50 protein-coding genes and 1 rRNA gene are annotated in these 47,755 nt (G+C 44.8%); 29 read left to right on the plus strand and 22 right to left on the minus strand.

Annotated elements, in window-relative coordinates:
• Positions 1-245 (minus strand): transposase (locus Q369_RS27940; RefSeq protein ID WP_035333503.1); only part of this gene is annotated, 245 nt, incomplete at its 3' end.
• A 200-nt stretch (positions 246-445) separates the two neighbouring features.
• Here Q369_RS27940 and Q369_RS0120710 point away from each other — a divergent pair.
• The 6 genes from Q369_RS0120710 (at position 446) to Q369_RS0120730 (ending at position 5,618) form a co-directional block, all read left to right on the plus strand.
• Positions 446-1,861 (plus strand): hypothetical protein, encoded by a 1,416-nt coding sequence (locus Q369_RS0120710; RefSeq protein WP_031529670.1) that lies wholly within the window; start codon positions 446-448, stop codon positions 1,859-1,861.
• A 71-nt stretch (positions 1,862-1,932) separates the two neighbouring features.
• A complete protein-coding gene (gene rpmH, locus Q369_RS27945; RefSeq protein ID WP_035333740.1) occupies positions 1,933-2,091 on the plus strand; it encodes a 50S ribosomal protein L34 in 159 nt (52 codons plus the stop codon).
• A gap of 125 nt (positions 2,092-2,216) precedes the next feature.
• On the plus strand, positions 2,217-2,615 hold the full coding sequence (locus tag Q369_RS0120715) for a ribonuclease P protein component (protein ID WP_031529671.1): 399 nt from the start codon (positions 2,217-2,219) through the stop codon (positions 2,613-2,615).
• Between the two features lie 13 nt (positions 2,616-2,628).
• Positions 2,629-4,281, plus strand: a complete 1,653-nt coding sequence (locus Q369_RS0120720) for a S41 family peptidase (RefSeq protein ID WP_031529672.1) — start codon at positions 2,629-2,631, stop codon at positions 4,279-4,281.
• 36 nt (positions 4,282-4,317) lie between these two features.
• Positions 4,318-5,010 (plus strand): tRNA (adenosine(37)-N6)-threonylcarbamoyltransferase complex dimerization subunit type 1 TsaB, encoded by a 693-nt coding sequence (gene tsaB, locus Q369_RS0120725; RefSeq protein WP_031529673.1) that lies wholly within the window; start codon positions 4,318-4,320, stop codon positions 5,008-5,010.
• Positions 5,011-5,081: 71 nt separating this feature from the next.
• The gene (locus tag Q369_RS0120730) at positions 5,082-5,618 is read left to right on the plus strand and encodes a DUF2480 family protein (RefSeq protein WP_031529674.1); all 537 of its coding nucleotides are present in this window, start codon (positions 5,082-5,084) and stop codon (positions 5,616-5,618) included.
• On the opposite strand, the gene rnhB is transcribed toward Q369_RS0120730, so the two are convergent.
• Genes rnhB through Q369_RS0120750 form a run of 4 tightly spaced genes read right to left on the minus strand, consistent with a single transcriptional unit; the run spans position 5,576 to position 9,054 of the window.
• Positions 5,576-6,205: a ribonuclease HII gene (gene rnhB / locus Q369_RS0120735; RefSeq protein WP_031529675.1), complete on the minus strand. Its 630-nt coding sequence runs from the start codon at positions 6,203-6,205 to the stop codon at positions 5,576-5,578. The genes Q369_RS0120730 and rnhB overlap by 43 nt on opposite strands.
• Positions 6,205-7,221 carry a VWA domain-containing protein gene (locus tag Q369_RS0120740; RefSeq protein ID WP_031529676.1) on the minus strand — a complete coding sequence of 339 codons (1,017 nt, stop codon included), beginning with the start codon at positions 7,219-7,221 and terminating at the stop codon, positions 6,205-6,207. The genes rnhB and Q369_RS0120740 overlap by 1 nt, the downstream gene beginning before the upstream one ends.
• Positions 7,222-7,229: 8 nt before the next feature.
• Positions 7,230-8,126: a hypothetical protein gene (locus Q369_RS0120745; RefSeq protein WP_084165809.1), complete on the minus strand. Its 897-nt coding sequence runs from the start codon at positions 8,124-8,126 to the stop codon at positions 7,230-7,232.
• A 40-nt stretch (positions 8,127-8,166) separates the two neighbouring features.
• Entirely contained in the window at positions 8,167-9,054 is an 888-nt protein-coding gene (locus tag Q369_RS0120750; protein WP_031529678.1) for a DUF58 domain-containing protein, read from the minus strand.
• A gap of 84 nt (positions 9,055-9,138) precedes the next feature.
• Here Q369_RS0120750 and Q369_RS0120755 point away from each other — a divergent pair, with 84 nt between their 5' ends.
• Positions 9,139-9,498, plus strand: coding sequence for a DUF4296 domain-containing protein (locus tag Q369_RS0120755; RefSeq protein WP_229206908.1), 360 nt, complete (start codon positions 9,139-9,141; stop codon positions 9,496-9,498).
• A 51-nt stretch (positions 9,499-9,549) separates the two neighbouring features.
• The gene (locus Q369_RS0120760; protein WP_031529680.1) at positions 9,550-10,284 is read left to right on the plus strand and encodes a polyprenol monophosphomannose synthase; all 735 of its coding nucleotides are present in this window, start codon (positions 9,550-9,552) and stop codon (positions 10,282-10,284) included.
• Here Q369_RS0120760 and Q369_RS0120765 read toward each other — a convergent pair.
• Positions 10,274-11,467 (minus strand): M20 metallopeptidase family protein, encoded by a 1,194-nt coding sequence (locus tag Q369_RS0120765; protein ID WP_031529681.1) that lies wholly within the window; start codon positions 11,465-11,467, stop codon positions 10,274-10,276. The two genes, Q369_RS0120760 and Q369_RS0120765, sit on opposite strands and share 11 nt — an antisense overlap.
• A gap of 195 nt (positions 11,468-11,662) precedes the next feature.
• Between Q369_RS0120765 and Q369_RS0120770 the strand changes: the two genes are divergently transcribed.
• The 6 genes from Q369_RS0120770 to Q369_RS0120795 all read left to right on the plus strand — a co-directional run bounded on the left by Q369_RS0120770 (position 11,663) and on the right by Q369_RS0120795 (position 16,337).
• Positions 11,663-12,544 carry a class I SAM-dependent methyltransferase gene (locus Q369_RS0120770; RefSeq protein WP_031529682.1) on the plus strand — a complete coding sequence of 294 codons (882 nt, stop codon included), beginning with the start codon at positions 11,663-11,665 and terminating at the stop codon, positions 12,542-12,544.
• Between the two features lie 50 nt (positions 12,545-12,594).
• Positions 12,595-13,530, plus strand: a complete 936-nt coding sequence (locus Q369_RS0120775; protein ID WP_031529683.1) for a glycoside hydrolase family protein — start codon at positions 12,595-12,597, stop codon at positions 13,528-13,530.
• Between the two features lie 99 nt (positions 13,531-13,629).
• Positions 13,630-14,448 carry a phytanoyl-CoA dioxygenase family protein gene (locus Q369_RS0120780; RefSeq protein WP_031529684.1) on the plus strand — a complete coding sequence of 273 codons (819 nt, stop codon included), beginning with the start codon at positions 13,630-13,632 and terminating at the stop codon, positions 14,446-14,448.
• A 23-nt stretch (positions 14,449-14,471) separates the two neighbouring features.
• Positions 14,472-14,696 (plus strand): DUF2283 domain-containing protein, encoded by a 225-nt coding sequence (locus Q369_RS0120785; protein ID WP_031529685.1) that lies wholly within the window; start codon positions 14,472-14,474, stop codon positions 14,694-14,696.
• An 8-nt stretch (positions 14,697-14,704) separates the two neighbouring features.
• Positions 14,705-15,514: a glycosyltransferase gene (locus tag Q369_RS0120790; protein ID WP_035333741.1), complete on the plus strand. Its 810-nt coding sequence runs from the start codon at positions 14,705-14,707 to the stop codon at positions 15,512-15,514.
• Positions 15,515-15,572: 58 nt separating this feature from the next.
• Positions 15,573-16,337: a glycosyltransferase family 2 protein gene (locus Q369_RS0120795; RefSeq protein WP_031529687.1), complete on the plus strand. Its 765-nt coding sequence runs from the start codon at positions 15,573-15,575 to the stop codon at positions 16,335-16,337.
• Between the two features lie 43 nt (positions 16,338-16,380).
• Here Q369_RS0120795 and Q369_RS0120800 read toward each other — a convergent pair whose 3' ends face one another.
• Genes Q369_RS0120800 through Q369_RS0120810 form a run of 3 tightly spaced genes read right to left on the minus strand, consistent with a single transcriptional unit; the run spans position 16,381 to position 19,514 of the window.
• A complete protein-coding gene (locus Q369_RS0120800; RefSeq protein WP_031529688.1) occupies positions 16,381-16,830 on the minus strand; it encodes a hypothetical protein in 450 nt (149 codons plus the stop codon).
• Positions 16,831-17,991: a 1-deoxy-D-xylulose-5-phosphate reductoisomerase gene (locus Q369_RS0120805; protein WP_031529689.1), complete on the minus strand. Its 1,161-nt coding sequence runs from the start codon at positions 17,989-17,991 to the stop codon at positions 16,831-16,833. It abuts the gene before it with no gap.
• A 17-nt stretch (positions 17,992-18,008) separates the two neighbouring features.
• Positions 18,009-19,514 (minus strand): GH3 auxin-responsive promoter family protein, encoded by a 1,506-nt coding sequence (locus Q369_RS0120810; protein ID WP_031529690.1) that lies wholly within the window; start codon positions 19,512-19,514, stop codon positions 18,009-18,011.
• Positions 19,515-19,687: 173 nt separating this feature from the next.
• On the opposite strand from Q369_RS0120810, the gene Q369_RS0120815 reads away from it, so the two are divergent.
• The 7 genes from Q369_RS0120815 to nadD all read left to right on the plus strand — a co-directional run bounded on the left by Q369_RS0120815 (position 19,688) and on the right by nadD (position 24,527).
• Entirely contained in the window at positions 19,688-20,713 is a 1,026-nt protein-coding gene (locus Q369_RS0120815; RefSeq protein WP_015813280.1) for a rod shape-determining protein, read from the plus strand.
• 125 nt (positions 20,714-20,838) lie between these two features.
• Positions 20,839-21,678 (plus strand): rod shape-determining protein MreC, encoded by an 840-nt coding sequence (gene mreC / locus Q369_RS0120820; protein ID WP_031529691.1) that lies wholly within the window; start codon positions 20,839-20,841, stop codon positions 21,676-21,678.
• Positions 21,675-22,178, plus strand: a complete 504-nt coding sequence (locus Q369_RS0120825) for a hypothetical protein (protein ID WP_031529692.1) — start codon at positions 21,675-21,677, stop codon at positions 22,176-22,178. The genes mreC and Q369_RS0120825 overlap by 4 nt, the downstream gene beginning before the upstream one ends.
• Before the next feature lie 218 nt (positions 22,179-22,396).
• On the plus strand, positions 22,397-22,996 hold the full coding sequence (locus Q369_RS0120830) for a sigma-70 family RNA polymerase sigma factor (RefSeq protein WP_031529693.1): 600 nt from the start codon (positions 22,397-22,399) through the stop codon (positions 22,994-22,996).
• A gap of 79 nt (positions 22,997-23,075) precedes the next feature.
• A complete protein-coding gene (locus tag Q369_RS0120835) occupies positions 23,076-23,366 on the plus strand; it encodes a phosphohydrolase (RefSeq protein WP_169739273.1) in 291 nt (96 codons plus the stop codon).
• A gap of 9 nt (positions 23,367-23,375) precedes the next feature.
• On the plus strand, positions 23,376-23,945 hold the full coding sequence (gene gmk / locus Q369_RS0120840; protein WP_031529695.1) for a guanylate kinase: 570 nt from the start codon (positions 23,376-23,378) through the stop codon (positions 23,943-23,945).
• A gap of 9 nt (positions 23,946-23,954) precedes the next feature.
• Positions 23,955-24,527, plus strand: coding sequence for a nicotinate (nicotinamide) nucleotide adenylyltransferase (gene nadD / locus Q369_RS0120845; RefSeq protein ID WP_031529696.1), 573 nt, complete (start codon positions 23,955-23,957; stop codon positions 24,525-24,527).
• Here the strand turns inward: nadD and Q369_RS0120850 are convergent, their stop codons facing one another.
• The gene (locus Q369_RS0120850) at positions 24,528-24,917 is read right to left on the minus strand and encodes a hypothetical protein (RefSeq protein WP_051664179.1); all 390 of its coding nucleotides are present in this window, start codon (positions 24,915-24,917) and stop codon (positions 24,528-24,530) included.
• Between the two features lie 62 nt (positions 24,918-24,979).
• Here Q369_RS0120850 and Q369_RS0120855 point away from each other — a divergent pair, with 62 nt between their 5' ends.
• Complete coding sequence (locus Q369_RS0120855) at positions 24,980-25,405, plus strand: nuclear transport factor 2 family protein (protein WP_031529698.1); 426 nt, start codon at positions 24,980-24,982, stop codon at positions 25,403-25,405.
• A gap of 78 nt (positions 25,406-25,483) precedes the next feature.
• On the opposite strand, the gene Q369_RS0120860 is transcribed toward Q369_RS0120855, so the two are convergent.
• Positions 25,484-26,413: a helix-turn-helix domain-containing protein gene (locus Q369_RS0120860; RefSeq protein ID WP_031529699.1), complete on the minus strand. Its 930-nt coding sequence runs from the start codon at positions 26,411-26,413 to the stop codon at positions 25,484-25,486.
• Between the two features lie 173 nt (positions 26,414-26,586).
• Positions 26,587-27,726 (minus strand): acyl-CoA dehydrogenase, encoded by a 1,140-nt coding sequence (locus Q369_RS0120865; RefSeq protein WP_031529700.1) that lies wholly within the window; start codon positions 27,724-27,726, stop codon positions 26,587-26,589.
• Between the two features lie 182 nt (positions 27,727-27,908).
• Here Q369_RS0120865 and Q369_RS0120870 point away from each other — a divergent pair, with 182 nt between their 5' ends.
• The gene (locus tag Q369_RS0120870; RefSeq protein WP_031529701.1) at positions 27,909-29,180 is read left to right on the plus strand and encodes a hypothetical protein; all 1,272 of its coding nucleotides are present in this window, start codon (positions 27,909-27,911) and stop codon (positions 29,178-29,180) included.
• A complete protein-coding gene (locus tag Q369_RS0120875; protein ID WP_031529702.1) occupies positions 29,177-30,448 on the plus strand; it encodes a hypothetical protein in 1,272 nt (423 codons plus the stop codon). The genes Q369_RS0120870 and Q369_RS0120875 overlap by 4 nt, the downstream gene beginning before the upstream one ends.
• A gap of 52 nt (positions 30,449-30,500) precedes the next feature.
• Here Q369_RS0120875 and serS read toward each other — a convergent pair whose 3' ends face one another.
• The 5 genes from serS to glyA all read right to left on the minus strand — a co-directional run bounded on the left by serS (position 30,501) and on the right by glyA (position 36,136).
• Positions 30,501-31,793 carry a serine--tRNA ligase gene (gene serS / locus Q369_RS0120880; RefSeq protein WP_031529703.1) on the minus strand — a complete coding sequence of 431 codons (1,293 nt, stop codon included), beginning with the start codon at positions 31,791-31,793 and terminating at the stop codon, positions 30,501-30,503.
• Between the two features lie 60 nt (positions 31,794-31,853).
• Positions 31,854-33,212 (minus strand): aspartate kinase, encoded by a 1,359-nt coding sequence (locus tag Q369_RS0120885; RefSeq protein ID WP_031529704.1) that lies wholly within the window; start codon positions 33,210-33,212, stop codon positions 31,854-31,856.
• A 94-nt stretch (positions 33,213-33,306) separates the two neighbouring features.
• Positions 33,307-33,813 (minus strand): 6,7-dimethyl-8-ribityllumazine synthase, encoded by a 507-nt coding sequence (ribH, locus tag Q369_RS0120890; RefSeq protein WP_031529705.1) that lies wholly within the window; start codon positions 33,811-33,813, stop codon positions 33,307-33,309.
• Between the two features lie 97 nt (positions 33,814-33,910).
• A complete protein-coding gene (locus Q369_RS0120895) occupies positions 33,911-34,612 on the minus strand; it encodes a tetratricopeptide repeat protein (protein ID WP_031529706.1) in 702 nt (233 codons plus the stop codon).
• Between the two features lie 219 nt (positions 34,613-34,831).
• Positions 34,832-36,136, minus strand: coding sequence for a serine hydroxymethyltransferase (gene glyA, locus Q369_RS0120900; protein WP_031529707.1), 1,305 nt, complete (start codon positions 36,134-36,136; stop codon positions 34,832-34,834).
• Between the two features lie 333 nt (positions 36,137-36,469).
• On the opposite strand from glyA, the gene nagB reads away from it, so the two are divergent.
• Positions 36,470-38,410, plus strand: a complete 1,941-nt coding sequence (nagB, locus tag Q369_RS0120905) for a glucosamine-6-phosphate deaminase (protein WP_031529708.1) — start codon at positions 36,470-36,472, stop codon at positions 38,408-38,410.
• An 85-nt stretch (positions 38,411-38,495) separates the two neighbouring features.
• Here nagB and Q369_RS29305 read toward each other — a convergent pair whose 3' ends face one another.
• Positions 38,496-38,660, minus strand: a complete 165-nt coding sequence (locus Q369_RS29305; RefSeq protein WP_169739274.1) for a hypothetical protein — start codon at positions 38,658-38,660, stop codon at positions 38,496-38,498.
• A 243-nt stretch (positions 38,661-38,903) separates the two neighbouring features.
• Between Q369_RS29305 and mutL the strand changes: the two genes are divergently transcribed.
• The 4 genes from mutL (at position 38,904) to dxs (ending at position 44,585) form a co-directional block, all read left to right on the plus strand.
• Entirely contained in the window at positions 38,904-40,793 is a 1,890-nt protein-coding gene (mutL, locus tag Q369_RS0120915) for a DNA mismatch repair endonuclease MutL (RefSeq protein ID WP_031529709.1), read from the plus strand.
• Positions 40,794-40,848: 55 nt separating this feature from the next.
• Complete coding sequence (locus Q369_RS0120920; protein WP_031529710.1) at positions 40,849-41,634, plus strand: rhomboid family intramembrane serine protease; 786 nt, start codon at positions 40,849-40,851, stop codon at positions 41,632-41,634.
• 2 nt (positions 41,635-41,636) lie between these two features.
• Complete coding sequence (locus Q369_RS0120925; RefSeq protein ID WP_031529711.1) at positions 41,637-42,551, plus strand: rhomboid family intramembrane serine protease; 915 nt, start codon at positions 41,637-41,639, stop codon at positions 42,549-42,551.
• Positions 42,552-42,635: 84 nt separating this feature from the next.
• Complete coding sequence (dxs, locus tag Q369_RS0120930; RefSeq protein WP_031529712.1) at positions 42,636-44,585, plus strand: 1-deoxy-D-xylulose-5-phosphate synthase; 1,950 nt, start codon at positions 42,636-42,638, stop codon at positions 44,583-44,585.
• Positions 44,586-46,126: 1,541 nt separating this feature from the next.
• Here dxs and Q369_RS29990 read toward each other — a convergent pair.
• The 4 genes from Q369_RS29990 to rrf form a co-directional block, all read right to left on the minus strand.
• The gene (locus Q369_RS29990) at positions 46,127-46,504 is read right to left on the minus strand and encodes a transposase (protein WP_445438677.1); all 378 of its coding nucleotides are present in this window, start codon (positions 46,502-46,504) and stop codon (positions 46,127-46,129) included.
• On the minus strand, positions 46,414-47,076 hold the full coding sequence (locus tag Q369_RS27950) for an ISAon1 family transposase (RefSeq protein WP_445438678.1): 663 nt from the start codon (positions 47,074-47,076) through the stop codon (positions 46,414-46,416). Before Q369_RS27950 ends, Q369_RS29990 begins: the two co-directional genes overlap by 91 nt.
• A gap of 43 nt (positions 47,077-47,119) precedes the next feature.
• On the minus strand, positions 47,120-47,401 hold the full coding sequence (locus Q369_RS29995) for an ISAon1 family transposase N-terminal region protein (RefSeq protein ID WP_445438679.1): 282 nt from the start codon (positions 47,399-47,401) through the stop codon (positions 47,120-47,122).
• Positions 47,402-47,627: 226 nt separating this feature from the next.
• Positions 47,628-47,739, minus strand: a 5S ribosomal RNA gene (gene rrf / locus Q369_RS0120950).
• Positions 47,740-47,755 lie beyond the last annotated feature (16 nt).

Genomic DNA, 47,755 nt, shown 5'->3' on the forward strand with positions numbered 1-47,755 from the left:
TTTCTACTTGAATAAATATTGCTCATATAGCCAAATACGAGCACTTTTAACAGCATCTGGGGATGGTAACTTGCCGGACCGGTCAGGTAGTAGGCGGCATTGAGCGGCTCTAAATTGATCTTATTGATCACATCGTTGACCACCCGGACAACGTGCCCTTTGGGGACAAGATCTTCTAAACTTGGAGGAAGCAGCATCAACTGATGCTGGTGATAAGGCTTGAAATTAGGCTGTCGGCGACCCATTTTTCTTTGGTTTGCTTATAACTAAAGATAATCAATCCAGAAAAATTACCCAAACCTCTAAAATGAAAAAAGACTGCCTCATTTGAGACAGCCTCTTTTTTATTGCCTTTAAAGTAGCTCAACTGCGCAGTTGGCGATTCTTCCCAAGAAAAATCTTATGTTTGAACCTCCGGTTTGACATCCATCAGAAATGTTTATCTATGACTAACTCTACGTGGCTTAATAGCGCTGACAATCGTCTGAAGCTGCTGATTCTCGCGTTTACGATTCTCCTCCTTCCATTCGTAGCACTATCATTTTTCACTTTCCCGACGACCGACGATTATTGTCACACGTTGACAGTCAATGAAATGGGCTACTGGGCTTATCAAAAGCATTATTGGCTTACCTGGTCGGGACGCTACATCGGAACGCTCATTTCTGCGACGCAGCCGCTTACCTACGGCTCTTACTTTGGCTACAAAGTCGCTCCTGCCATTCTGCTTCTGATCTATGTGCATGCTTTTATCACATTTGCCAAAGCATTATCAGCAAATAAATTGCCTATCTGGCAAACTGCCTTGCTCGCATTCTTACTGTTGTTTGTTTTTATCGCCGAAATGCCGTCTGTTCCAGGGTATATCTATTGGTATACCGGCTACTATTACACGATCGCCGACATTAGCACACTTTACCTTTTGGCTTACTTCTTCCGACAGTTCCCGGCTATTAAAACCCAGAATATAATTGTGCTGTCGCTAGGCCTCATTTTACTGATCGGAATGAATGAGTATACGTTGGTCTGGCTGGTGATTCTCTGCGGCTCGTTATTCTTTTTCAAAAGTATAATTGACAAGAAAATACATTTCAAATACCTGGTCCTCTCCCTTGTCTCATTGACTTTTGGCGTATTGTCTGTGACAGCGCCGGGCAATGCAGCCCGGGCGGAATCGGGGCTTTATCCTACTCCATTGAAGTACAATCTGCTTTTTTCTTTGAGAAGCAGCTTCACTTGGGAGTTTCATAATCTATCGAAAATGGCCCCGGCTTTGTGTGTGCTGACACTTGTCCTGATCCCGATTGCCTGCATGCTGTATACTTCACGAAAGTCTGGTGAATTCAGCTTCTTTTTTGTACATCCCGCATTCTCCCTACTGGTTTTTGCAATAGCTCTTTACCTGAGCTACTTTCCATCCTACTGGTCTATCGCTGAGCCTCCTAACCTTCGCGGACAATGCGTGATCAACTTCTGGACGCTGATTGGCTGGACTTTCAATGTATTCGTCATAATATTCTGGTTATTGGAAAAAGAGCGCATCAAGCCCATATTGAGCCTGGGTGTGTTGAGCTGGGTTGTCGCTTTTTACTTTTTCAGCTTATACCTGAGCAATTTCAATTATCGCTCTGCCTGGTCGGACCTGCTTACTGGTCGTGCTGCCCGTTACAACAAAGAAATGATCGCCCGTACAGAGCTGGTGCTCAGCACAAAAGAGCAACAGGTAACTATACCAAAATTGAAGAACATGCCGTACACAATTCTCAATGTGACGCCAGACTGGGATCCTGCGTGGGCATCAGTGGAAGTTAATAACGGTTGTGCCGAATGGTATTTCAAGAAAAAGTTTTTCTATAAGTAATTTTTTATCTACCTTTGCAAGCCAAAATTACGGATAGACAGAGATTTATATCGCAATAATTTGATACTGAGATGAAACGTACCTTTCAACCATCGAATCGCAAGAGGAGAAATAAGCACGGATTCCGTGAAAGAATGTCCACTGCAAACGGACGTAAAGTGATTGCTGGCCGCCGTAAAAAGGGCCGTTGGAAACTGACCGTTTCTGACGAAAAACGCCACAAGCAATAATCAGGGTTTGATTGGTCTGAGTTTAGGGCGATAATCCGGGACGTAAAGTTCGGGAAGCGAAGTCTTTCATAGTCTGATAAATTTGACCATAATCAAGTTTATCAGACATTTTTTTATTAGAAGACTTGAAACAAACATTTGGTAAAAATGAGCGTTTGTGCAGCCCCCGTATAATCGGCAGGCTTTTCAAAAAGGGTAGTTCGGAGGTCCACACGTTCTACCTTTTTCCTTTTAGGGTGCTTTATATGAATGCCCCCGTCTCCCCTCCCCAAGTCCTCTTTTCAGTCTCGAAGAGAAATTTTAAAAAGGCTGTCGACCGAAATCTGATCAGGCGGCGCTGCCGCGAAGCTTACCGGCTTAACAAGCATTCACTGGTTACATTAACCACTGAGTCAAAACCTTCCTACATTGCTTTTTTATATCTTGCAAAAGAAATAGTGTCCTACGACGTTATTGAATCGGCTATGAAGCAATCGCTCACCAAACTGGAAAAATTGCCGGCCTCACCCAAAAGTCCATCCTAATTCCTGAACATAGATGAAAAAGTATTTCCGCTCCATGTTGCTGGCTCTGCCCGTAGTTGGCGGCCTGGCATTTGTGTCTTTCCGGCAAGACGACCGCCTGTTCGAAATAGCACGTAACCTTGATATTTATGCTACGCTTTTCAAGGAACTGAATGCGTATTATGTTGACGAAATCAATCCTAATCAGCTGATAAAGACCAGCATAGACAATATGCTGCGCTCTCTTGATCCTTATACCGTGTATTATGCGGAGGATGATATCGAGGATTATATGACCATGACGACGGGTAAATACAATGGTATTGGCGCCATCGTGAATTCCGGAGAAGGCAAACACACGGTTATGATGGTGTATGAAGATACGCCCGCTCAGAAGGCCGGACTCCAGCTGGGAGACGAGATCACCAAAATCAATGGGATCGACCTTTCTACAAGAGAGGATTTTGATACGGGGAAACTCCTGAAAGGACAGACACAAACAAATGTGACGCTGACCGTAAAGCGGTACGGAATTACAAAACCGCTTGAAATAAAGCTGAACAGAGATATCGTGAAGGTAACCAATGTACCTTATTACGGTATGCTAAACGAGAGTGTCGGCTACATTGATCTGAAAGACTTCACTGCCACCGCTTCCCGTGAGGTACGGAATGCATTTCAGGAGTTGAAAGGAAAAGGTATGAAGTCCGTTATTCTCGATTTGCGTGATAATCCGGGCGGATTACTAAATATGGCCATTGAAATTTCCAATATTTTCATTCCCAAAGGTGAAGAGATCGTTTCCACAAAAGGAAAGGTAAACGATTGGAATAAAACTTACACTGCTTACAATCCCGCACTGGATGTTGACATTCCTGTGGTGGTATTGACCAACAACCGCAGTGCATCGGCTGCGGAGATCGTTTCAGGTGTGATTCAGGATTATGACCGCGGCGTTTTGATCGGACAGAGAACTTACGGTAAAGGTTTGGTGCAGACTACCCGTGATTTGTCATTTAATACCAAAATGAAGATCACTACTGCCAAATATTACATACCGAGCGGCCGGTGCATCCAGGCAATCGATTACAGCCACCGGAATGACGATGGCAGTGTAGGCAAGATCCCAGATTCATTGATGACGGAATTCAAAACTAAAAACGGGCGCGTCGTTTTCGATGGAGGCGGTATTTTGCCTGATATTTTGACAGAAAAAGAAACCTACTCGCCGTTGGCTACTTCGTTGGGGCGCAACCGACTGTTCTTTGATTATGCGGTTAAATACCATTTTGAGCACCCTACCATTAAACCTGCCAAAGAATTCCAGCTTTCTGATACGGATTATGCGGCTTTCGTAAAATGGCTTGGCGACAAAGAATATGATTATACCACGCAGGTGGAACGTGAGCTTAGCGAGCTGGAAGCTTCGGCTAAAAAGGAGAAATCTCTGGAAGTAATCGAAGACCAGCTAAAAGCACTGAAATCTAAGCTAGGACACAGCAAAGACAATGATCTGCAGATATTCAAGCCTGAAATCAAGAGAATCCTGGAAGAAGAGATTATTAAGCATTATTACCTTGAAAAAGGAATGCGGGAAGCTTCTTTCAATAATGATAGTGAAGTAAAAGCCGCATTGGCACTTTTCAAAGAGCCTGCCCGTTACAACGAGATCCTTAAAAAGAAATAGTCAGATTCAGCCCGTCACACGACGGGCTTTCCATTTATGCTTATCCTAGCTATTGATACTTCTACGCGCGGCTGCTCCGTGTCACTTACCAATGAAACCGGAGTAGTTTCAGTTTACGAGCTTTTTACCGATAAATCGTCTTCGGCTATGCTCACTACCCTCATTGCAGGCTGTGTAGAAAATGCAGGTTACACATTAAGTGACCTGGATGCAGTGGCGGTTGCGATGGGGCCTGGCTCCTATACCGGCCTTCGCGTGGGTGTTTCTACGGCAAAGGGACTTTGTTATGCATTGGATAAACCGCTGTTAGCTATCAACACGCTTGAAGCAATGGCGCTGCAGCTCGCTCCATTTTATCCCGGCCATTTACTCTGCCCGATGATTGACGCCCGGAGAATGGAAGTTTATGCAGCTGTTTTTAACGATCAGAACGAGCCGGTACTTCCTACTCAAGCGACTATATTAGCCGAAAACTCCTTCGAAGATCTTTTACAAATAAATAAAATGGTCTTTTTTGGCGATGGTGCTGCCAAGTTTAAGTCACTCGTCGCTGACCAGCCCAATGCATTATTCCCCTCAGCAGACATTTATCCATCTTCAAAAACCATAGCGTTGCTGGCTGTAAAAGCTTTCGATGCTGGAAAGTTTGAAGATGTGGCCGCATTCGAGCCTTATTATCTCAAAGATTTTATGTCACCTGCTCCAAGAAAATCCAAAACACTTGCATAATCGCTTTTGTAAAATGCAGTAAACGAACTCAAATTTTTTCGTGTTGGTTTTTTATCAAAATACAAACCGAAATGGAAGCCGAAGAGATCGTAAATCGCGTAGCAACAAGTGGGATTGTTTCGCTCGACCTGGAAGAACTGTATCAGCCCGGAGAGCGTGTCCTCTATGATATCAAAGACAATCTGTGGCAGGGGATGATTTTGCGGGAAAAAGATCTTCGCGAATTCCTGAAAGCACATGATTGGTCGCAGTATACAGGCAAGCACGTTGCAATTATTTGTTCGGAAGACGCGATCGTGCCCACCTGGGCTTATATGTTGCTGGCTGTGCACCTTGAACCTTACGCACAAAGCGTGGTTTTTGGAGATTTGGCCGCATTGGAGGCTACACTGTTTAGCAATGCTATTCAAAAGCTTGACATTGATTCTTTCGCAGGTAAAAGAGTAGTTGTAAAAGGCTGCAGCAAAGTAGAGGTGCCGGTAAGTGCCTACGTGGAAATCAGTCGCCTGCTGAAACCTGTCGTGCAAAGCCTGATGTTTGGCGAGCCTTGCAGTACCGTACCGCTCTATAAAAAACCTAAATCTTCCGTTTCAGCTTCCACAGACTGATCTACGTCTTCTTTCAACAACCGGAAAGTCATTCGGTGGTATGCACAGGGTCCATGTAAGCCGATTGCCTTGCGGTGGTGAATGGTGGGATAACCCACATTGTGTTCCCAGCCGTAGAATGGAAATTGTGCAGCAAGGTTTTCCATCAATGCATCCCGGTAATTTTTGGCAAGAACCGATGCCGCTGCAATGGACAGGTAATGCGCGTCGCCTTTGATAATGCAGGTATGCGGGATCATTGGATAAGGCGTAAACCTGTTTCCGTCAACGAGCAAATGCTCTGGCTTCATAGTCAGCTTATCAACTGCGCGATGCATTGCCAGGAAGCTTGCTTTCAGGATATTGATTTTATCGATTTCCAGATTGTCCACCTCAGCCACAGCCCACGCCAATGCTTCTCTGATAATTTCTTTTTCAAGTTCCAGGCGCTGTACCTTGGTCAACTGCTTGGAGTCGTTGAGAAATGAGTGCTTGTAGTCCCGCGGCAGGATAACCGCAGCCGCAACAACTGGTCCGGCCAGACAGCCTCTTCCTACCTCATCCAGGCCGGCTTCAATTGCTTCTATATTGTAAAAAGGTTTGAGCATTAATCTTCGAGGATATTGGCCATGAATGTGCTTTTGGTGCCGATAGCTGCAAGCAGGAAAAGCACTGCCCAATAAAGATATATTCTGTAAAAATCCTTGACATCCCGCGACAGCATATCACGGGATTTGACCTTTTCGAGCTGGTCTATCTGTTTAAACACCATTTCCAATCCCGAATTGTCCGTAGCACGAAAATACTTCCCATTGCCCAAACCTGCAATATTTTGAAGCTGCCCTTCATCTATTAATGCAGTACTCGCGGTACTATCCGAGCGCGGTGCCTTTTTCAGGCGACCAACTGAAATCGTGTACACTTTAACGCCAAATGCATTAGCCAGCTGCGCAGAGGTAGTCGGATCCAGATTCCCAGAGGTATTATCGCCGTCGCTGATCAGGATCGCGACCTTACTTTCGCCCGGCATTTCACGCATTCTGTTCACTGCTACCGCCAAAGCACTACCTATGGCTGTTCCGGGAGTAGGGACCATCTTAGGGTTAATTTCATCTAAAAAACCATAAAGGAGTTCATAGTCGGTTGTAAGCGGACAAAGTGAAACTGCCTCACCTGCAAATATGATCAGCCCTATCCTGTCCTGTAATCTGCCTCTGATGAAGTTCCGCGCCACTCTTTTGGCGGCTTCCAGGCGGTTTGGATTCAGATCTTTTTCCATCATCGAATCGGATATATCCAGCAAAAGCATAATATCGATTCCTTCTGAATATTGGTCTGTTCGCTCCGTAACAACCTGCGGCCGTGCCAAAGCCATGAGAATGAGAGACACTGCCAATCCGACACAAAGCGGCTGCACGAAGCGCAGCAGAGTCAGCAAATTAGCAGTACCGCTTACCGGTGTATGGGTGATTGTAAGCCGCTGTTTATGGTTACGGTGCAATGCATTCCGAAGCCAGAAAAGGATTGGAATAAATGGGATCAGATATAAAAAGTATGGATACACCCACTCGTACGACTTGAACATGTCGTAAGTAAACCAGCGAAGTGAAAACCATGCATCCATTCCTTTGATCAGCTGACCGGACTATCCAGTATAAATTTCCTTTTATTGCGATAAAGCCGGGTAGCTCCTGTTTTTAAAACTTCGAGATATACGTCCATATTCTTGGACTTCCCCTGGCCGCCGTACACGATCCCGTCCATGTTCCTCAATGCATCCGCAAGTGCATCGTCGGGCATATTGTCCATGATTTCGCGGGTTGTATAAGTTGCAAAAGGCTTTTTCTCCAATCTTTCGAGATAGTTTTTCCAAACAATGATCGCTTTCTCCGCATCCTTTATATTGTTCTTATCCCGGGCATTGCGCATTAACCTGTTAAAAGATCTTACATATTCCAAATGCCGCCTCTGCAACTTAATGAGCTGCCATTGCTTATAAATATCCTGTCCAAAAACCCAATAAATACTGCCCGACACGCCAATAACCAGGGCGACAGTACCAATCAGAATGGAGAAGTTGAACTCACTGCTCAATGGAAGCAGGTCCGTCTCCGGCTTCAAAACAGGCTTTTCGGTAGACTTAACCAAATTGCTGCTGATTAAAAACACAGAGTCTGGTGCTGTGAAAACAGAAGTGCAATCTTTGGTACGAAAAACAAAAACTGGCAGGCGCAATGTTTGTTTGGGAGCTACGTCAAAAGATATAAGCTGGTAAACCGCGCTGTCGAGCGTTCCCTTTTCGTCGGTATTGGACACGAAAATCCGCTTTGATACAATTTCAAACGGAGAGAAGTTATACGCCGAATCGGGAAAGAAAATTTCGGTACCTGGCTGGTGGCGCACACTCAATGCGAAATATACCGGCTTGCCTACTTCAATGCTGTCAGTTAGGAAAACGCCGGAAGGTTTTATTTTCTGCGCAAATGCATGGGCACATAAAAAGAGGATCAGCAACAAACTGCCGGTCATCTTTTTTACAAAAAACAAAGAAAACACTCTTCCCATTCTATTACTGCGACGCACTGCTTTTGGTATAACGCCTTACTTTAAACATATGGATAAGCGCAGGTACATAATCTTCCTGGGTGTTGATAGAAATGTAGTCTGCGCGGTTCTGGTGGCACAGCCTCCTCAGCTCCGAGCTTCTCTGATCAAAGCGGCTCGACATATCTTCCCGGTATTGTTTTGAAGAAGTGTTTACCCAAACAGTACTTTGCGTTTCGGCATCGTACAATGGAATAATACCCAAACCAGGCAGGTTAATTTCCCGTGAATCGTATAAATGAATTACGATCAGATCGTGTTTGCGGGCGAGCGCTTTGAGGTTGTGGTGGTAATTGCTGTCAATAAAATCGGAAATCAGAAAGATCAGGCTGCGTCGTTTAAGCACATTCAAAGTGACCAGGATCGCCTCGCCAATGTTGGTCCGGGTAGATTCAGGTACCAGCTTGTACAGTTCGGAAATCACCGTGTACCCGTGCTTCATTCCATCGGAGGGGCGGATGTATCTTTCGTTACGGTCGGAAAAACAGAGCAGTCCCACGCGCGTTGCTTCCTGTATTGCCGACAATGCCAAAACCCCGCAGATCTCCTTTGCAATATCAATTTTAAGCCTTTTGGCCTCTCCCACGTGCTGCGACGCACTTACGTCGAGCATGAAAAAGGCGGTTTGCTCTTTATCTTCCTTGAATATCTTGATAAAGGTACCGTGTCCTTTTGCCGAAGTATTCCAGTCGATCGCCCGCACATCGTCGCCGTATTGGTACAGCCGCAGGTCATCGAATTCCAGACCTGAGCCTTTAAAAACCGAGTGAAAGTTGCCGTGACGCTCGCTGGTTACAGCTTTGCGCATGCGGATTTCGTATTTCCGCAGCTTTCCCAAAAACTGTTCAAACATAAGTTTTGCAAAAAAATTATCACCTTTGTCACCAGTCCTATCTAAACAAAGATAGGGATTTTGATAGTGATGCTGCTTTAAGCCATGAATATACCAATGCGGTTCGCTTCTTTCATATTGTTGTTCCTGCTGCTGTCCGGCTGTTCCGAGGAGGAGAAGCCGCCACAAGATACATTGTCGGAGGAAAAGATGGCCGCTATCCTGACTGACATTCACGTTGCCGAGTCCCGGGTGAACCGCCTGAACCTGCGGTCGCTGGATTCTTCACTAATGATCTTCAACCACTTGAAGGCAGATATCTGGAAGAAACACAAGGTGGATACGCTGACATATTCCAAAAGTTATTCTTACTATATGTCCCACCCCCAGCTCATGACGCGCATTTATGAAAAAGTGAATAAGAAAATTGAGATTAGGGAGAAAAATAACAATATTAAGCTCTGAACTATTCATTCCTCTCTGAATCACCCATTTAACCAAACACAACCCCATCCCGTGAATAATTGTATTGTTGTAATCCCAACCTACAACGAGATTGAAAATGTTGAAGCAATCATCCGGAAAGTATTCAGCCTGGCGCATCCTTTTGACCTGCTGATCATTGACGACGGTTCCCCGGACGGTACTGCGGATGTGGTTAAAAAATTGATGAACGAATATCCGGGGCTGCATATCGTGGAGCGCAAAGGCAAGCTGGGACTGGGCACTGCTTACATTCACGGGTTCAAATGGGCGCTGGACAGAGGATATGAATATATTTTTGAAATGGATGCCGACTTCTCTCATCCTCCCGAAGATCTGATTAAGCTATACAGAGCCTGCGCAGTCGAAGGTCACGATGTAGCGATCGGATCGCGTTACATTACGGGTGTGAATGTTGTTAACTGGCCCATTAACAGGGTGTTAATGTCGTATTTCGCCGGTACTTATGTAAGAACGATCACCGGAATGAAGATCATGGACCCTACTGCCGGCTTTATCTGCTATACAGCGAAGGTACTGCGGGCGATTAACCTTGATAATATCAGGTTCATCGGCTACGCTTTCCAGATCGAAATGAAATTTAATTCCTGGAAGTATGGATTCAGCATTGTAGAGGTACCTATCATTTTTACAGATCGTACCAAAGGCGCTTCCAAAATGTCACGCGGAATATTTAAAGAGGCTGTCCTCGGCGTGATCAGCCTCAAAATCAATAGCTACTTCAAAAGGTACATCGTCAAGCATTAAGCTCCGAAATCGCGAGCCAGCTCATTAATCCGGTTGATATTTCCAATGCGCTTTCGTCAATGTCGAAAGTTGGTGTGTGCACTCCTGAAACAATGCCGCGCGCTTCATTGCGCGTTCCGAGGCGGTAAAAGCACGAATCGACTACCTGTGAGTAGAATGCAAAATCCTCTCCTGCCATCCAGAGATCCAGGTCAATTACATTTTCGGCACCCACGTACCCCGTAGCAGCAGTGCGAACGCGCCGGGTGAGTTCGGGATGGTTTTTCAGGAATGGATAACCTTTGACGATTTCAAAATCGCAGCTTCCGCCCATTGCTTCGGCGATGTTTTCAGCCATTTTCTTCATTCTCCGCAGCCCGTCTTCACGCCATTCTTCATCCATGCACCGCCACGTTCCCTGGATAGTCACTTCGTTTGGAATTACATTCGTTACCCCGTCTGCAATAAACCTTCCAAATGAAAGTACCGCAGGATTTGCAGGGTTTCTGTTGCGGCTGATGATCTGCTGCAATGCAACTATAATGTGCGATGCCATTAAAACCGGATCGATCAGCTGGTGAGGTGCAGCTGCGTGGCCGCCTTTTCCTTTTACCGTCAGATATAATTCGTCGGTACTCGCCATGTACATTCCTTCCCGGAAACCGATTTTGCCTACCGGAATATTGGGAGCTACATGCTGCCCGACCATACTGGCAGGTTTTGGATTTTCGAGAACCCCTTCCTTTATCATCAGCGAAGCCCCGCCCGGCGCTTTTTCCTCGGCAGGCTGGAAAACCAACTTTACAGTTCCTTCAAAATCTTCTCTGATCTGGTTCAAAATCCGCGCAGTACCTAGTAACGAAGATGTATGTACATCGTGACCACAAGCGTGCATTACACCGGGTACCGTCGACTTATAAGGTACCTCATTCGCTTCCAGAATCGGCAATGCGTCAATATCTGCCCGCAGGCCTACCACCTTCTTCTCAGGATTTCTTCCTTCTATAAGCGCCACCACACCTGTACCAGCTATTCCCTCTTCCGGTTGCAAGCCCAATGCAGTCAGCTCAGCAGCGATGTATTTGGCTGTTTTAAATTCTTCAAAAGACAATTCCGGATTGCTATGAAGGTGCCGGCGATGAGCGATGATATCTGCTGACTGTTCTTTCGCAAGCGTTTTGATTTTTTCCAGAAGCTGAGACATAGGAACGCGGATCTTACTTTTAATGACGGTATTTGGTTACAAATCGCCCAAAGTTAAGTATAAATAGGTTGCAGTACTGATCCTGCAATACAACTCTGTCGCCCGCCCTTTTGGTAAGAAGGCGGCTAACATTGAACGTTGTATGAAGAAAAAGGGTAATTTTGACCAGACTTGAATTAATCAGCACAGCACAAAATGAATCAGAAGGAGTTTTTAGAATCGTTGGTTTGTCCGCTTACAGGAACCCCGTTAACTATATCAGAAGATCAGAAAACATTGACCAGCCAGGATGGTACGGTGTATGAAGTAGGCGACACCGGGATTGTCAATATGCTATATCCCAAAGAGCTGCTTCCTGAGGATGCACGCGAGCAATACCTGTACGATCAGGCATTTCTTCGTTACGACAAAGGTGTTTCCTGGGTTTTTGAAACCTTAAATCATTCTGATGAAGCTGCTACCAGAAAATTCTTTATTGATTTGATGGAGTTGAAGCCAGGCATGAAAGCTTTGGAAGTGGGCGCAGGAACCGGTAAGGATTCTGCATTGATCCTCGACCGCGTTCGCCCGGGCGGAACTGCTGTACTATCCGATCTTTCTCCGAATATGCTGAAACTAGCACAGGAGAAACTGAATACAGAGGACGTCAATGCGCATTACTTTCTTGGAAACGGTTCTTACCTCCCTTTTCCTGATGATACTTTCGATGCTGTTTTTCACTTTGGCGGTATTAATACATTCTCTGAGAGAAAAAAGGCTTTTGAGGAACTGACCCGCGTAGTAAGGCCGGGCGGAAAAGTTGTAGTAGGCGACGAAAGCATTGCTCCCTGGTTGAGAAATACGCCAACTTATGCCACACTTTTGAAAGCCAATCCGCTTTTCAGGGCTGAGGTTCCATTGGAAGATCTTCCTGCCAACATTGAAAATTTCAAACTGCACTACGTTTTTGGCAATGCATTCTATGTAATGGAGTTCAAAGTGACCTCAACTGCCCCGGAAGTAGATATTGATCTGCCGATACCAGGTAAGGATTTCGTAGATAACTGGCGCATCAGAGCTGAAAAGGCGGTGGACTAATCTTCACTTCTTCCATTTTACATTTCACTATCTAAGATATTACGCTTTCCATGTGGGTTAAAAAAGGAGTTATTTACAAACCTGACGGCAGCATGCCACATAGTTTGTCGCACGCACAGGTTCCATTTGCATATAAACACAAAGACTTTCTTCGCATTTATTTCTCGACCCGCGACGCCAGTACGCAGTCGCGTCCGACATTTATAGATGTGGATTATGATGACCCAAAAAAAATCCTTTACGTGCACGACAAGCCCGTACTGGAACTTGGCGGACCAGGTGAATATGACGAAACAGGCGCAATGCCAGCCTGGTTTATAGACAGGCCGAATGGAGATATCTGGCTTTACTATACCGGCTGGAACCGCACGCATAATTCCTACCGGCTTTCCATGGGACTAGCGGAGAGTCACGATGGCGGTTTGACTTTCAAGAAAAAGTTTGTCGGTCCGATTATGGATCGCAGCATTCAAAATCCGCTTTGGGCTGCGCAGCCTTCGGTGATGATCGACGAAGACGGTACCTGGCGGATGTGGTACATTTCGGGGCACAAATGCGAATGGATACATGATTATCCTGAACCCTATTATCGCGCGCAATCTGCTACTTCCAAAGACGGGATCCATTGGGAGATCAGCGACATTCCAACACTTGATTTCGACGATTTTCTGCACGCAGTAGGTCGCCCGAGTGTTTTCAAGGAAGATGGTATTTACAAAATGTATTATTCATTCCGCCACTCCCGCGATTACCGCACGGATCGTAACCAGAGTTACCGGTTAGGCTATGCAGAATCTCTGGATGGAACGAACTGGGAAAGAAAAGACCATTTGGTAGGAATTGCAAAATCAGAAAACCCCGAGGATTTCGACTATCAGATGATCGACTACGCTAATTTTTATCAGCACAACGGAAAACGTTACCTGCTGTATAATGGGAATGGCTTTGGTGCGGCGGGATTTGCTTATGCAGTCTGGGAGGATTAATCTCCTGAAAAAGACTGATCTAAGTCACTTCTGCATTGCCAAAAGAATAATAATTTTGAGCGATCATTATTACTTAAACTTCACACAAGCAATCAGAAAATGAGTACACTTCAAGAACAGTTTAACAGAGACGGGTATGTTCTTCTAAGAGATTACCTCGATAAGAACATTATCAATACAATATATACAGACGCACGCAAAATCTTCGCGACTCAGATCAAACACGTAACGGGCCGGTCAGTCGATATAGACGACCGGGATGCATTTGAGAATGCAATGTTTGAGTTTTTTGAGAAAGATTTCAATGCATTCGTCAATACCGGTAAAACAGTACAACATACATTTTCACTGCACCGTCTGGGAGTTGATCCTTTGATCGAAAACCTGTTGAAAGAAGTGGGTTTGTCTAATCCAATTATCGGCGCACGTGCTGCGATGCAGTTCAACAGCCGGTTTTTGTCAAAAGACGGAAGCAAGCACTGGAAACTGGATGCGCACCAGGATTGGCGCACAGGTCAGGGTTCTCTGGATAGTACCGTAATCTGGTTCCCGATGGTTGATGCCGGCGCCGACATTGGTGCATTGCAGGTAATTCCAGGCAGCCACACTACCGGTCTGCGGGAATCCTCGACTTCGGGTTATCAGGGCGGGATCACAGCAGAGTTGAAAGATGAAGACTTCGTACAAACCGAGTTTAAAGTAGGCGATCTCCTGATCTTCTCTGCGTTTTTGATCCACCAATCAGGAAATAACATTACCAACAACATCCGCTGGTCTGTTCAGCTGCGGTACAACAATCTCGACGAGCCTACATTCATCGAGCGCGGCTACCCGATGGCGTACATTTACAAACCCGAAACAGAGCTGGTTACACCTGATTTCCCAAGCGTAGAGCAGTTGAAGGGGGTTTTTAGTTAGATCTCAGTTGGTCAGGAACTAGTATGGATATTAAATATTTTCAGGATACAGATACGCTGCTTTTAGTTTTTAATCAAAATGAAGTGGTATCAACTGATGATTTGAATCAAAACATGCTTGTTGACCTTGATGAAAATGGAAATCCCGTTTCCTTGACTATTGAGCACGCTACCAGTGTGACGAATGTTAATGGTTTGTCCTTTCATCAAATCAATGGTCACATTGTGAAGGAGCTTGTTGCCATTTAGAATCTTACATGAAAGTATCAGTCTGCGTCCCAACATATAATCACGAAAAGTACATTGCACAGATGCTCGAAGGAGCTTTTATGCAGCAAACTGATTTTGATTTTGAAATTGTAATCGGCGACGATGCTTCTACGGATAGCACGCAAGCAATTATAAAAGAATACGATCAGAAAAAGCCCGGGCTAATCCGGGCTTTTCTGCATTCCGAGAACCAGGGTCCGAGCGAGCCGCGGGAATTTGCCGGTCGGAATAATGTACTGCAACTCGTGAAAGCTTGCAAAGGTAAATACGTGGCCATGTGCGAAGGCGATGATTACTGGACGGATCCATTGAAGTTGCAGAAGCAGGTCGACTTCCTGGACAAAAACCCGGATTTCAGCGTCTGTCATCACAATATGCGGGTTGTTTATGAAGATGGATCTCCTGAGCACTTATTTAACAAGCCGGATCAGAAATCCATTTCTGGTATTGCGGATATCCTGGAAGACAAATGGTTTTTTGCCACAGCCAGCTGGATGTACCGGAATCCTTTCCAAGATCAAGATTTTGCTGATTGGCATGCGAAAGCAGCTGCGGGTGACTGGGCTTTGATGATTCAGCTTGCTGCCAGAGGTAAGATCGGCTATCTGCCGGATGTAATGGGTGTATACCGGAAGCACAGCGCAGGCCTGAGCAATGTGCACGCACATACAAATATTCCTTTTTTACAAAACAGAAAGGAAATGTTTGAAAACGTAGACAAGTGGCTGGACTACAAGTATCACGACGTTATTTCAAAAACCATAGCGGGCTACGAAGCAAAGCTCGCAATGCGCTGAAAATTGGCAGTTCAAATTAATAATCTTTAATTTGTACTGTTTTCAACAACTGACTTTTATGAAGCTAAGCGTCGTAATACCAGCATATAATGAGGAAGAATCCATTACACACACGCTGGTATCTCTTTACAATACATTGAATAAGTACAATATCCCCCACGAAATATGCGTGACTAACGATAATTCCAAGGATGGAACGTTGCGGGTATTGGACGAGCTTTCACTTCAGATCCCCACACTGGTTTACTATACCAACCCGGGCCCGAATGGTTTTGGATACGCGGTAAGATATGGACTGGAACGCTTTAAAGGCGATTGCGTGGCCGTTTTCATGGCTGATATGTCCGATGATCCCGAAGATCTTGTGAAGTATTACAACAAAATGCTGGAAGGCGATTACGACTGCGTGTTCGGCTCCCGCTGGGACAAAGGCGGCAAAGTGATTGACTACCCGACACTGAAAAAAGTGATCAACCGCGTGGCAAACTTCATTGTTCGCATTGTAATGGGGATCAAGTACAATGATACCACCAATGCATTCAAGCTGTATAAAAGGGAAACCATCGAAGGTATCAAACCCTTTTTAGCTCCTCACTTCAATCTTACCATCGAGCTACCGCTAAAAGCAATGGTGCGCGGCTTCAACTATGCGGTTGTACCTAACAGCTGGACAAACCGGAAGTATGGCGAGTCGAAGCTCAAAATCAAGGAAATGGGAAGCAGGTACTTCTTTATATTGATGTACTGCCTCATTGAAAAGTACTTCTCTCAGGGCGATTTTATGAAGAAATCAACCGCGCCCAAAAAGGAAGTCAGCCGCTGAGGATCAGCCCCCGAGGAACAGCCGCTGATTCTCCTCGGCCACACTATTTGATCCAGTCCTGAATAAATGTGACTTTGTGGGCGATGTAGGAAATTCCAAGTCCCCAAATGATCGCGCTTAGCGACATCCACATGAATATGGAGTGTTTCGGGACGCGGAATGCTACCGCAAGGATTGGTCCGAAAAGTGGCGTGAACAATGGCGGCGTCAGAAATGCGATACCGATAATGCCAAAACGTTTCCAGATATTAACGGCAATGCGGTTGGTCCGTGTGAACTTTTTAGGCTTGGACTTTCGTCTTTTTTTAATAAATGCCTGAATCCCTCCGCCGATATACGTCAATACCAAAACAGTGAACATCATCCCAAGTGCGGAGCAAACTGCTGTTTCTATCCACGTCAATTTCAGGATTACACCGGTAATCGGGCCACCGAAGAATTTGAGTGTACTGGCAAGCGCAACAGATAAGTATTTGAGAAGGGTGGTTTTCATTTATACTTTCACCTGGATCATATCAGAAGCAAAACGCCTCGTTGCTTCATTGGTTTCAACATAGTCAGAATAGGAAGGGTTACCGATGAAGGCTATTTTGGCCAGGCTTTCGGTAATTACGTCCGAAATATCCAGAAATCCTATCCGGTCGTGTAAGAATGCATCCACAGCTATTTCATTAGCCGCATTGACGATACAAGCTGCATTCCCACCTTTTTCCAAAACCTCATAAGCAATCGCAAGATTCCGGAAAGTTTCCAGATCTGGTTTTTCGAATGTTAAAGAAGGATAACTGGCAAAATTAAATCTCGAAAAATCAGATTTTAACCGGCTGGGATAGTTCAATGCATACTGAATAGGCAGCTTCATATCCGGCAAGCCCATTTGTGCTTTGATACTACCATCTTCAAATTGCACCATTGAGTGAATAATACTCTGCGGATGCACAATCACATCGATCTGTGAAGCTTGTAAATCAAACAGCCATTTTGCTTCAATTACTTCAAGCCCCTTGTTCATCAATGTGGCGGAGTCGATGGTAATCTTCGCGCCCATTGTCCAGTTGGGGTGTTTCAATGCCAGCGCTTTGGTTACCTCTGCCAGAAACGCACGGTCTTTTCCTCTGAATGGACCACCGGAGGCAGTCAGAATAATTTTCTCTACCGGATTATTTTCCTCTCCGGCCAGGCACTGAAATATCGCAGAATGCTCTGAATCAACGGGGTAAATACTTACGTTATGCTCCTTAGCCAAAGCGGTGATGAGCTCGCCGGCTACGACCAGCGTTTCCTTATTCGCCAATGCAATCGCTTTTCCTGCTTTGATTGCGTGGATCGTGGGCAGTAACCCGGAGTAACCGACCATTGCGGTGAGTACGATGTCTACATCGTCACTTTCAACCACCGAAACCAGCGCCTCCTCCCCCTGATGAACCTTGATCGGAAATGAAGCTAATGCGGATTTTACTTTATCAATTTGATTTGCATTACATATCACCACCTCGGAAGGCAGGAATTTCACAGCTTGTTCGATCAGCAGATCGGCATTATTGCCGGCTGTAAGTACCGATACAGTAAATACGTCAGGATTGGCACTGATCACGTCGAGCGCCTGTGTTCCGATCGACCCGGTTGACCCTAAAATGGCAATTCTCTTCTTCATTCGATCTTCTTTTAAGGTCACCCCCTGTTTTTGAACTTAACCAATTCGTCTGCAATCTTTCTGTCGTTGGACAATCGCGGCACTTTATTCTGCCCGCCCAGCTTTCCATTTGCACGCATAAAATCAATAAATGCATTCTTTGGAAGTGGTACCAATTGCAGCGTCCTCAGGATACTTCCTTCGATCAGGTCTTTATAGTAAATGTTCAGCTCTGTTAGGCGCCGGTCTACATCTGCCACAAACTGCTCCATATTATTCGGCAAAGTAGCAAACTCTACCAACCATTCGTGATAAGGAAGCCCGCCTTCCTGCGGGTTCACCATCGGCGCCACTGTAAATTCCACTACCTCCACCTCCGGGTGCCGCTCCATTCCAAATTTCAGCGCTTTTTCAATCTCCTCTCCGATCACGTGCTCACCGAATGCAGATATAAAGTGTTTGATCCTTCCGGATACCAAAACTTTATAAGGGTTTGTAGAAACAAAGCGCACAGTATCTCCCAGTGAGTAGCCCCAAAGTCCTGCATTATTATTCACGATCATCGCGTAATTCTTGCCAACTTCCACTTCGCCGATTGAATATCTTGGCGGGTTTTCGTCAAAAAACTGATCAGCAGGAATAAACTCGTAGAATATGCCAGTATCCAGCAAGAGCAGCAATCCTTCTTCATGCTGCACATCCTGGTAAGCAAAAAAGCCTTCGGAGGCGGGATAGAGTTCAATAGAATCGATGGGTTTACCTATCGATTCGAAAAGTTTTGCACGATACGGTTCAAAATTAACTCCTCCATATATGAAAAGAGAAAAGTCCGGAAACACGTCCTTGATCTTCTTACCTGTTCGCTCCGTAATCCTGTCGAAATACATCTGCACCCAGGGCGGGATCCCGGATATCAGCGACATTGGCTGGTCGATCGTCTCGTCGATAATCCTTTCCAGCTTTGTCTCCCAGTCCTCAATGCAGTTGGTCTCATAACTGGGCATTTGATTTCTCCTGAGATAGCCTGGCACATGGTGGTTAGAAATACCTGACAAGCGGCCTGTCAGTACCCCGCCTGTTTCTGTCAGTACCGGGCTCCCTGACAGGAAAATAAGCTTTTTGTCTAAAAACTGCGACTTTCCTGTTTCAGCAATATACGTCAAAATGGCATTTCTCGCCGAGTCGATGTGATTGGAAATGGAGTCTTTGGAGATCGGGATATACTTTGTCCCGGAAGTTGTTCCGGAGGTTTTGGCAAAATAAAGCGGCTTGCCTGGCCAGAGGATATTCTCTGCTCCCTCTTTGACCTTGCTGATGTACCCTTTCAGGTCTTCATAATCGGAAACCGGCACTGCCTGCTTGAAGTCCGAATAGGAATGAATATCCCTGAAATAATGGTCTTTCCCAAACTCGGTAGCTGCCGCTTTAGCAACTAATTGCTGTCTCCATTTATCCTGAACCGCAATGCTTTCAGAGATCCATTGCTTCTGCTGCTGAACTATATATCGCGCCAGCGGCCGACTCAAAATTGCTTTGATTCCCATAGTAAAAACAAAGGTACGTAGTAATTGTAAATTCTGTCAAAGGGGCTAATTATGACGCTTTTTTACCCACTTTGAGGCAACTTCCTAAATTTTTTAAATGCCTTTGTTTGTGGACAATAATCTGTAATTTTGCCAACCTGAAATCAAAGTGAGCGCAAATTTTAACAAATTATATGGGATTGTTTGATTTTTTGACTAGCGATATTGCGATTGATTTAGGTACTGCCAATACTTTGATCATTCATAAAGATACAGTTGTAGTTGACGAGCCTTCTATCATTGCCATGGACAAAACCACGGGCAAAGTTCTGGCGATAGGCCACACGGCCATGCAGATGCATGAGAAGACCAACGAAAATATAAAAACAATCCGCCCACTCAAAGATGGCGTTATTGCAGATTTTACGGCGGCCGAAATGATGATCCGCGGCATGATCAAAATGATCGATACCGGCAGCCGGTTTTTTACGCCTTCGCACCGAATGGTAGTTTGTATTCCTTCGGGAATTACGGAAGTTGAAAAGCGCGCTGTAAAGGATTCTTGTGAGCATGCCGGCGCCAAGGAAGTTTACATGGTACATGAGCCAATTGCAGCTGCAATTGGCATCGGGATCGATATTACACAGCCGAATGGTGTGATGATCGTGGACATTGGTGGTGGTACTACTGAGATCGCGGTAATTGCACTTTCCGGTATTGTCTGCGAGCAGTCTGTCCGCATTGCGGGGGACGTTTTCACGCGTGATATCGTCGATTACATGCGTCGTGAGCACAATCTGCTGATCGGTGAGCGCTCTGCGGAACTGATCAAAATGGCGATCGGCTCTGCTTCGCCTGAGTTGGAAGTTCCTCTAGACGACTACCAGATCCGCGGACGCGATTTAATGACAGGTATTCCAAAGGAAATTCGCGTGACGTATAGTGAAATCGCGTATTCTCTTGACAAGTCTATTTCAAAAATTGAGGAAGGCGTCATGAAGGCGCTGGAAATCTCTCCACCTGAGCTTTCAGCCGACATTTTCAAAAACGGTATTTACCTGACAGGCGGCGGGGCTCTGATCCACGGTTTGGACAGGCGCATTGCTCAGAAAACAAAATTACCCGTTCACATTGCTGACGATCCTTTAAAGGCAGTAGTAAAAGGTACAGGAGAAGTTCTGAAAAATCTTGAACTCTACAAGCCTGTACTGATTTCTTAGGATCGGCTCGCGCATAGTTTATCAATTTGGCGCCTGGCGCCCGACGTTCAAAAAATTTATATTTTTGCGCATCGTGCGCCACACACGTATGTCGATTGATGAACTGCGCGTGAACATTTTAGCCCATGCTCCAACTTGTTGATTTCGTTATTCGAAATCGTTTTTTCCTGGTTTTCGTATTGCTGGAAGTACTCAGTGTCTGGCTCATCGTGCGCAGTAATACCTATTGGGGAGCTACTTATTTCAATACCTCCAATTACTACGTTGCCAAAACACTCGCCTTCTCCAACTCAGCCCGGGAGTTTACCAAGTTGGACGAAATCAATGCAGACCTTGCCGCTGAGAATGCGAGATTGCATGCGCTCGTTACAACTTTGAACCAGAAACAGCCCGTCGATGCTCCCGCAGGTTATATTCCTGATTCAGTATTTGCTTCAAGATACACCTACACGGTGGCAAAGGTGGTCGACAATGAGACCAATAAGCAGAACAATGTACTTACCATAGACAAAGGTACCGCCCACGGGATCAAACCGGGAATGGGCGTTATTTCGGCTACCGGCGTAGTAGGAAAAGTTCGATTCTGTTCCGAGCATTATTCCGTAATCACTTCGATCCTGCATTCACAATTTATGGTATCCAGCAAATTGGTACGCAGCAAAGAGATAGGATACGCCAAATGGCCCGGAAAGGATCCAAACTTCATTGATCTGATTGACGTATCCAAGTACACGAAGATCTTCAAGGGAGACTCTGCGGTTACCTCTGACCAAAACTCGGTGTTCCCTCCTGGCATTATGGTCGGCAAGGTGGAGAGTGTAAGCGTGCACCCGAATCAGACCTTTTACAATATCACTTTAAGGCTCTCTACAGACTTCCGAAACCTCTCTTACGTTTATGTGGTACAAAATCAACAACTTGGGGAGCAGGAAAGTCTGAAAGAACGTACTATTGAGAAACGATGAGTTTAAGAGAAGCCATACAATATTCGCTGATGATCCTGCTGTACCTTTTCCTGCAGATCTTCTTTATGCGCAATATGGTCTTGTTCAACTACGCATTTTGCTTTATCTATATCGCCGGGGTTTTGCTGCTGCCAGCTGACATTGACAGGATGTATTTGCTGCTGATTGCATTTGGGATCGGTTTTACGGTCGATGTTTTTTCAAATACATTTGGCATGCATGCCTCCGCCACAGTCCTCATCGCCTACATACGCCCTTTCCTGATCCACTTTCAAATGAAGTCAAAGGGAGCCGAGAGAGCGGAGGTCGGGATCCGCACGCAGGGCTTTGGTGCATTCATTACTTACATATTTCCGCTGGTCCTGCTGCATCACTCCGTTCTTTTCTTAATGGAGATCAATCACTTTGGAATGATCCTTTATACCCTCATCCGCATTGGTGCCAGCACCCTCCTGACTACGCTCCTCATTATATTACTGGAACTTTTTTCCAAACGCTGAATATGCCAATTTGGCACAATCCTGATTTTGGCTCGGAATTTGATGTAGCTACATTAATTGTGCGATGAGCAGAAAGGCAGTTTTCGGAAATGTTGAGTTCTGTCTTTTTATAATTTTATCGTGAAGCAGTGGCTGTTAAATAGCTTCAACGAGCCATTTGTCAAAAATAATTTGTACCGTTTGGAGCTGTTATTAATCTTTGTAAATTCAGCATTCCTATGTTAGTTGCCATGTCAGAAACGCTCACGACTAATGGATACACGGATGATCTTCGTTATGAAGTATTTAACCGCGAATTCATGCCTCATATCGACTCCATGTATAACTTCGCCTTTCGCCTTACCATGGATGAAGACGATGCAAATGACCTGGTGCAGGATACTTATTTAAAAGCTTTCCGGTTTATTTCTTCGTTTGAACAAGGTACAAATGCCAAAGCCTGGTTATTTAGGATCCTTAAAAATAGCTTCATAAACGATTACCGCAAGAAGAGCAAAGAACCCTCGAAAGTCGATTACCAGGAGGTTGAAACCACATACAATTCAGAAGAAGCTTCCGACACTACTTACACTGTCGATCTGCGTGCAGATGCAGTTCAGGAGCTGATCGGGGATGAAGTAGCCAATGCATTGAACGCACTGCCGGTAGACTTCCGGACCGTGATCATCCTTTGCGATATTGAAGGTTTCACTTACGAAGAAATGGCCAAGATACTTGACATCCCTATCGGTACCGTACGTTCAAGGCTGCACCGCGCGCGTAATCTTTTGAAAGAAAAATTAAAGAGTTATGCAAGCTCAATGGGATATGATTCATAGGTTGTGAAACTTTTTTTGCAACCTATTCGGTTATAGGGTACAACAGAAACTTATTCCATTATTCTTTTCATTTTAAGTAATGAATGCATCTCCAACGACGCCTTCTGTGACAGAAGCTGCGCAAAACAAAGTCATGAAGCACACGTGTGAGCACCGCGCTCAGTGTATGAAGGTCATTCAGGCAATCCTGGATGATGAGGCGACCGAAGCTGAAAAAGACCATTTTCGTGAAAATATGGATACATGCATTCCCTGCATCGAAGCCTATCGACTTGAAAAGTGCATCAAAGACTCGCTCAACCACAAAATAGAGAAAAAGCCCTGCCCTGAAAGTATCCTCAATACGATTTTAACTAAAATCAACAGTTAAGCTGTTCGTGTGAAAGGTAAGCTCATCATATTTTCTGCCCCTTCCGGTTCCGGAAAAACTACCATCGTAAGACACTTATTAAGTAAGTATAGTAACCAGCTCGCATTCTCGGTTTCGGCTTGTACGCGCGAGAAAAGGGATCACGAAATCCCGGGTAAGGATTACTACTTTCTCTCATTAGCCGACTTCCGTCAGAAAATTGCTGACCAGGAGTTTGCCGAATGGGAAGAAGTGTACGCGGGCAATTATTACGGTACATTAAAGTCAGAAATCCGGCGCTTGTGGGGACAGGGAAAACACGTGATTTTTGATGTAGACGTAAAGGGCGGTTTGAAGCTGAAAGAAGCTTACGGCGACCAGGCTCTCGCTGTTTTTGTGAAGGTTACTTCCGAAGAAGAAATACAGCGCCGCCTTGCAGGGCGAGGTACAGAATCGGCGGATACGCTCGCTACCAGGCTCGCCAAAGTACGCTATGAGCAAAGCTTTGAGCATGAATTTGACGAAGTGCTGATCAACAATGAGCTGAACGTAGCCCTTGAAAACGCAGAAAAGCTGGTAGAACGTTTTCTTGCATCTTAACTTCACTGCATGAAAATCGGTCTATTCTTCGGGTCATTCAATCCCATTCACATCGGGCATTTGATCATCGCCAATACAATGCAGGCTACTACCGACCTTGAACAGGTTTGGTTTATCGTCAGTCCGCAAAATCCTTTTAAAAAGAACAGCAGTCTGCTGCACGAATTCGACCGCTTCGATTTGGTAGAACGGGCAATCGCTGACAATCCCGCATTCCGGGCCAGTGACATTGAGTTTCACATGCCCAAGCCAAGTTACACCATTGATACGCTGATCCGCCTTCAGGAGAAATTTCCGCAGCACGAGTTCAGGCTGATTATGGGCGAAGACAATCTGGCGCAATTTCCCAACTGGAAAAACTATGAGCAGGTACTGGAATATACTGGCCTGTATGTGTACCCGAGACCTGGATCAAAGGCGCATTTGTTTGCAAATCACAAGGCAGTAAGGTTTGTTGAAGCACCTCTGCTGGATATCTCAGCTACATTTATCCGGTCTGCGATAAAAAAAGGGATATCGATTAAATACCTCGTATCTGAGCCGGTAGAGCAACTGATCAAGATTAAGAAGTTCTACCTGTAACTACAATGGGCGGCTCTGGTAAGTAATTTCCGACAGAAGCCCCACCGCATTGAATTTTAGAATCACTTTTTCTGCATTCGAGGCCGACTGGATATTTTCGCATTGTGGACCTTTCTCCAAAAAATAGACATAGAACTTCTGGTTCCGCTCTCCAAGCTGGTGAATATCTGGCCTGCCGAGGATTTTAGTAATATCGTCCGCAAATTTCCCTTTCAACTCGTCCTGTACAGCCGTAAAGTCTTGTTTAAGCTTTCCACGAACATCTTCGCAGCCACCGCGATCAGAACGCCATTTTTTCAGGTCTAAAACGCCTAGCTTGTCTGGCGCAGAGCCGCATGCATTCAATACTACAAAAAGTATCAGGATATAAAATTTGTCCGCAAATTTCATTTTAGACAATCGCTTCGTTAAGTTTAAATTGATGCACGAAGCTACCTTATACTTCTCAATAGATGAAATTCAAAGCATTGTTTTTGGTTTTGTTTCCAATCGCATTGGCAACAAATGCGCAAGTGGCGCCGATTGATGGGACTGACTGTGCGAGGCTATTTTTCAATGCATTGCAGGAGAAAGATGCTGCTGCATTGGACCAATTACTTACCCCAGATTTTACAGTAGTTAGCTTCAATGGACAGCAGATCAGCAGGGAGCAACTGCGACAGGCGATAAGCGAAGGTTTGATCGCAGTTGAGTCTGGAATGCTTTCGGGCACCAGCACACGCAATTACCGCGATGTAGCCGTAGTAACCGGATTATGGAGTGTACGGGCAAGGTTACAGAACAGCAGCTTCCAGGGTGATTTGAGCTACATGACAATTTGTGTCAGGGCCGGTGGGAGGTGGCAGGTTTCTGCCGTGCAGCTTACGCCTGTTAACTAGCAACAAAGATGTATTCAATTAAAAAAAGGAGCCTTTGAGAGCTCCTTTTTTAATATCTGACTTTTAATTAATTAAATTCTATACATTCATCAAAGACTCACGACGGCGCATTTTACCAGCCGGAATCCCGAACATCATTTTGAAGCGGCGGCAGAAATAGGCTGTGTCTTTGTAGCCAACATCAGAACCGATCGCGCGAATGCTTTTCTTGGATGTACGAAGCAGGTCTACTGCTTTTTCCATTCTTTGGTACTCAATGTAATCCTGCGGGTTAATACCCGTCAGCATCTTGAAATACTGACCAACATAATCCTCAGACACATTTGCCACATTGGCCAGTACTTTATTGGAGAGGTCGCCGCCCAGATTGTCCTTGATATAAGCAAAAATGTCAATCAGGCGCGGATCTTTGAAGTAAGTACTGTTCGTAACCAATTGTTCAACAAACAGCTTGTTTTTGAGAATGTACCGAATGATCTCAATTACAACTTCTTCGGTCTTTATCTTAATGATACGGCCTTTACCCGGCGTATCAAGCATATCTTCTGTCAGGATCTGGTTGATTGTAGCTGCAATCTGATCGTCTCTTTTGATCAAAAACGGAGGTACATCCAGTGAAGTGAAAAAGTTGACAGTATCAAAAACCTTTGCTTCAAAAGAAATCAATCCGAAAGAGTTTGGAAGCTTTCCGATCAATGCAGGGTCGTGGCCAGCGTCGATATAGTTATCGCGGTTGGTCATGAACTCTTCGTTTGATACGGTCTTGGCTGTCTGCGTGTTACCGTAAGTCACAGTAGCGTGTTTTCCACCAGGAATGAAAAGCATATCGCCTTCTTCCACCTTCTGCGACTCCTCGGAGCCGAAAGAAACTTCCCCATCATACAGAATCGTAAGTGAATTCTGCACATCGTAGAAATTCTTAATTGTAATAGGCTGCAAAATCCGTATATGACGGGCTTTCACGAATTTTACCCCTAAAGATTCAATAATCTTATTATAATCTTCCATACTTTATATGTTTAAGGGCCCTTTCGACCGTAACTTTCAATTTTTGTACAAATCTAATAAATTGTACAAAACTAATACAAGTATAGATTGACAAAAAACTGAAAAAAAATGATATTTTGATATCATTTAAATCCAACATTTAGAATAAAATGAATTCGATATTCTAAATCAGACTATTTCAGCAGCTCCCTGGCTATCACCAGTTTTTGTATTTCAGAGGTACCCTCATAAATCTGCGTGATTTTGGCATCCCGCATCAGCCGCTCTACGTGATATTCCCGGACATATCCATAGCCTCCGTGTACCTGGACAGCTTCCGTGGTAACCCACATGGCAACGTCCGATGCATACAATTTTGCCATCGCCGCCGCCTGCACGTAATCCTTACCCTCATCTTTCAGCCGCGCTGCCTTATACACCAATAACCGCGCAGCCTCCACTTTGGTGGCCATTTCCGACAGTTTAAACTGAATTGCCTGGTGATCGCTGATCGGCTTCCCAAAAGTTTTGCGCTCTTTGGAATATTTTAAGGAGAGTTCCAATGCACCTGCCGCTATTCCCAGCGCCTGGGCAGCGATACCTATTCTGCCGCCATTCAGAACGTTCATCGCAAACTTGAACCCAAGTCCGTCTTCACCAATCCGGTTTTCCTTAGGTACAATTACATCAGAAAACATCAAAGTATGTGTGTCAGAGGCTCTAATCCCCATTTTATCCTCTTTTTTACCAACTGCAAATCCATTCCAGTCTTTCTCGACCAAGAATGCATTGATCCCGCGGTGTCTCTTTTCTGCGTCTGTTTGAGCGATAACAATGCAAACATCAGAGGTATTTCCGCTCGTGATCCAGTTTTTGGTACCATTCAGCAGGTAATGTGTTCCCTGATCGATAGCTGTTGTGTGCTGGGAAGTTGCATCGGAACCTGCTTCCGGCTCCGATAAACAGAAGGCACCAATTATTTCTCCCGTAGCAAGCCGCGTCAGGTATTTCTGTTTCAACTCCTCACTTCCATATTTTTCAAGTCCCCAGCAGACCAACGAATTATTGACAGACATGATAACACCTGCAGATGCATCAATCCTGGAAATTTCCTCCATGGCCAGCACGTACGAAAGGGTATCCATTCCGCTGCCGCCGTATTCCGGTGCTACCATCATTCCAAGAAACCCAAGCTGACCCATTTTTTGGAGCAGAACCGGATCAAATTTTTCATGAATATCGCGCTCGATAACGCCGGGCAGCAACTCATTGTTGGCAAAATCCCGTGCAGCCTCGCGCACCGATTCATGCTCTTCGCTCAGATTAAAATCCATTCCGTTTAATAATGTGGTTGTCGATTTATTGAACGCTGATTGAAAAAATGGTTATTATCAAAAATAATTTTTTGGAAAACAGCTGGCAAGCATACCGTTCCATTGGATTAAATCTTTAATATTAGCTACTCATTATCAGTAAACTTGTTTTAAGTTTGCGGCTTGATTATGCCAGATTGCAGATGCCGATTCTTACCATTTTTTACATTAAACTCCTCATTAATCTTGGGTTAACCCTCGGAATAATTTGGGCGATTACCAGGTCCGATCTTTTTTCGCGCTGGCAGTCCGGGAACGATAAATTAGTTTTCGGACTTGGATTTTTACTTTTCCGCCTCATTCCTTACATCGGGATATTCCTGATAGTCAACGAAGATCCCCGGGGAGATATTCCTTTTTTCTTTTACAAAGCAGAAGCAGCCAAAGCGGGCGGTTTTGTCTATCGTGATTTCTGGTCTTATCATGCGCCGCTCTATGCTTACATCATCAGCTTGCCGGTTTGGATCTGGCACAATGCGCGTGCGATCGTGCTATTTATGGTTTTAATGGAGTCCGGAATTCTTTGGCTTACTTATAAAACCTACAAGGAACGTTCTTCCAAAGCATTGCAGCTCGCTATTATTTACTATCTGCTCCCGGCGGGTTTCATGTACATTCTGGTAGACGGGCAGGAGGAAGTATGGTTTTGGGGCGCCGCGCTGCTGATGTGGCGCTATACACTCAAACGTCCTGAAAATTATGAAGTTGGATTAGGTATTCTCTACGCCATTTTCCTGTTGACAATCAAAGTTACATTCATTTTCCTGCTGCCGGCCGTTTTGGTTTTGGTTAAAAAGCCTGTAAAAATGCTGCTGGTGATGGCGGCTATTGGCTTGCCGGCTGTGGGCTTTCTTTACTGGCAGATTGGCGACTTGTTCCTGATGCCGATCCGACATACAGAACAGTTAATGACGCCCAACCTCTTCTCCATTGGCCGCCCATTTATCGAGTTAATCGTACCGATTGATGAGAAAAACTCGGGAATGATCAACTGGTTTGGCTTACTTTTTACTGTGTTTGTTCCGGTTTATATGGCATTTCAATCGCGGCACCGGCACATTAATGAGGTACTTCCGGGTATTTTCATCGCCTGTTTTGTTTGTATGATGATATTCCAGGCCAGCGCAATGGGCGCTTATCTGATTGCTTATTTAATGGCCGTTTTATTCGAAATCATAGATATCCGCAAAACTTTTCACGTGGCGGTTCTGCTTTTGCTGAACTGGCTTACAGTGGTGCAGCCATTCGTTTGGGTTTATATCAAACAACCTGCGTACACTTCTTTAGGTATGTTCAGCGATTTATCATATCTGTTTGAATACATTCTTGAGATTCTGAATGTGCTCTGTTTCCTCTGGATTTTGCGGGAGACTTATCGCAAGATTGTCCCGTCCAAAAACACGGTACTCGCATGAGCATAGTATTCGCCAAAATAGGCATTAGCCTGCTCTGCATCCTGTTTGTTGTTGTACTGCTGCTTTTCAGAAACAGGACACAGCATTGGCTTGAAGCGAAATCTGCAAGAGCTACACTCCTGATCAGCTGGCTTTTACTGCGACTCATTCCTTTCATTGTCATCTACATTGCAGCAGGAATGGAGCCGACATCCGATGTAAACGGATTTTGGGACGAAGCAAGCAAAGCTTCATTAGGGCAGGTTGTATATCGTGATTTCTGGTCGCCGTACTCACCATTGTATGCTTATTTTCTAGGTATTTGGTTAAAGATCTGGTTCAATGCCAAAATGATCGTACTCACAATGGCGGTCATGGATGGAATTGCGCTATTGGCCAGCTACCACTTTTTCCGGCCTTTTTTCACAAAGGGAAAATTCCTTTTTCTCGCCATTATCTACCTCCTGCTCCCAGGCTCACTTGTACTTTGCGTAATTGGCGCGCAGGAAGATGTCTGGATGTGGCTGTTTGTAATACTTGCCTACCTTATACGTGAGCGCACGTTGCGCGTTGAGTGGTATGCGGTTGTCCTGGCTATCGGACTTCTAACCACCAAGGCGATTTTCGTTTTGATATTAGTGCCGCTCTTTCTTTTGGAAAAAGAAAAGATGCGGATGTTGATTCCAATGCTGATTGTCGGAATAATTTCTTTAGGGATATTGTATCCGCTGGTTGGCTGGGAGTTCATGCAGCCACTCGATGAAGCCAAAACACTCCGTGCCCCAAATATACCTGCCATTATCAACCCGTGGTTCAACAATGGAATAGGTGTTGGGGAAAAATTCTGGAACTGGATCGGACTTGCTCTGTCGGTTGGGCTGGCTACCCTTTCAGCCTGGCGAATGCGCAATTTCGACTTTCGGATAATGCTATCAAGAGTGTGGATCGTATTGTATGCGACCATGATGATCATACAGCAGAGTGCATACAGCAACTATATTTTCCTCTTCCTCTTACCGCTTGTTTTTGTTACCATTAACTGGAAGAACAAAACGCAGCTTGCGATTTTCTTTATTTACAACATCTTGTGCGTCGTACATCCTTCATTCTGGTGGCGGCTTGGAATGCCCTGCTATATGACGCCGGGAGATACATTCGCTTCTTCACAATTGCTGATCGACTACTCCATGCAAGTTTGCATTGTCGTTATGACAGGCTACTTTATTTGGCTCGCATTTCCCAAGCACAGCGAAGTTCAGGTCAAACCGGCAGTTCTTGGCGGTATATAAAACAGAAAGGCTCCCGTGAATTGAGAGCCTTTCTGTTTCAAGCTTAGTAAATCTATTCGATCGTGTCAAAACCGCAATAAGGCACAAGTACCTCGGGTATTCTAACAGTCCCATCTGCCTGCTGGTTGTTTTCCAACAATGCAGCCAAAATCCGGGGTAATGCAAGCGCAGATCCATTCAATGTATGAAGCAGCTGCGTCTTCTTGTCAGCGCCTTTGTAACGCAGTTTAAGCCTGTTTGCCTGGTAAGTCTCAAAGTTGGACACAGAGCTGCATTCGAGCCATCTTTCCTGCCCGGCTGACCATACTTCGAAGTCGTAAGTAAGTGCCGACGTAAAGCCCATATCGCCGCCGCAAAGTCGCAGAATGCGGTATGGTAGTCCAAGTTTACCAAGCAGGCTTTTCACATGAGCAACCATTTCGTCCAGTGCTTTGTATGATTCCTCCGGTTTGTTGATCTGAACGATTTCGACCTTATCAAATTGGTGCAAGCGGTTTAACCCCCGTACGTGAGCTCCCCAGCTTCCTGCTTCACGACGGAAACAGGGCGTGTATGCTACATTTTTGACTGGCAATTCACTTTCAGCAACGATTACGTCCCGGTACAGGTTGGTGACAGGCACCTCAGCAGTTGGGATCAGGTACAGATCGTCCGCAGCATCGTGGTACATTTGACCTTCTTTATCCGGCAGCTGACCTGTTGCAAAACCGGAGTCTGCATTCACCACGATCGGAGGCTGCACTTCCGTGTAACCTGCTTTTCCAGCTTCGTCAAGGAAAAAAGCAATCATAGCCCGTTGTAAACGCGCCGCTTTTCCTTTGTAAACCGGGAAACCAGCACCGGTAATTTTGTTACCGAGTTCAAAGTCAATAATCGGAGCCTGGTTCTTGCCTAATTTCTTGATCAGTTCCCAATGCGGCAATGCACCCTGGGGCAGCGCAGGTTTGGTACCTTCTTCTAAAACCGTGACATTATCCTCAGCGCTTCTCCCTTCCGGCACACTTTCGTGCGGCAGGTTAGGGAGCTTTACCAGCTCTTCCAGCAGAGACTTTTCGACCAGCTTATGCTCCTCGTCCAGTGCTCTGGATTTTTCTTTCAAAGTCGCAGTAACTGCCTTTGCTTCTTCCGCTTCGGCCGACTTTCCTGCCTTCATCAAAGCGCCGATTTCGCGGGCCTGGTTGTTGGACGCGGCTAAGGTTTCATCCAGCTCCTGCTGGATTTCCCGCCGTTTTTTATCAAGATCAAGTATTCTTTCCACTGCTTGTTCCGCATCTTTGAAATGCTTTTTTGTAAGTCCGGCAATAGTAAGTTCCCTGTTTTCGCGAATGAAGTTTGTTTGTAACATTTCAAGTTATCAGCGTTTCCTTTTACCAGGCAGCCGCCGTTTTGTTTTAAAATATCTTTATTAAGGTGCCGTGAAGATATCCTTCATTGCGTCTTCGTAATAGAACAATCTTTCATTAAGCACATTCAGCGCTTCGGCTTTGTATTTTGAATGGATTAATAAAGAAAGATTGTGTTCAGAAGCTCCGTACGAAATCATTCGTATAGGTATATGTTTCAGAGCATCAAGTACTTTCAATGCAATACCTTCTTTATCTGCGCTGAAATTTCCTACGATGCAGATGATATTCTGATCAACGTCGTGTTCTTCCAGATCGGCAAACTCGCGCAGTTCAGCAGTAATTTTGTCCAGATTCTCTGAGTTGTCGATCGTTACAGAAACTGACACTTCCGAGGTAGTGATCATATCCACTGGCGTTTTGTATTTTTCAAATACTTCAAACACCCTGCGAAGAAATCCGTATGCATTCAGCATACGTGTTGAGTGGATGTAAATTGCCGTGATATTATCCTTTGCGGCAATTGCTTTTATCTCTCTGTCGGAGGTCTGATTTGCAATCAATGTCCCTGGCGCTTCCGGCTGCATTGTATTTTTCAGACGAACGGGAACTCCTCTCAGTTTAGCTGGTGTGATCGTACTTGGGTGTAAGATTTTTGCTCCGAAGTACGCCAGTTCAGCGGCTTCTTCAAACGTAAGCTCGCGGATCGGGAACGTCCGTTTTACTATTCTTGGATCATTGTTATGCATTCCGTCAATGTCAGTCCAGATCTGGATTTCATCAGCGCGAATGGCACCACCGATTAGTGAGGCGGTATAATCCGAGCCTCCCCGTTTCAGGTTATCAACTTCTTCCCTCGGGTTTCTGCAGATAAATCCTTGTGTGATAATGGTATCTTTATCAGGATACTGGTTCAGGATTGTTACCAGCGTATCTTCAATCACAGAAAGTTCAGGTTCTCCATCCGCATCAATGCGCATAAAATCCAGCGCCGAAAGCAGTATTGAGTTATCTCCCTTCTCTTCAAGGTACGCCTGGAACATTTTGGTACTTAGTATCTCTCCTTCCGCAACCAGTTCTTTATCCTGTTTGACCGTGAATGGCTTTATTCCCACAAGCGATTTAATGTAGCCAAACTCCGTATCCACAATCTCCTGTCCCTTTTGCAGCGACTCAGGTGTAGAATAAAGCTCTTTTACAAAAAGTGCATAATGCGTCTTAAGATCGTCGATCAACACAGCTGCTTTGGCATCATCAAATGACTTTACAGCCTCTCCGATCGCGATCAATGCATTAGTCGAGCCTGACAATGCAGACAGAACGACGATTTTCCGATTGGGATCACTTTTGAGAAGTTCGCGGATGGAATGCATACGCTCAGGCTTACCTACCGACGTACCGCCAAATTTCCAGACTTGCATAATGTAATGATTGAATGATTGAATTTTGAATGACTGAATATGTGTGTCAGCTAAGTGCTCACTGAAAGCTAATTCATGACCAAATTACAAATAGCTATGAGGTGTAGCCCTGTGCAACTTGGGCGTAAAGTCCCAGCATTTTGATGGCGGTCATTGCAGCTTCATCTCCCTTATTTCCATGAACGCCACCCGCGCGGTCGAGTGCCTGCTCCATTGTATTTGGCGTAAGCACACCGAAAATGACCGGTTTATCTGTTTTAAGACTCACATTGGTAATCCCCTGCGCTACCGCGTGATTGATATAATCGTTGTGTTTCGTTTCACCTTGAATCACAACACCTAATGCGATCACGGCATCTATATTCGGGCGTTGGGCAAACCATTGTGAAGCCAGGGTAAGTTCGAAGCTCCCGGGTACATTACCCCGCTCGATATTTTCAGGAGCGGCACCATACTGGATTAATGTGCGGTATGCTCCTTCAAAAAGTTTTTCGGTGACTTCGGAATTCCACTCTGCCACTACTACGGCGAACCGCTTTGAACTGATATCGGGAAGACCGTCGGTATTGAACACACTTAAATTCTTATCTGCGCTTGACATTGCTGTATAATCTATTCGTGGATTGTTCGATGAAATGAATAAAAAAAGGATAAAACCACGTCGGCTTTATCCTCTTTCAGAACAGAATGGTTAACCATTATTTGCCGACCTGTCCTTCTAATAGCCCCATGTATTTCTTGGCATTTACCACTTCCGTCGAAAGCGGGAACTCCTCCACTACACGTTTATAGGAAGCAACTGCATCAGCGGCCTTACCAGCTTTTTCCTGAGCCAAAGCAAGCTTCATCAGGTAAACCGGCGTAAAATATTCGTTTTTCTCGTAATCAGCGGCTTTTTGATAATAAGAGATCGCCTCAGCAGCCTGATTTTTTTCCATGTATGCGTCTCCAATCAAAGACTGGGCACGCGCGTGAATGAGCAGATCAGAAGAGCTGAAAGATTTCAGATGTTCGATTGCTTCATCATATTTGCCTTGTTTGAGCAATGCGACACCTGCATAGAAATTAGCAAGATTACTAGCGTCGGTGCCTTTGTAGCTATCAGCAATCGAAAGCAAACCTTCGTTTCCTCCGCTTCCATTCAATGCTTTCTGCAAAGAATCTGCTTCGAAATCGTAAACAACACTTGCTAAGGCATTTTGAGCTGTTCCCTCCTGGCTTTCAATATAAAAGCGGTATCCAACGAATGCAACAATTGCTACCAGTATTGCTCCTCCAATTCCTAAAACAACTTTGCGGTTCTTGATGAAAAAAGCTTCTGCCTTATTAATCTGGCCAGCTAATGCTTCCGGAGTTTCAATGATTTCAATCCCCGGTTCACCCGCGTTTTTCTTGCTCATATCAATTAATTCAATTTTGGAGTGCAAAGTTATGAAAACTTTATTAAGTCAAAACAAGTTGTAGCACAATTCTTTGTATTGCCTCGACGTGGTTCTTCAATAATATTTAGAGCTGTTATAAAGCTAGCTATTTGTTAAATTCTGCTGCTGTCCCAAAAAGAGAAAAGCGTGAAGACCATCTGCCTCCACGCTTTTCCTTATATAAGTGTTCAGAAAGTGTTACACGTACAATGGAAATTGTTTCATCCAGTTGTTCACCTCGTCTTTAATCCCAGCGATTTTGGTATCATTATCGTGGTTAATGAGCACTGTATCAACCAAATCAACAATACGTTCCATATCTCCTTCAACCAAACCGCGCGTTGTCATTGCAGCTGTTCCCACCCGGATCCCTGAGGTTACCATCGGAGATTTATCGTCGAAAGGAACCATGTTTTTATTGATGGTTATATCCGCCTTTATCAGCGTATTTTCTGCCAGCTTGCCTGTTAATCCTGACTCAATTCCATTCTTTGTACGAAGATCGATCAGCATCAGGTGGTTATCTGTTCCGCCTGAAATAATGCGGTATCCTTTATCGACAAACGCTTTCGCCATTGCCTGTGCATTACGCGCAACCTGCGTCGCATAATTGTAGTAACCTTCACTCAGCGCTTCTCCGAACGCAATTGCCTTAGCAGCAATGATATGTTCCAATGGACCGCCCTGTGTACCAGGAAATACTCCTGAATCCAGCAGCGACGACATTGTTCTTAATTGTCCTTTCTGAGTTTTAATTCCAAACGGATTTTCGAAATCATTCCGCATCATAATAACTCCACCTCTCGGGCCACGCAAAGTTTTGTGCGTAGTAGTGGTCACAATATGACAATGATCAAACGGATCCTTCAAAAGTCCTTTTGCGATAAGACCAGCAGGGTGAGAAATGTCTGCCATCAGAATTGCGCCTACCTGATCTGCGATTGCTCTCAGACGTTCGTAGTCCCAATCCCGGCTGTATGCAGAAGCTCCGCAGATCAACAGCTTCGGGCGCTCTTTCAATGCGGTTTCCTCTACCTTATCCCAGTCGATCAGTCCGGTTTCAGCCTCAACCCCGTAGAATACAGGCTGGAAATACTTACCTGAGATATTAACAGGAGAACCGTGAGTCAGGTGACCGCCGTGCGCCAGGTTGAAACCCATGATTTTATCTCCCGGATTCAGGCATGCCAGGAACACCGCAGTATTTGCCTGTGCACCTGAATGCGGCTGTACGTTAGCCCAGGTAGCACCGAACAGCTCCTTTAATCTATCAATTGCAATTTGCTCGATTTCATCAACTACCTCGCAGCCGCCGTAATAGCGTTTGCCCGGCAATCCTTCTGCATATTTGTTAGTCAATACACTTCCAGAAGCTTCCATAACCTGACGGGAAGTGAAGTTTTCAGAAGCAATAAGCTCGATCCCCGATTCCTGACGATGCTTTTCCTTATTGATCAGATCGAAAATGGTAGTGTCACGTTCAACGCTGGTGATGGTAGACATGAATGTATTTTTATGATATGGACTGAAGATGCCGCAAAAATACGAGCAATTCTTTTGTAATAAAATATTACCTGTTACTTTATGTTTCCGGTGATTTAAGCGGCAAACACACTAGTCACTTTTTAATTTAAAGGCGTATTTTTGAGAATGGAAGTTGTTTTTAAATTATTTTAAGAATATCAACTTTGTGTAGTATTTTTGCCGCAAATGTTGCAGTGTGATCGAACACCCGCACTATATTGCAGAATGTTTCTCTCTCAGTCTATTCAAAACTCTTAATAATAAATCCAGGTAAGTATGAGCCAACAAACGGTAAGTCCGCAGACAATACTGATGCAAGCTTCAAACAACGGAAAAGGTACAAACGGCACCATCGGGCAGCCAATTACCTACGAAAAAATCCCAACCCAGATATTTGCAGATTCAAAGGAAGCTTCCTACGCCGTTGCCAAGGAAATTGCTGATTTGATTCGCCAGAAGCAAAAAGAAGGTAAGCCTTGCGTGCTGGGACTTGCCACCGGATCTTCTCCCAAAACAGTTTATGCACTTCTTGTAAAGATGCATAAGGAAGAAGGTTTGAGCTTTAAAAACGTGATTTCCTTCAACCTCGACGAGTACTATCAAATGGAGCCCGACTCTATTTATAGCTATCACCGGTTCATGAAAGAACAATTGTTTGATCACGTTGATATTGCAAAAGAAAATTACTTCCTGCCAGACGGAACAGTGCCCGCTGCTTTGCTGCGTGATTACTGTACTTCTTATGAAAACAAGATCAATGCAGTAGGCGGGCTTGACTTCCAGCTCCTGGGTATAGGTGGAAACGGACACATTGGTTTTAACGAACCAGGATCTCTCATCAACTCACGTACGAGATTGATTACACTCGATCATTCTACGCGGGTAGCTGCTGGGATGGAATTCGGTGGGCTCCATAATGTTCCCCGGAAAGCAATCACTCTCGGTGTTGCTCCGATTTTGAATGCAAGAAGAATTGTGCTGCTTGCCTGGGGTGAAAGAAAAGCATCGGTAATCCGCGGAGCTGTTGAAGGTCCTGTTACCGAATTGAACCCGGCATCCTACTTGCAGGCGCACCCTGATGTTTCTTTTGTACTGGATGAAAGTGCCGCTTCCGAGCTGACCAGGATCAAAACACCTTGGGCGGTCGATTCTGTGATCTGGGATAATAAAATGATCAAAAAGGCTGTAACGCATTTATCCAAGATACTTTGCAAGCCGATTTTGAAACTCACCGATAAAGATTACAATGACAATGGTATGAGCGATTTGCTCGCACAATACGGTGCAGCTTATGAGATCAATATCAATGTATTTAATCAATTACAGCATACCATTACCGGTTGGCCGGGAGGTAAGCCCAATTCAGACGATACCTATCGTCCTGAAAGAGCGCAGCCAACTAAGAAACGTGTATTGATTTTCAGCCCGCATCCGGACGATGACATTATTTCAATGGGAGGTACCTTCCAGCGGCTTGTTGATCAAGGACACGAAGTACACGTTGCTTACCAGACTTCGGGTAACATTGCAGTTGCAGACGACGAGGCACTTCGCTTTATTGATTTCGTGGTGGATTTCAATAAAGGTTTTGGAATTGACAGTCCCGATGCAAACAAGCTTTTCCTCGACGCCAAAGAGTTTTTGAAACATACGAAAGACAGCGAGATCGATACACCGGAGATCCGCAAGGTAAAGGGATTATTAAGAAGAGGGGAAGCGAAAGCAACCTGCCGGTTTGTCGGAATTCCAACAAGTCAGGCCCACTTCCTGGATATGCCTTTTTATGAAACCGGCACAGTTCAGAAAAAGCCAATTGGTGAAGAAGATATCAAGATCATTGAAAATCTGATCGAAGAAATCAAGCCTCATCAAATCTATGCAGCTGGTGACTTTGCCGATCCGCACGGAACTCATAAGGTTTGCTGGGACGCGATCGAAGCTGCATTGCAGCGCTCGAAGCACAAGAACTTCATGAAAGATTGCTGGGTCTGGCTATATCGCGGCGCCTGGGCAGAATGGGATATTTACGAGATCGAAATGGCAGTACCGATGAGCCCTGACCAGGTCTTGAAGAAACGCCAGGGTATCTTCAAACACCAGTCGCAGAAAGACGGAGTCGTATTCCAGGGAGAAGATTCCCGCGAATTCTGGCAGAGAGCCGAAGAACGAAACCGCGGAACAGCTCATTTGTATGACTCGCTAGGCCTTGCAGAATACGAAGCAATGGAAGCCTTTGTGAGGTGGAAATTTTAGAATAGGTGAGAAACGAAACAAGCCCGGATGTTCCGGGCTTGTTTCGTTTTATAGCAAGTGTAAAATGATTTTCTGCTAAGTTATTCTACAACTCCATGTCCATCCACATTCTTTGCGCCATCTTTTCAACCATGTTCATGATTCCTTGAAACGCGCCAAATATGATGCACAGCGGCAAAATGACCGGTAGAAAGATCAGCCATTGCAAAGCCATAGTGAAATTAAATCTCTTGAAGATGGGCGTTTTCATAGTTGGATAAGGTTAATACTTACGAGTTTAGTTTCCCAAGTTATACAAATTAATTCTAGGATGCAAAGAATAAGAAGCAAAATCGGCAACTTTTCTTAATCTTTTCAATAAATAATATGATTATTCTCCATTAACAAACCTCTGCCACCTTTTCGTTCAAAATGACTGCTCGGGACGTTGGAAGAACCGGTTGCGAAAAATTTTGTTTATTTGTTATAGTAAAATTAGTCACCCCCATTCACCATGCCGTCTCCTGACATTATACAACTACTGCCTGATTCTATTGCAAATCAAATTGCAGCAGGGGAGGTTGTGCAGCGTCCAGCTTCGGTTGTGAAGGAGCTTCTTGAGAACGCGATTGATGCGCACGCTACTCAAATCCAGGTTGTTCTACGAGAAGCTGGCCGTACTTTAATTCAGATCATCGACAACGGTTCCGGTATGTCGGAAACTGATGCCAGAATGTCTTTTGAAAGGCACGCTACTTCAAAAATCAGGAAATCGGAAGATCTGTTTAGTATCCGGACAATGGGATTCAGGGGCGAGGCACTTGCCTCCATTGCGGCAGTTGCCCAAGTAGAGCTGCGCACGCGCCAGGAAGGCGATGAACTGGGTACACTGATCCGCATTGACGGCTCTGAGATCAAAGCCCAGGAAAGCATTGCGACGGTAGCAGGAACTAACCTGGCGGTCAAGAATCTTTTCTTCAATGTTCCGGCGCGACGGAATTTTCTTAAATCCAACTCTGTCGAAATGCGGCACGTTCTGGACGAGTTTCAGCGCGTTGCGTTGTCGCACCCGGAGGTAAGTTTTACATTACATCATAACGATACCGAAGTCTTCAATCTGCAGCCTGCGAAGCTTGTTCGCCGCATTGTAGATATATACGGAAAAAGTTACAGGGAACAGTTGGCTTTCTGTCAGGAAGATACTTCTTACGTAAGTGTCAGAGGCTACATTGGAAAGCCGGAGTTTGCCCGCAAAACGCGTGGCGAGCAGTTTTTCTTTGTAAATAACAGATATATCAAGCACAGCTACCTGCATCATGCTGTGATCAGCGCATTCGACGGTACAATTCCGGACGGAAGCCACCCGTTTTATGTACTTTTCCTGGAAATCGATCCTTCGCACATTGATATCAATATTCATCCGACAAAAACGGAGATCAAATTTGATGACGAGAAGTCGGTCTACGCCATTGTGATGGCCGCAGTCAAAAAAGCAGTTGGTGTTTACAATTTCTCACAATCCATTGATTTTGATGACAATGTAAATTTCTTCAATCAGGGCTTAGGTTCAGATCCTGGACTTAATTTTGTTCCCCGCACCGTAATGCCCGACTGGGCTGCTCAATCTAAAAAAGGAGATAACGGGCCAACAAAGTCGAACCTAACCAACTGGAGTAAGCTTTTTGAGGGACTTCAAAATACAGAGGATCGTGGCCGCGAGCTGGCAGCATTTGAAGTAAGTCCGGTTACCGTTTCACGCCCGGCTTACCATGAAGAATCAAAAACAGTAGCCAGCAAGATCAACAGGATGGCGTCTGAGGTAATCTCTGCGCCTGAGAGCGACGCTGTGCTTTTTCAGCTGCATAACAGGTACATCCTGTCCCAGGTGAAGGACGGAATTATGCTGATCGACCAGAAAGCCGCTTACGAAAGGATTTTATACGAGCGGTATCGTAAGATGCTGATCAACAGAAGTGGCGCATGTCAGCAACTGCTTTTCCCGAAGCGGATCAGGCTGACGCATTCGGATATGCAGCTTGTTAAAGAAACCAAAAAGGAGATTCACAGTCTTGGGTTTGAGTTCGATGAATTTGGTGCCAATGAACTGATTATTCGCGGAATTCCCGCCGATCTCCCGGAGGAGAGCGAGCAGGACCTTTTTGAAGAGCTGATCGAGCAGTTGAAACAGAGCTATTCGGATCTCAAATTAAACAAGCCCGAAAGTCTGTCAAGATCACTGGCGCGGCGCTTTTCCGTCAGATACGCAGTTAAGCTTTCGTTTGTAGAAATTCATACGCTGATTGATCAGCTGTTTGCATCTACCGATCCAAACAGAACACCTGGTGGAGAAGCCATTATCGTATTGCTGACCATGGATAAGCTGACGAGCATATTTAAAAGCTAGGAACCAAAAAGCAAGTGCGCCCCGTTCAAAAAATAAACGCTGAATTTAGATTGACATGTTAGCCATAACCCCTACTGTAAGAAATTTACTGATTCTGAATATTCTCTTTTATCTGGTTGATACTACTTTCCTAAGTTTAAGTAACATCTTCTCTCTCAGATCAGTACTTTCACCTGACTTCATGCCTTTTCAATTTGTGACTTACATGTTTTTGCATGGCAGCATCGGGCACTTGTTCGGGAACATGTTTGGTTTATTCATGTTCGGACCGCTTCTGGAGAGAATGTGGGGGCCGAAGCGATTTCTGTTTTTCTACTTTTTTACGGGTATAGGAGCAGGATTACTTTTCTCAGGAATTGATTATTTCGAGAACACACAAGTACGTCAAGCTGTTGAGATATTTACTCAGAATCCTACACCTGACGGACTAGCGGATTTTATGAGTAAATACGCGAAAGGGATTTACGAAGCGAACCTTAATTTTTTAAATAAATTTGAAGAAAATCCAACGAATACCAGTTATATTCAGGATAGTATCAATTTTGTTAATGGCTATTATCAGCGTTTGATAAATACGCCGATGGTGGGCGCCTCAGGAGCAATTTTTGGTATCTTGATGGCGTTTGGTTTGTTGTTTCCAAATACTGAGCTTTTTCTGCTCTTTGTACCGTTTCCGATTAAGGCTAAATATTTCGTTACCTTCTACGGATTGTATGAATTATATTCAGGTATTCAAAATGCTCAGTCAGACAACGTAGCGCATTTCGCCCATATCGGAGGAATGCTATTTGCATATATTTTATTGCGTTACTGGGGCACGCAAAAATCAAATTTCTATTGAAGATGAGCAATATTGTTGATGACGTAAAACGTGAATTCGCCAAATCCGAGAATGCACTTGTAAAGATTATATTGATAAACACGGCGGTATTTCTAGTTTTACTGCTATCTAAGATCATTCTGACCCTTTCTCAGGCTTCCGGTATATACCTGTTAATTATTAACTCCTTGCAGCTGCCCGCAGCTACTAACGAGTTAATCTACAAACCCTGGACGCTAATTACCTACTTTTTTACGCATGACGACATATTTCATATTCTGTTCAACATGCTGTTCCTGTACTGGTTCGGCAAGCTGGTTGATGAATATTTAGGCGCAAAAAGAGTGATCGCACTTTATATGCTGGGCGGAATAGCCGGTGGCCTGATTTACATTGTGCTCTACAATGTACTGCCATATTTTCAAGCGCAAATAGAGGGTTCAAGAATGCTCGGTGCGTCTGCTGCCGCATTTTCGGTAGCTGTCGGAGCATCAACTTTATTACCGAACTACACTTTCAATTTGATATTCCTGGGTCCTATACGGATCAAATTCATCGCTTTGTTTTACATCATATTATCACTGGCGCAAACGGTAGGCCCCAATGCTGGTGGAAATCTGGCGCACTTGGGAGGTGCTTTTGTTGGCTACGTATTTATCAAATTACTTCAAAGCGGCACAGACCTGGGGAAACCTATCTATGCAATTATGTCTGTCTGGTCAAGAATGTTCAGAAAGCGCCCGGCAATGCAGGTAACGTATAGAGAACGCCAGGTATATCGCAGCACCAGTGTTTATTCATCCACGTCATCAGGAACAATCGAAATGCCTGATCAAATGGAGATCGATAATATCCTTGATAAAATCTCTAAGTCTGGCTATGAAAGCCTGACAAAGGAGGAGAAACAGAAGTTGTTTAAGGCTAGTCAGCAAAAATAATCCGACTTAGCAGCTATTTGCTTAATTTCGCATCAGGTTAACAGACATTTAAGTGCCTAAAATCTGATATCAATTCCCCACCCTATGCTTATAACCCCTGGCAAATTGTTAGCTAAAATTGATAGTCCGGAAGATCTACGAAAACTGGATATATCAGAACTTCCCAAAGTCTGTAGTGAACTAAGGCAGTTTATAATCGATAATGTGTCTGTTTACGGCGGACATTTTGGAGCTAGTTTAGGGGTTGTTGAGCTAAGTGTTGCCTTACATTATGTTTTCAACACGCCTGACGATCAGATTGTATGGGATGTAGGCCACCAGGCTTATGGGCACAAGATCCTGACAGGAAGGAGAGATACGTTTCATTCCAATAGGACTTACGGCGGCTTGTCAGGCTTTCCAAAACGCAAGGAGAGTGTATATGACGCCTTCGGTGTAGGGCATTCTTCTACATCAATCTCGTCTGCATTAGGAATGGCTGTAGCTTCTGCTTTGGAGAAAAATTTCGAAAGACAACATATCGCAGTAATCGGAGATGGCGCGATGACCGCCGGCTTGGCATTTGAAGGAATGAACCATGCAGGCGCAACCGATTCTAACTTGCTGATTATCCTGAATGATAATTGCATGGCGATTGATCCCAATGTCGGCGCCTTGAAAGAGTATCTTACCGATATTACTACATCTCAAACCTATAACAAATTCAGGGACGAGGTTTGGAACCTGCTGGGTAAAATGAGTCACTTTGGGAAAAGTGCTCAGGAGATTGTGTCAAAAGTGGAGACGGTTATGAAGACGGCCATTTTGCGTCAAAGCAACCTGTTCGAGTCATTGGGTTTAAGATATTTCGGGCCGATCGACGGAAATGATATAAGTCATTTGACAGAGGTGCTGCACGATTTGAAAAGCATTCCAGGACCTAAGCTTCTACATTGTTTAACTGTAAAAGGCAAAGGATACGGACCTGCTGAAAAAGATCAGACTAAGTGGCACGCGCCGGGGATTTTCGATAAAATCACTGGTGAAATAAAGAAGAAAACCTACGATACACCACAAGCACCTAAATACCAGGATGTTTTTGGTCATACTATTGTAGAGCTGGCCAGGAAAAATCCGAAAATAGTTGGCATTACTCCTGCTATGCCTTCCGGTTCTTCGCTTAATCTGATGATGGAGGCTATTCCTGAAAGGGCATTTGACGTTGGTATCGCGGAGCAACACGCTGTTACGTTTTCTGCCGGAATGGCTACCCGGGGTGATATAGTATACTGTAATATCTACTCAACCTTTATGCAGCGCGCTTACGATCAGGTTGTTCATGACGTCTGCATTCAGGAATTACCTGTGATTTTCTGTCTGGATAGGGCAGGCCTGGTAGGTGCTGATGGTCCAACGCATCATGGAGTTTATGACGTTGCTTTTATGCGTTGTATCCCAAATATGGTCGTGGCCTCCCCGATGAATGAGCAGGAACTTCGTAATATGATGTACACCGCGCAACTGGAATCATTTCAGTCTGGCAAAAATGCATTTACGATTCGCTATCCAAGAGGCAACGGCGTGATGCCGGATTGGAAGACGCCGTTTGAAGAAATACAAATTGGTAAAGGCCGGAAAGTCCGCGGTGGTAGGGATCTCGCTATTCTTTCATTTGGACCGCTCGGCAATTTTGCGCTGAAAGCTTGTGAAGAGCTCGAAATGCAAGGCATCAATACAGCGCTCTTTGATATGCGCTTCGCGAAGCCTCTGGACGAGGCGTTGCTGCACGAGATCTTTGCTTCTTATGACAAGGTAATCACAATCGAGGATGGTTGCTTACAGGGAGGATTTGGGAGTGCAGTAGTTGAGTTTATGATCGATAATGGATATAGCAGCCAGGTAAGACGTCTAGGCATTCCTGACGCGATCGTAGAGCACGGCGAGCCGCAGGAATTATATGAGGAATGCGGAATGGATGTTAAAGGGATTGTTAAAGCTGTTTTTGAACTCGCCAGCACAAGTCGCAGCCAATCGTCCAAAGCTGCACTTTACTAATTCACCCCATTACGATCTCGACAGAATTGTGTCGCCGCAGTGTTTTAATTGGCCTATCGTGAAAATAGTTCCCCGGAACGCCAGACAAGGCTTCTCAACATAATGGTACAGTAGCACTTCGAGTCCGACTGTGCTAATCCAGTAAACTATATACAAGATTGGAGCATGCGCATCGATATGGCTCGCCGCTGCTATATTGATGATCTGGAAACGACAGAGTAATTGACCAGATACATTGAGTGAGATATCTTGCTTAGGTAGGTCACACCTTTGTTTATTGAGCCTCTCTTTTCGTAATGTCGTCGAACGCGGCATTATGAACACCACGCAAATACTGGTTAATAGGAAAAGCTTACGTCAGCCAGAGTAGCCGAGCCGACGAATTGTTCTTTTGCAAGCCACAAGCCAGATCAGCAAGTAGATGACGGCACTCGCTGCAAGGTACAAAAACGTGAATGTTGCCAATTTCTCCATGAGCTAGCCAGTATGACAGCAAAGTAGGCCGCCAAAATCCAGCCTATCAGAAATCCGCCCGATACAAAAAAGATATCTACCTGATCGAGAGTGCGAGAAACTGATGTAGCCAGATTTCAAATCCATGATGAATAATAACGAGCAGGATAGCTACTGCCCGCACGAAATCTAATCCAAGAACTCTATCTTCCATCAGTATCTTTCATCGCTCCCAGGTTTCCAGACTCCTTCAATGGGTACCTAAAAGTGCAGAGTGATCGCTGACCTTTCTTGAAAGTAATTCGGCTAACTATCTAATGTTTATATGAATCTTCCGCCGGGAGCTTTTAATCAATATTTGGGGCACATTGTTTTTAACTAAATGGCACGAGAGTAGCCATGCGATCAGCAAGACATAGTTCAATTCTGTTCATACAAATGGAAAAGTATCTGTCAGATGGCGAACAGTCCTTTGAGCAATGTTTCTTTTGTTCAAGAAAAAACTTTCCGTTTTCCTGAGCCGGGCAGGTGAATAGCAGGAAGTGGGCCCGACTCACCGCCGAACTTATCGACAATGATTCGTTTGAAGCTCGTTGTTGGGATGCTGGGTAACAACAGTTAGGCGTAAACGAAATAGTGCGACTTTGGCTTCCAAGTCCCCCACATGAGATATACAAGTTATGGGATTGGAAAAGACAGAGAATTAATCGTGAAGTACTAATAATTCCCAGGCAAAAGTAACTGGACTAACGCTCAATAGGACTCTTGCAGTGGACTCAATGTTAATTCATTACAAAATGACTAACTTTTTGAATTTCCCCCAAGAATTCTGCTTGATACAAAATTTAGGATCCATCCACGCGAACTCAAGGCCTTAGGCACAAAAAACGCCTTACCTTTCTGCAAGGCGGTTAAGTATTAATGGTATTGTAGCGACTACCTGCGCGGCCCGACCTACTTTACCAGGTTTGATCCGCGCCGCGCAGGCCAGGTATCATCGGCGGTTCTGGGCTAGCCCCCCGGCTTAACTTCTCTGTCCGGGGCGCGCAGTCTGGGAAGAGGGATCAAGCTGAAAATCTGGGGGGAAGTTAAGCATACAGTTTGGTAAGCCTGAATAGGAAGAATGGGATATCCCGAACACCTCTGGATGAGGAGCGAAATGCCTTGATCTTGGCATTGAAGGACTCCGCCGAAGCATTCGTGCTTCTGTTGTTGAAGAAGTTTAAAATATCCAGGTAATGCATCTGAATAGACCTGGCGACGGTTTTGAAGGAATCCAGGCCGCAATCTTCCACTGCATTGTACCATAATGCCAACTTTTTGAAGGCTTGTTCTTTGGTTTTGCCAGTGCGAAAGATCGTTCCTAATCCTGTTGCTAATAGGTAGGCTTGAGTAATGAGCGGATAGCGCTCAAAGAGCAGTTTTGAACGCTGGACCTGTGAAGCAGTCCAATTCCATTGCGGCACTTATCATAGTGTTTGAATAACAAATACCTGCTCCTAACCAGGAGCTGTTTGAGTGTATCACCGTTAGCAAGAGTTTCAGGTTGATAAGGCAAATTAGCTTGCTTTGCAGCTTCAATAGCTTGATTTTCCTGATCTAATGCTTCCCATCTGTATTTGATCCTAACTTCCTGAACGGCATCATAAGCCAATTTCTGCACATGAAAACGGTCAATAACCTTTGATGCTTTCGGGAAACATCGACTTACTATCATTCCCATGTTGGCGGCCATGTCCAAGGTCACTTCGCGCACTTTACTGCGAGTACGTTTGGGTATTTTTCGCAAAATCTCAATTACTGATGCTGCTTGCGTACCCTTCACCATTGCCAGCAAAGAACCTTTCCTGCCTTTTGCAGCCCTATTAGTTACAATCGTATAAAGTTCACCATTGGAAAGTGAGGTCTCATCGATGCTTAAATATGGGCCGACATTTTCAGGATACACAAGCCATTCTGCCGCATGCTCACGCTGGTCCCAGTCATTGTAATCACTGATATGATTTTTATACTGCTCTTGTAGTTGCTTACCGTCCAAATGAAAGTATTTTCCTAATTGAGAGCAGCTGACTGGATTATTATCAATACAAGTCCGCCCGGCGGCCCGGTTTTAAAAAATCAGCGAACTCTTTGGTCATCCGAGTCCCCTGTTGCACAACATTCCAATCCCTGCTGATAATCTCGCCGGTCTCTCTGACTTCCCAGCGCCGACGCTTGATGCAGAGCGTAACATTCTGATTGCGAATGGGAAAATCCTGAATATATATCTCCGGAAGAAAGCCTTTGGAGTCTAATTTTTGATCTTGGTATTCGGAAGGAGGAAAATTCTTTCTTCCAGGTAAATGTGCAGGCCAGGGATAGATTCAATGATTTTGGAAAGCTCAAAATAATCAAGGATGCCCTCGGGCAATAGGAAACGGACTAGGGCTTGGTAAGACTCTTGCAATGCATTCAATATTGATTCATTGCAAAAAAACTACTTTTTTAATCACCCCCCAACTTTTCGGACTGATCTGGGAAGAGGCAAACACGAAGGTCTTAGACATAAAAAAAGCCTTACATTTCTGCAAGGCTTTTTTAGTAATGGTATTGTGGCGACTACCTACTTTACCAGGTTTGATCCAAGTATCATCGGCGGTTCTGGGCTTAACTTCTCTGTTCGGGATGGGAAGAGGTGAACACCAGGCCAATAGTCACCAACAAGGTCTTCGTTGGTC

Source organism: Dyadobacter crusticola DSM 16708 (assembly GCF_000701505.1).
In the GTDB taxonomy this organism is placed as follows: Bacteria; Bacteroidota; Bacteroidia; order Cytophagales; family Spirosomataceae; genus Dyadobacter; species Dyadobacter crusticola.

Coding starts and splice junctions, on each gene's coding strand:
- Q369_RS0120810 (WP_031529690.1), bottom strand. CDS start 19,514: ATGGGAATCAAAGCAATTTTGAGTCGGCCGCTGGCGCGATATATAGTT.
- Q369_RS0120785 (WP_031529685.1), top strand. CDS start 14,472: ATGGATATTAAATATTTTCAGGATACAGATACGCTGCTTTTAGTTTTT.
- Q369_RS0120745 (WP_084165809.1), bottom strand. CDS start 8,126: ATGACCGGCAGTTTGTTGCTGATCCTCTTTTTATGTGCCCATGCATTT.
- serS (WP_031529703.1), bottom strand. CDS start 31,793: ATGTTACAAACAAACTTCATTCGCGAAAACAGGGAACTTACTATTGCC.
- Q369_RS0120815 (WP_015813280.1), top strand. CDS start 19,688: ATGGGATTGTTTGATTTTTTGACTAGCGATATTGCGATTGATTTAGGT.
- Q369_RS0120875 (WP_031529702.1), top strand. CDS start 29,177: ATGAGCATAGTATTCGCCAAAATAGGCATTAGCCTGCTCTGCATCCTG.
- rpmH (WP_035333740.1), top strand. CDS start 1,933: ATGAAACGTACCTTTCAACCATCGAATCGCAAGAGGAGAAATAAGCAC.
- Q369_RS0120870 (WP_031529701.1), top strand. CDS start 27,909: ATGCCGATTCTTACCATTTTTTACATTAAACTCCTCATTAATCTTGGG.
- Q369_RS0120740 (WP_031529676.1), bottom strand. CDS start 7,221: ATGGATGCATGGTTTTCACTTCGCTGGTTTACTTACGACATGTTCAAG.
- Q369_RS0120775 (WP_031529683.1), top strand. CDS start 12,595: ATGTGGGTTAAAAAAGGAGTTATTTACAAACCTGACGGCAGCATGCCA.
- Q369_RS0120885 (WP_031529704.1), bottom strand. CDS start 33,212: ATGCAAGTCTGGAAATTTGGCGGTACGTCGGTAGGTAAGCCTGAGCGT.
- Q369_RS0120805 (WP_031529689.1), bottom strand. CDS start 17,991: ATGAAGAAGAGAATTGCCATTTTAGGGTCAACCGGGTCGATCGGAACA.
- Q369_RS0120730 (WP_031529674.1), top strand. CDS start 5,082: ATGGAAGCCGAAGAGATCGTAAATCGCGTAGCAACAAGTGGGATTGTT.
- Q369_RS0120770 (WP_031529682.1), top strand. CDS start 11,663: ATGAATCAGAAGGAGTTTTTAGAATCGTTGGTTTGTCCGCTTACAGGA.
- Q369_RS0120830 (WP_031529693.1), top strand. CDS start 22,397: ATGTTAGTTGCCATGTCAGAAACGCTCACGACTAATGGATACACGGAT.
- Q369_RS0120720 (WP_031529672.1), top strand. CDS start 2,629: ATGAAAAAGTATTTCCGCTCCATGTTGCTGGCTCTGCCCGTAGTTGGC.
- Q369_RS29305 (WP_169739274.1), bottom strand. CDS start 38,660: ATGAAAACGCCCATCTTCAAGAGATTTAATTTCACTATGGCTTTGCAA.
- Q369_RS0120860 (WP_031529699.1), bottom strand. CDS start 26,413: ATGGAAGATTATAATAAGATTATTGAATCTTTAGGGGTAAAATTCGTG.
- nagB (WP_031529708.1), top strand. CDS start 36,470: ATGCAAGCTTCAAACAACGGAAAAGGTACAAACGGCACCATCGGGCAG.
- Q369_RS0120750 (WP_031529678.1), bottom strand. CDS start 9,054: ATGTTTGAACAGTTTTTGGGAAAGCTGCGGAAATACGAAATCCGCATG.
- rnhB (WP_031529675.1), bottom strand. CDS start 6,205: ATGCTCAAACCTTTTTACAATATAGAAGCAATTGAAGCCGGCCTGGAT.
- Q369_RS0120795 (WP_031529687.1), top strand. CDS start 15,573: ATGAAGCTAAGCGTCGTAATACCAGCATATAATGAGGAAGAATCCATT.
- Q369_RS0120925 (WP_031529711.1), top strand. CDS start 41,637: ATGAGCAATATTGTTGATGACGTAAAACGTGAATTCGCCAAATCCGAG.
- Q369_RS0120790 (WP_035333741.1), top strand. CDS start 14,705: ATGAAAGTATCAGTCTGCGTCCCAACATATAATCACGAAAAGTACATT.
- Q369_RS0120895 (WP_031529706.1), bottom strand. CDS start 34,612: ATGAGCAAGAAAAACGCGGGTGAACCGGGGATTGAAATCATTGAAACT.
- Q369_RS0120800 (WP_031529688.1), bottom strand. CDS start 16,830: ATGAAAACCACCCTTCTCAAATACTTATCTGTTGCGCTTGCCAGTACA.
- Q369_RS0120710 (WP_031529670.1), top strand. CDS start 446: ATGACTAACTCTACGTGGCTTAATAGCGCTGACAATCGTCTGAAGCTG.
- mutL (WP_031529709.1), top strand. CDS start 38,904: ATGCCGTCTCCTGACATTATACAACTACTGCCTGATTCTATTGCAAAT.
- Q369_RS0120825 (WP_031529692.1), top strand. CDS start 21,675: ATGAGTTTAAGAGAAGCCATACAATATTCGCTGATGATCCTGCTGTAC.
- Q369_RS0120765 (WP_031529681.1), bottom strand. CDS start 11,467: ATGTCTCAGCTTCTGGAAAAAATCAAAACGCTTGCGAAAGAACAGTCA.
- Q369_RS0120920 (WP_031529710.1), top strand. CDS start 40,849: ATGTTAGCCATAACCCCTACTGTAAGAAATTTACTGATTCTGAATATT.
- Q369_RS0120850 (WP_051664179.1), bottom strand. CDS start 24,917: ATGAAATTTGCGGACAAATTTTATATCCTGATACTTTTTGTAGTATTG.
- Q369_RS0120755 (WP_229206908.1), top strand. CDS start 9,139: ATGAATATACCAATGCGGTTCGCTTCTTTCATATTGTTGTTCCTGCTG.
- mreC (WP_031529691.1), top strand. CDS start 20,839: ATGCTCCAACTTGTTGATTTCGTTATTCGAAATCGTTTTTTCCTGGTT.
- glyA (WP_031529707.1), bottom strand. CDS start 36,136: ATGTCTACCATCACCAGCGTTGAACGTGACACTACCATTTTCGATCTG.
- Q369_RS0120835 (WP_169739273.1), top strand. CDS start 23,076: ATGAATGCATCTCCAACGACGCCTTCTGTGACAGAAGCTGCGCAAAAC.
- Q369_RS0120865 (WP_031529700.1), bottom strand. CDS start 27,726: ATGGATTTTAATCTGAGCGAAGAGCATGAATCGGTGCGCGAGGCTGCA.
- dxs (WP_031529712.1), top strand. CDS start 42,636: ATGCTTATAACCCCTGGCAAATTGTTAGCTAAAATTGATAGTCCGGAA.
- tsaB (WP_031529673.1), top strand. CDS start 4,318: ATGCTTATCCTAGCTATTGATACTTCTACGCGCGGCTGCTCCGTGTCA.
- nadD (WP_031529696.1), top strand. CDS start 23,955: ATGAAAATCGGTCTATTCTTCGGGTCATTCAATCCCATTCACATCGGG.
- ribH (WP_031529705.1), bottom strand. CDS start 33,813: ATGTCAAGCGCAGATAAGAATTTAAGTGTGTTCAATACCGACGGTCTT.
- Q369_RS0120855 (WP_031529698.1), top strand. CDS start 24,980: ATGAAATTCAAAGCATTGTTTTTGGTTTTGTTTCCAATCGCATTGGCA.
- Q369_RS0120780 (WP_031529684.1), top strand. CDS start 13,630: ATGAGTACACTTCAAGAACAGTTTAACAGAGACGGGTATGTTCTTCTA.